Origin of the sequence: Alkalicoccus luteus (genome assembly GCF_012034335.1) — a bacterium.
Lineage (GTDB): Bacteria > Bacillota > Bacilli > Bacillales > Salisediminibacteriaceae > Alkalicoccus > Alkalicoccus luteus_A.
The window spans coordinates 1-56546 of the sequence record NZ_JAATHJ010000013.1; the positions used below are offsets into that span (position 1 = coordinate 1).

General features: G+C 46.2%; 67 protein-coding genes and 1 tRNA gene (1 of these 68 running past the window's edge). 55 read left to right on the plus strand and 13 right to left on the minus strand.

The annotated features are described in order from the left end of the window. Positions 1 to 394: 394 nt before the first annotated feature. Both HCN83_RS18860 and HCN83_RS09840 read right to left on the minus strand, forming a co-directional pair. Positions 395 to 745 (minus strand): helix-turn-helix domain-containing protein, encoded by a 351-nt coding sequence (locus HCN83_RS18860; RefSeq protein ID WP_168006804.1) that lies wholly within the window; start codon positions 743 to 745, stop codon positions 395 to 397. 64 nt (positions 746 to 809) lie between these two features. Beyond that, on the minus strand, positions 810 to 1334 hold the full coding sequence (locus HCN83_RS09840; RefSeq protein WP_168006806.1) for an acyl-CoA thioesterase: 525 nt from the start codon (positions 1332 to 1334) through the stop codon (positions 810 to 812). Positions 1335 to 1400: 66 nt separating this feature from the next. Here HCN83_RS09840 and HCN83_RS09845 point away from each other — a divergent pair, with 66 nt between their 5' ends. Genes HCN83_RS09845 through HCN83_RS09875 form a run of 7 tightly spaced genes read left to right on the plus strand, consistent with a single transcriptional unit; the run spans position 1401 to position 6697 of the window. Next, entirely contained in the window at positions 1401 to 1724 is a 324-nt protein-coding gene (locus HCN83_RS09845; RefSeq protein ID WP_168006808.1) for a CHY zinc finger protein, read from the plus strand. Between the two features lie 14 nt (positions 1725 to 1738). Further along, positions 1739 to 2941, plus strand: a complete 1203-nt coding sequence (locus tag HCN83_RS09850) for an ABC transporter substrate-binding protein (RefSeq protein ID WP_168006810.1) — start codon at positions 1739 to 1741, stop codon at positions 2939 to 2941. After that, positions 2925 to 3776 (plus strand): ABC transporter permease, encoded by an 852-nt coding sequence (locus HCN83_RS09855; protein WP_246238183.1) that lies wholly within the window; start codon positions 2925 to 2927, stop codon positions 3774 to 3776. The genes HCN83_RS09850 and HCN83_RS09855 overlap by 17 nt, the downstream gene beginning before the upstream one ends. Continuing rightward, positions 3773 to 4564, plus strand: a complete 792-nt coding sequence (locus HCN83_RS09860) for an ABC transporter permease (RefSeq protein WP_168006814.1) — start codon at positions 3773 to 3775, stop codon at positions 4562 to 4564. Before HCN83_RS09855 ends, HCN83_RS09860 begins: the two co-directional genes overlap by 4 nt. 11 nt (positions 4565 to 4575) lie before the next feature. Continuing rightward, positions 4576 to 5511, plus strand: a complete 936-nt coding sequence (locus HCN83_RS09865) for an ABC transporter ATP-binding protein (protein ID WP_168006816.1) — start codon at positions 4576 to 4578, stop codon at positions 5509 to 5511. Continuing rightward, positions 5508 to 6104, plus strand: a complete 597-nt coding sequence (locus HCN83_RS09870) for a CDP-alcohol phosphatidyltransferase family protein (RefSeq protein ID WP_168006818.1) — start codon at positions 5508 to 5510, stop codon at positions 6102 to 6104. Before HCN83_RS09865 ends, HCN83_RS09870 begins: the two co-directional genes overlap by 4 nt. Beyond that, on the plus strand, positions 6101 to 6697 hold the full coding sequence (locus HCN83_RS09875) for an FMN-dependent NADH-azoreductase (protein ID WP_168006820.1): 597 nt from the start codon (positions 6101 to 6103) through the stop codon (positions 6695 to 6697). The genes HCN83_RS09870 and HCN83_RS09875 overlap by 4 nt, the downstream gene beginning before the upstream one ends. A gap of 295 nt (positions 6698 to 6992) precedes the next feature. Here HCN83_RS09875 and HCN83_RS09880 read toward each other — a convergent pair whose 3' ends face one another. From HCN83_RS09880 to HCN83_RS09895, 4 genes are read right to left on the minus strand one after another with little or no spacing between them, the layout of a single operon-like run. Continuing rightward, complete coding sequence (locus HCN83_RS09880) at positions 6993 to 8012, minus strand: ABC transporter ATP-binding protein (RefSeq protein ID WP_168006822.1); 1020 nt, start codon at positions 8010 to 8012, stop codon at positions 6993 to 6995. Then, entirely contained in the window at positions 7972 to 9015 is a 1044-nt protein-coding gene (locus tag HCN83_RS09885; RefSeq protein ID WP_168006824.1) for an ABC transporter ATP-binding protein, read from the minus strand. The genes HCN83_RS09880 and HCN83_RS09885 overlap by 41 nt, the downstream gene beginning before the upstream one ends. Positions 9016 to 9048: 33 nt before the next feature. After that, a complete protein-coding gene (nikB, locus tag HCN83_RS09890; protein WP_168006826.1) occupies positions 9049 to 9969 on the minus strand; it encodes a nickel ABC transporter permease in 921 nt (306 codons plus the stop codon). 25 nt (positions 9970 to 9994) lie between these two features. After that, a complete protein-coding gene (locus HCN83_RS09895; RefSeq protein ID WP_168006828.1) occupies positions 9995 to 10891 on the minus strand; it encodes an ABC transporter permease in 897 nt (298 codons plus the stop codon). A gap of 413 nt (positions 10892 to 11304) precedes the next feature. Here HCN83_RS09895 and HCN83_RS09900 point away from each other — a divergent pair, with 413 nt between their 5' ends. After that, the gene (locus tag HCN83_RS09900; protein WP_168006830.1) at positions 11305 to 12999 is read left to right on the plus strand and encodes a glutathione ABC transporter substrate-binding protein; all 1695 of its coding nucleotides are present in this window, start codon (positions 11305 to 11307) and stop codon (positions 12997 to 12999) included. Between the two features lie 162 nt (positions 13000 to 13161). After that, positions 13162 to 14523 carry an aspartate kinase gene (locus HCN83_RS09905; protein WP_168006945.1) on the plus strand — a complete coding sequence of 454 codons (1362 nt, stop codon included), beginning with the start codon at positions 13162 to 13164 and terminating at the stop codon, positions 14521 to 14523. Between the two features lie 62 nt (positions 14524 to 14585). Here HCN83_RS09905 and HCN83_RS09910 read toward each other — a convergent pair whose 3' ends face one another. Together HCN83_RS09910 and metA are read right to left on the minus strand one after the other, a co-directional pair. Continuing rightward, the gene (locus HCN83_RS09910; protein WP_168006947.1) at positions 14586 to 16040 is read right to left on the minus strand and encodes an alpha-amylase; all 1455 of its coding nucleotides are present in this window, start codon (positions 16038 to 16040) and stop codon (positions 14586 to 14588) included. 138 nt (positions 16041 to 16178) lie between these two features. Further along, positions 16179 to 17093: a homoserine O-acetyltransferase MetA gene (metA, locus tag HCN83_RS09915; protein WP_168006832.1), complete on the minus strand. Its 915-nt coding sequence runs from the start codon at positions 17091 to 17093 to the stop codon at positions 16179 to 16181. 203 nt (positions 17094 to 17296) lie between these two features. Between metA and HCN83_RS09920 the strand changes: the two genes are divergently transcribed. Beyond that, complete coding sequence (locus HCN83_RS09920) at positions 17297 to 18076, plus strand: Cof-type HAD-IIB family hydrolase (protein WP_168006834.1); 780 nt, start codon at positions 17297 to 17299, stop codon at positions 18074 to 18076. Positions 18077 to 18154: 78 nt separating this feature from the next. Then, positions 18155 to 18231 (plus strand) — tRNA-Arg (locus tag HCN83_RS09925). Between the two features lie 116 nt (positions 18232 to 18347). Here the strand turns inward: HCN83_RS09925 and HCN83_RS09930 are convergent. From HCN83_RS09930 to HCN83_RS09950, 5 genes are all read right to left on the minus strand, one after another. Then, a complete protein-coding gene (locus HCN83_RS09930) occupies positions 18348 to 19523 on the minus strand; it encodes a tyrosine-type recombinase/integrase (RefSeq protein WP_168006836.1) in 1176 nt (391 codons plus the stop codon). 69 nt (positions 19524 to 19592) lie between these two features. Then, positions 19593 to 19760, minus strand: a complete 168-nt coding sequence (locus HCN83_RS09935) for a hypothetical protein (protein WP_168006838.1) — start codon at positions 19758 to 19760, stop codon at positions 19593 to 19595. A 14-nt stretch (positions 19761 to 19774) separates the two neighbouring features. Further along, positions 19775 to 20539 (minus strand): ImmA/IrrE family metallo-endopeptidase, encoded by a 765-nt coding sequence (locus HCN83_RS09940; RefSeq protein WP_168006840.1) that lies wholly within the window; start codon positions 20537 to 20539, stop codon positions 19775 to 19777. Positions 20540 to 20608: 69 nt separating this feature from the next. Next, positions 20609 to 21346 carry a DUF4352 domain-containing protein gene (locus tag HCN83_RS09945; RefSeq protein ID WP_168006842.1) on the minus strand — a complete coding sequence of 246 codons (738 nt, stop codon included), beginning with the start codon at positions 21344 to 21346 and terminating at the stop codon, positions 20609 to 20611. 81 nt (positions 21347 to 21427) lie between these two features. Further along, the gene (locus HCN83_RS09950) at positions 21428 to 21763 is read right to left on the minus strand and encodes a helix-turn-helix domain-containing protein (protein WP_168006844.1); all 336 of its coding nucleotides are present in this window, start codon (positions 21761 to 21763) and stop codon (positions 21428 to 21430) included. 166 nt (positions 21764 to 21929) lie between these two features. Between HCN83_RS09950 and HCN83_RS09955 the strand changes: the two genes are divergently transcribed. The 44 genes from HCN83_RS09955 to HCN83_RS10170 form a co-directional block, all read left to right on the plus strand. Continuing rightward, the gene (locus HCN83_RS09955) at positions 21930 to 22175 is read left to right on the plus strand and encodes a helix-turn-helix domain-containing protein (protein WP_168006846.1); all 246 of its coding nucleotides are present in this window, start codon (positions 21930 to 21932) and stop codon (positions 22173 to 22175) included. Then, entirely contained in the window at positions 22176 to 22892 is a 717-nt protein-coding gene (locus HCN83_RS09960) for an antA/AntB antirepressor family protein (RefSeq protein ID WP_168006848.1), read from the plus strand. Positions 22893 to 22934: 42 nt separating this feature from the next. Beyond that, positions 22935 to 23147: a helix-turn-helix domain-containing protein gene (locus HCN83_RS09965; RefSeq protein WP_168006850.1), complete on the plus strand. Its 213-nt coding sequence runs from the start codon at positions 22935 to 22937 to the stop codon at positions 23145 to 23147. 70 nt (positions 23148 to 23217) lie between these two features. Beyond that, a complete protein-coding gene (locus tag HCN83_RS09970; RefSeq protein WP_168006852.1) occupies positions 23218 to 23517 on the plus strand; it encodes a helix-turn-helix domain-containing protein in 300 nt (99 codons plus the stop codon). A gap of 232 nt (positions 23518 to 23749) precedes the next feature. After that, positions 23750 to 23917 carry a hypothetical protein gene (locus HCN83_RS09975; protein ID WP_168006854.1) on the plus strand — a complete coding sequence of 56 codons (168 nt, stop codon included), beginning with the start codon at positions 23750 to 23752 and terminating at the stop codon, positions 23915 to 23917. Positions 23918 to 23993: 76 nt separating this feature from the next. After that, a complete protein-coding gene (locus HCN83_RS09980; protein ID WP_168006856.1) occupies positions 23994 to 26006 on the plus strand; it encodes a hypothetical protein in 2013 nt (670 codons plus the stop codon). A 1-nt stretch (position 26007) separates the two neighbouring features. After that, positions 26008 to 26934: a recombinase RecT gene (locus HCN83_RS09985; RefSeq protein WP_168006858.1), complete on the plus strand. Its 927-nt coding sequence runs from the start codon at positions 26008 to 26010 to the stop codon at positions 26932 to 26934. Then, positions 26934 to 27635: an MBL fold metallo-hydrolase gene (locus tag HCN83_RS09990; protein WP_168006860.1), complete on the plus strand. Its 702-nt coding sequence runs from the start codon at positions 26934 to 26936 to the stop codon at positions 27633 to 27635. The genes HCN83_RS09985 and HCN83_RS09990 overlap by 1 nt, the downstream gene beginning before the upstream one ends. A 169-nt stretch (positions 27636 to 27804) precedes the next feature. After that, a complete protein-coding gene (locus HCN83_RS09995; protein ID WP_168006862.1) occupies positions 27805 to 28185 on the plus strand; it encodes a hypothetical protein in 381 nt (126 codons plus the stop codon). 85 nt (positions 28186 to 28270) lie between these two features. Beyond that, complete coding sequence (locus HCN83_RS10000; RefSeq protein ID WP_205774588.1) at positions 28271 to 28831, plus strand: endonuclease domain-containing protein; 561 nt, start codon at positions 28271 to 28273, stop codon at positions 28829 to 28831. Positions 28832 to 28884: 53 nt separating this feature from the next. Further along, entirely contained in the window at positions 28885 to 29829 is a 945-nt protein-coding gene (locus tag HCN83_RS10005; protein ID WP_168006864.1) for a DUF4373 domain-containing protein, read from the plus strand. 12 nt (positions 29830 to 29841) lie between these two features. Continuing rightward, a complete protein-coding gene (locus HCN83_RS10010) occupies positions 29842 to 30432 on the plus strand; it encodes a hypothetical protein (protein ID WP_168006866.1) in 591 nt (196 codons plus the stop codon). Positions 30433 to 30446: 14 nt separating this feature from the next. Next, positions 30447 to 30608 (plus strand): hypothetical protein, encoded by a 162-nt coding sequence (locus HCN83_RS10015; protein ID WP_168006868.1) that lies wholly within the window; start codon positions 30447 to 30449, stop codon positions 30606 to 30608. 131 nt (positions 30609 to 30739) lie between these two features. Continuing rightward, entirely contained in the window at positions 30740 to 31081 is a 342-nt protein-coding gene (locus HCN83_RS10020) for a hypothetical protein (RefSeq protein WP_168006870.1), read from the plus strand. 289 nt (positions 31082 to 31370) lie between these two features. Further along, entirely contained in the window at positions 31371 to 31574 is a 204-nt protein-coding gene (locus tag HCN83_RS10025; RefSeq protein ID WP_168006872.1) for a hypothetical protein, read from the plus strand. A 29-nt stretch (positions 31575 to 31603) separates the two neighbouring features. Beyond that, on the plus strand, positions 31604 to 31954 hold the full coding sequence (locus HCN83_RS10030; RefSeq protein WP_168006874.1) for a nucleoside triphosphate pyrophosphohydrolase family protein: 351 nt from the start codon (positions 31604 to 31606) through the stop codon (positions 31952 to 31954). Between the two features lie 3 nt (positions 31955 to 31957). Further along, positions 31958 to 32194: a hypothetical protein gene (locus HCN83_RS10035; protein WP_168006876.1), complete on the plus strand. Its 237-nt coding sequence runs from the start codon at positions 31958 to 31960 to the stop codon at positions 32192 to 32194. Position 32195: 1 nt separating this feature from the next. Further along, positions 32196 to 32567, plus strand: coding sequence for a hypothetical protein (locus HCN83_RS10040; RefSeq protein ID WP_168006877.1), 372 nt, complete (start codon positions 32196 to 32198; stop codon positions 32565 to 32567). A gap of 165 nt (positions 32568 to 32732) precedes the next feature. Beyond that, a complete protein-coding gene (locus HCN83_RS10045; protein WP_168006879.1) occupies positions 32733 to 33140 on the plus strand; it encodes a hypothetical protein in 408 nt (135 codons plus the stop codon). 71 nt (positions 33141 to 33211) lie between these two features. After that, entirely contained in the window at positions 33212 to 33664 is a 453-nt protein-coding gene (locus HCN83_RS10050; RefSeq protein WP_168006881.1) for a helix-turn-helix transcriptional regulator, read from the plus strand. A 198-nt stretch (positions 33665 to 33862) separates the two neighbouring features. Beyond that, positions 33863 to 34291 (plus strand): hypothetical protein, encoded by a 429-nt coding sequence (locus tag HCN83_RS10055; RefSeq protein WP_168006882.1) that lies wholly within the window; start codon positions 33863 to 33865, stop codon positions 34289 to 34291. 268 nt (positions 34292 to 34559) lie between these two features. Continuing rightward, on the plus strand, positions 34560 to 34844 hold the full coding sequence (locus tag HCN83_RS10060; RefSeq protein WP_205774590.1) for a hypothetical protein: 285 nt from the start codon (positions 34560 to 34562) through the stop codon (positions 34842 to 34844). Between the two features lie 122 nt (positions 34845 to 34966). Beyond that, positions 34967 to 35458 (plus strand): terminase small subunit, encoded by a 492-nt coding sequence (locus HCN83_RS10065; RefSeq protein ID WP_168006884.1) that lies wholly within the window; start codon positions 34967 to 34969, stop codon positions 35456 to 35458. Continuing rightward, positions 35448 to 36734 (plus strand): PBSX family phage terminase large subunit, encoded by a 1287-nt coding sequence (locus tag HCN83_RS10070; RefSeq protein WP_205774592.1) that lies wholly within the window; start codon positions 35448 to 35450, stop codon positions 36732 to 36734. Before HCN83_RS10065 ends, HCN83_RS10070 begins: the two co-directional genes overlap by 11 nt. A 15-nt stretch (positions 36735 to 36749) precedes the next feature. Next, on the plus strand, positions 36750 to 38192 hold the full coding sequence (locus HCN83_RS10075; protein WP_168006888.1) for a phage portal protein: 1443 nt from the start codon (positions 36750 to 36752) through the stop codon (positions 38190 to 38192). Positions 38193 to 38194: 2 nt separating this feature from the next. Continuing rightward, complete coding sequence (locus HCN83_RS10080; protein WP_168006890.1) at positions 38195 to 39109, plus strand: minor capsid protein; 915 nt, start codon at positions 38195 to 38197, stop codon at positions 39107 to 39109. A gap of 228 nt (positions 39110 to 39337) precedes the next feature. Then, positions 39338 to 39979: a capsid assembly scaffolding protein Gp46 family protein gene (locus HCN83_RS10085; protein WP_168006892.1), complete on the plus strand. Its 642-nt coding sequence runs from the start codon at positions 39338 to 39340 to the stop codon at positions 39977 to 39979. A 14-nt stretch (positions 39980 to 39993) separates the two neighbouring features. After that, on the plus strand, positions 39994 to 40959 hold the full coding sequence (locus HCN83_RS10090) for a phage major capsid protein (RefSeq protein WP_168006894.1): 966 nt from the start codon (positions 39994 to 39996) through the stop codon (positions 40957 to 40959). A 13-nt stretch (positions 40960 to 40972) separates the two neighbouring features. Beyond that, the gene (locus tag HCN83_RS10095; RefSeq protein ID WP_168006896.1) at positions 40973 to 41179 is read left to right on the plus strand and encodes a hypothetical protein; all 207 of its coding nucleotides are present in this window, start codon (positions 40973 to 40975) and stop codon (positions 41177 to 41179) included. Further along, positions 41145 to 41471: a phage head-tail connector protein gene (locus tag HCN83_RS10100; protein ID WP_168006898.1), complete on the plus strand. Its 327-nt coding sequence runs from the start codon at positions 41145 to 41147 to the stop codon at positions 41469 to 41471. The genes HCN83_RS10095 and HCN83_RS10100 overlap by 35 nt, the downstream gene beginning before the upstream one ends. 375 nt (positions 41472 to 41846) lie before the next feature. Continuing rightward, on the plus strand, positions 41847 to 42134 hold the full coding sequence (locus HCN83_RS18405; RefSeq protein WP_168006952.1) for an HK97-gp10 family putative phage morphogenesis protein: 288 nt from the start codon (positions 41847 to 41849) through the stop codon (positions 42132 to 42134). A gap of 13 nt (positions 42135 to 42147) precedes the next feature. Continuing rightward, positions 42148 to 42564, plus strand: coding sequence for a hypothetical protein (locus HCN83_RS10110; protein WP_168006900.1), 417 nt, complete (start codon positions 42148 to 42150; stop codon positions 42562 to 42564). Between the two features lie 11 nt (positions 42565 to 42575). Beyond that, positions 42576 to 43082, plus strand: a complete 507-nt coding sequence (locus HCN83_RS10115; RefSeq protein WP_168006902.1) for a phage major tail protein, TP901-1 family — start codon at positions 42576 to 42578, stop codon at positions 43080 to 43082. 78 nt (positions 43083 to 43160) lie between these two features. Further along, complete coding sequence (locus HCN83_RS10120; RefSeq protein ID WP_168006904.1) at positions 43161 to 43556, plus strand: tail assembly chaperone; 396 nt, start codon at positions 43161 to 43163, stop codon at positions 43554 to 43556. A 116-nt stretch (positions 43557 to 43672) separates the two neighbouring features. Further along, positions 43673 to 43894: a hypothetical protein gene (locus HCN83_RS10125; RefSeq protein WP_168006906.1), complete on the plus strand. Its 222-nt coding sequence runs from the start codon at positions 43673 to 43675 to the stop codon at positions 43892 to 43894. 30 nt (positions 43895 to 43924) lie between these two features. Beyond that, a complete protein-coding gene (locus HCN83_RS10130) occupies positions 43925 to 48529 on the plus strand; it encodes a phage tail tape measure protein (RefSeq protein WP_168006908.1) in 4605 nt (1534 codons plus the stop codon). Next, the gene (locus HCN83_RS10135) at positions 48529 to 49377 is read left to right on the plus strand and encodes a phage distal tail protein (protein ID WP_168006910.1); all 849 of its coding nucleotides are present in this window, start codon (positions 48529 to 48531) and stop codon (positions 49375 to 49377) included. The genes HCN83_RS10130 and HCN83_RS10135 overlap by 1 nt, the downstream gene beginning before the upstream one ends. A gap of 48 nt (positions 49378 to 49425) precedes the next feature. After that, the gene (locus HCN83_RS10140) at positions 49426 to 49914 is read left to right on the plus strand and encodes a hypothetical protein (protein WP_168006912.1); all 489 of its coding nucleotides are present in this window, start codon (positions 49426 to 49428) and stop codon (positions 49912 to 49914) included. A gap of 2 nt (positions 49915 to 49916) precedes the next feature. Next, positions 49917 to 50099: a hypothetical protein gene (locus tag HCN83_RS10145; protein ID WP_168006914.1), complete on the plus strand. Its 183-nt coding sequence runs from the start codon at positions 49917 to 49919 to the stop codon at positions 50097 to 50099. A gap of 52 nt (positions 50100 to 50151) precedes the next feature. Further along, positions 50152 to 51303, plus strand: a complete 1152-nt coding sequence (locus tag HCN83_RS10150; protein ID WP_168006916.1) for a hypothetical protein — start codon at positions 50152 to 50154, stop codon at positions 51301 to 51303. Next, positions 51303 to 55748 carry a Gp37-like protein gene (locus HCN83_RS10155; RefSeq protein ID WP_168006918.1) on the plus strand — a complete coding sequence of 1482 codons (4446 nt, stop codon included), beginning with the start codon at positions 51303 to 51305 and terminating at the stop codon, positions 55746 to 55748. The genes HCN83_RS10150 and HCN83_RS10155 overlap by 1 nt, the downstream gene beginning before the upstream one ends. Next, positions 55745 to 56179: a DUF1617 family protein gene (locus HCN83_RS10160; protein WP_246238185.1), complete on the plus strand. Its 435-nt coding sequence runs from the start codon at positions 55745 to 55747 to the stop codon at positions 56177 to 56179. The genes HCN83_RS10155 and HCN83_RS10160 overlap by 4 nt, the downstream gene beginning before the upstream one ends. Beyond that, entirely contained in the window at positions 56172 to 56411 is a 240-nt protein-coding gene (locus tag HCN83_RS10165; protein ID WP_168006920.1) for a hypothetical protein, read from the plus strand. Before HCN83_RS10160 ends, HCN83_RS10165 begins: the two co-directional genes overlap by 8 nt. Before the next feature lie 59 nt (positions 56412 to 56470). After that, a protein-coding gene (locus tag HCN83_RS10170) for an emp24/gp25L/p24 family protein (protein WP_168006922.1) crosses the window boundary here: on the plus strand, positions 56471 to 56546 show its start. 245 nt of this gene lie beyond the right edge of the window; the window shows 76 of its 321 coding nt (coding positions 1-76); its start codon is at positions 56471 to 56473; its stop codon lies beyond the right edge, outside the window.

Sequence of the window (56546 nt, forward strand, 5' to 3'; positions counted from 1 at the left end):
AGTGAAAAACGGGAACGACCGATAAGGTGTGTTCCCGTTTTAGCTGTTTAAATACGGTCACGTTTTCCGTCTCCTGCCGGTCAAGGTGTTCCGTCAACCTCGGGACATTTTAAGGTGTCATTAACAGTATGCATTCATCACGATTATTGTCATCATTATCTTATTCTTTATTGTCAACTTCCTGCTGCCAATGATGGGCGGCGGTGGTGGTGAAGGCGAAGACAACGGTATTAACGTGAACATTGATGTGAATGATGACCTGGATCCGAACGGAGAATAACCAGCTAAAGCAAAAAGGTACCGCAGATCGCAAATCGATCTGCGGTACCTTTTTTCGTCGGGCAGCTGAAGAGTGGAAAGTTAACGCCGGAACGCTCATGCCACAGAAAACTGTTCAAAAGCACGTTAAGAAATGGGAAGCAGCAGCAAGGTAAACAAAGCAGCTGCCCCGCTTGAAAAAAAGCCGCTTCTCATTTTTGACGAAGCCTTCTTTGATGAGGTCGTTCAGAACGGCAGCGGCAGTCTCACGTTTCGAGCCAATCATGGCGGCGAGGTCGCGGTGTATCAGCTCAATCGGGATCACCTGCCAGTCGCCGCGTTTTTTACCATGGCGCATGGCCAGATGGTACAGCTGGCAGAGCAGGCGGTATTTCACGGACCCGAGGGCAGTGCTCTCTCCGAACCGGCAGCTCTTCAAATAAATCAATGCTCGAGAGAAGGCGTAATTTGTCCATACCCCGCTCATTTGTAAGGGGAATTACGTTTGTACAATCCTTATTCATGCTATCATAATACTGTATACAATACGATTATTCGGGCTGGTCATCCCACGGCTTCAGGTCGGTTAAAATGTCAGCGAGCTTGCGGCTTTGTTCCCGGCTTTCTTTACGCACGGAGATGCGCTTTGGAGCTGTTTCAAACAAATACGTCTCCTCCTCTGTTTCCGGAACGACCGGGGGCACGGGAGCCGTTTTCCCTTTATCGTCGAGAGCGACGAATGTCAGGAAACTGGTGGCGGCCAGACGGCGATCCCCTGTAAGCAGATCCTCCGCGATGACTTTCACAAACACCTCCATCGAGCTTCTGCCCGTGGAGGACACGTGCGATTCAAGGCAGACGGAATCGGTCTGGCGGATCGGATGAAGGAAATCGACGGAGTCGGTGGATGCCGTAACGCATTCGGTACGGCAGTGCCGCGCAGCCGAAATCGACGCCACATCATCAATATCGCGCATCAGCTTGCCGCCAAAAAGCGTATCGTGGTTATTTGTATCCTGCGGGAAAACGCGTCCCGTTTTAATGACCTTGGAGGCCCTGCATGTCTTTGCTTTCATGACTAATCACTCCTGCTAATAGGTATGCCTGATTATATCACGTCCGTACATAAGGAGAGAGAAAATATGAACAGACAGACGGTTCGAGGAGCTATTGATGACGAAACACGCTGCGGACATTATCACGGTCCGACCGATATCATCGCGTTAAAGTGCTTTTGCTGCCGCGAGTATTTTCCGTGCCACGCCTGTCACGAGGAGCAGACGGGCACACCCTTCACCCCGTGGCCAAAAGGGTATGAGCAGGAAAAGGCTGTGCTTTGCGGAAGCTGCAAGCAGGAGCTGACAATTAGCGAATATCAGAACAGCGGAAGCCGCTGTCCAGCGTGCGGGGCAGGCTTCAATCCAGGATGCCGCCTGCACGCTCACCTTTATTTTTCAGAAGCATAGGAGGAACGTATTCGATGAAATCATGGACTGGTTTAGCTGCACTGCTGCTTCTCACCGTCTGCAGTGCGGGAGAAGAGGCGGCAGACGCAGATGATCTTGCGGAGCAGGACTGGGAGGAGATCACGGCCGCAGCCGATGGGGCTGAGATCGGCATCTATATGTGGGGTGGAGATGAAGGCCTGAATGCGTACATCGATGAGGTCGTCGCTCCCGCGTTGGAAGAATCATACGATATCACGCTGACACGCTATCCGATGGAGGCACCGGAGTTTTTATCGCGGCTCCGGACCGAGCGGGAAGCCGGCAGCATGGACGGGACGGCAGATATTCTCTGGATCAACGGGGAAAACTTCCGTATCGCGAAAGAGAACGAGCTGCTATACGGATCGTTTGCGGACCTGCTGCCGAACATGGACGCCTACGTAAATGAAGACGCGCCGTACGTGGAAACGGATATGGGGATTCCGGTTGAGGGCATGCAGGTGCCCTGGGGGAATGTCCAGTACGCCTTTCAGTTCCGCGGTGACGCAGAGCCTCCTGAGACGATGGAGGAGCTCTTCAGCTGGGCAGAGGAGAATCCGGGTGCCTTCACCTATCCAAATGTCTCAAATGACACCGGAGCCGGTTTTGTGCGGCACGTGATGCATCATGTTGCTGATGACCCGGAAATTCTGGAAACGTTTGATGAAGAATGGCTGGAGGAAAACGGTGAGGACGTCTGGCGTATCCTGCGTGAGCTGCAGCCGCACTTATGGAGAGAGGGCCGGACGTATCCGGAAACGCTGGAGCAGCAGGATCAGCTGTTCAGCAGCGGAGAAGTGGACGTGACGCTTGGCTTCAATGAGTACCGGGCGGAAAGCTTGGTCGATCAGGGAACGTTTCCGGAAGATACACAAACTGTCGGATTGGAATCCGGATCAATCGCCAGCACCCACTATTTGAGTATGCCGTTTAATACAACAGAGCCGGAAGCGGCCCTGACGGCAATCAATTATTTCCTGTCGCCGGAGGCACAGACAGCGAAGCTCGATCCGGAGCGTTGGGGAGAAGGACATATCCTTGATCTGGACGCCCTGTCTGAGGAAGAAAATGATGCGATAGAATCATTGTCCGGTGAAGAGATCGTGCCGCAGGAAACGATTTTGCCGGAGCTGGATGCACGGTACGTCGACTGGATTCAGGAGAATTGGGAGCAGGAAGTTGTCCAGCAGCGTTAAAAGCTGGCTGCTCGCGCTCCCGGTGCTTCTGTTTATGGCTGTATTTGCGGCACAGGGGCTCTACCGGGCGTGGCTCGAGAGCGTGCAGGTCGATGGAGCAGGTTTGTTCAGCGCCTATACCGAGCTGCTGACGGGCCGGACCTTCTGGGCTTCCTTTGGCATCAGTGTATACGTGTCCTTCATCTCTGCTGTGCTTTCGGTCGTCATCGGGCTTTGGCTCGTACGTTTGCTGCATCGGTATTTTTTACGCGATGACTGGAAGCTTGCAGTCTGGTTTCCAATGCTGATTCCTCATTTTGCCGCCGCTTATTTAACAGTGCTGTTTTTCTCACCAGGCGGCTGGTTTGCTTCTGTCTCCGCCTCGGCAGGCTTGGATGGCTTTCCGATTCTTGTCAACGATCCGCTGTATATCGGGGTGATCTTGACGTATTTGTGGAAAGAAATTCCTTTTGTCGTGCTAATGCTGCTGCCGGTGTATCAGGAGCTCGACTGGCGGATGGAGGAGGCGGCCAGGAGCCTTGGGGCCGGTGCCTGGACACGCTTTAAAACCGTCGAACTACCCTGGAGCGGACCGGTGCTGCTGGAGGTGTGGCTGATTTTATTCGTCTTCATGCTCGGGGCATACGAAATCCCGGTGCTGCTCGGCGTGACGTATCCGTCGATGCTGCCGGTGCTGGCGTTTGAATGGTTTTATCAGGCCGGCTGGAGCCAGCGGCCGCTCGCCCAGGCGATGATGGTCGTCCTGACAGCCATTTCAGCCTTCACTGCCTTCCTGCTGCTATATATTATCCAGCGGTCCAGACGTCGCTGGCTACGGGGAGGGATGCGCGCATGAACAAGTTTTGGAAAGTCCTGCTCGCGTCCCTGCTTATCCTTGTTTTTGTCGCGCCAGTCTTGTTTTTATTCATACGAAGTGTCTCCTTTGGCTGGCGTTTTCCCGATGTGCTGCCGGATGCGTTTTCGCTGAGAGGGTGGCAGGCAGTCTGGTCCGACCCGCAGCTGATTCGTGCGCTTTGGACGACGATTGGCATCGGCACGGCGGTCGTTGTTCTCAATTACCTGCTGGCGCTTCCTGCTGCATATGCGCTCAGCCATCATGAGCCCCGCGGAAAAGCGGTGATCGAGACGGTGATTATGCTGCCGATTTTTGTGCCGGTGCTTGCCGTTGCCATGGGACTCCATCTGTTTATGATCCGGATCGGGGCTGCAGACAGCTGGATTGGCGTCGTCCTGATCCACATGCTGCCGACGCTCCCGTATGCCGTGCGGATTTTAAAATCGGGGTTTGACCGGCTGCAGACAGACTGGATGTGGCAGGGGCGGACTCTTGGTATGGGGCCCGTAAGAACCTTTTTCGGTCTCATGCTGCCGATGATGCTTCCGAGTCTGCGCAGCTGCGGTATACTCGTATTTGTTATTTCCCTGAGCCAGTATGTTTTGACGGCGATCATTGGCGGAGGACGGGTTACGACGCTGCCGATCTTATACTTCCCGTTTTTCAGCAGTGCAGACGAAGCGGTGACCGCATCCTTTACGATGCTGTTCGCGCTCTTGCCGATCGTCTTTCTCGTTTTGCTGGAAACGGCGCTTTACACGTATCATAAATGGAGCAGAACGGTTTAAGGAGGTGCGGCATGCTGGAGATTAAAAAAGCAGAAAAGCAGTTTGGAGAACGAACCGTGTTCAGCGGGGTATCGTTTTCAGCAGAAGCTGGGGAAACAGCCTGTATCGTCGGACCTTCCGGCTGCGGTAAAACAACTTTGCTGCGAGCAGTCGCAGGACTCGTCCCTCTCAGTGACGGCACCGTGCTCCTTGATGGAGAAGATATTACGAGCTGGAAAGCCGAACAGCGTCCTGTCGTCTTATTGTTTCAGGAGGCGCTGCTGTTCCCGCAGTTGACGGTGCTGGAGAACATCGCCTACGGATTGAAGTACGGGAGACGGAAGCTTGGCCGCCGAGCCAGACTTGCCGAGAGTCGCGCCATGCTTCAGAAAATCGAGATGGAGCAGTGGGAGAACGCCTATCCGGTCGAGCTTTCCGGTGGTCAAAAGCAGCGTGTTGCCCTGGCCCGGGCCCTCGTGTTAAAACCAAAGCTGCTGCTGCTGGACGAACCCTTTTCCAGTTTGGACGCCTCGCTCCGCCAGTCGCTCAGAACGTGGGTGCGCAGCTTTCTGCGCGAAGAAGAAGTCACGTCTCTTTTTGTCACCCACGACAAAGAAGAAGCAGTGATGATGAGCGACAGACTGATCGTCATGAAAGATGGGGCCGTCCAGCAGCAGGGAACCCCGGAAACGGTCTATCACCAGCCGGAAAATCGGGCTGCTGCCGACGTCATCGGGGACGGACTTTACGACGAACGTTTTATACCGGCTTCCTCGCTTACAATCGGAGCAGCAGATGGATACAGCGGGATCATTGAGCATCCGCAGTTCATGCACGGCTACCGCTTTTACCGTGTCAACGTGCCATCGCTGAAGCAGACGGTCGTCGTCCTTAGTGATACGCTGTATGAAGAAGGGGAAGCGGTGAAGCTTTCCGTAACGGAAGAGAAGGAGAATGGTGCGCTGTGATTGATACGAAAGCAAGATACATCGTGCAGCCGGTGATTGAAAAAACAGCAGGCGTTGCGCTGCGGACAGGTCTATCGGCCAATCAAATGACGGTGCTCGGCTTTCTCACAGGTGCAGCGGCAGCCGGAGCGGTCTTTGCCGGCTGGTATGTCACCGGTTTTCTGCTGCTCTGGTTTTCAGGTTTTCTGGATGCTGTAGACGGCACCATGGCCCGGAAAACAACGAGCACAAAATTTGGAACGGTGCTCGACGTCAGCTTTGACCGGCTCGTCGAGGCAGGCATTATTCTTGCCCTCGCATTCCGCTATCCGGATCTGATGTGGGCGATGCTGCTGCTGATGGCATCCATCTTATATACGGTCACCATCTTTCTCACCGTTGGCGCCGTTGCTGATAAGAAAACAGAGAAATCCTTTTACTATCAGCCTGCCCTTGCAGAACGGACAGAAGGCTTTATTTTGCTGTCGCTGATGATTTTGTTTACTGAATACCTGCTGTTTTTCACGCTGTTATTTCTCGCTGTCGAGTTGATCACCGCCTTTCAGCGACTGTATATGGCGAAAAAACTGCTGCAAGAGGAGGAAGAAGCATGAGTCTGCTGTACATCACCGCGAATCCTAAAAAAACATCCGAATCATACGGTCTGCGCCTTGGAGAAGCGTTTCTTGCAGCGTATCAGAAAGCGCACCCGGAGGCTTACGTAGAGAGGCTTGATTTATTCGCGGACACGCCGCCTCCGCTGACTGGCGACAAGCTGGATGCTTGGGAACGAAAGACAACCCGCCCGGTGACGAGCCCCTGGGTCGATCAGTTTCTCCGCTTTGATCAAATCGTCTTCGTCACGCCCCTCTGGAATATGGGGCTGCCGTCTCCAGTCAAAGCATACATCGATCAGCTGATATTACCCGACAAAACGTTCCGTTTCGGGGAACGCGGCATGGAAGGCCTGCTCGGTCACGTCAGGGTGCTGCACCTGCAGTCGCGCGGCGGGGTCTATTCGCACGGCAAGCTGCAGGCGTTTGAGCACGGAGACTCCTATTTGCGAACCATTTTCGGACTTACCGGAGTGAAGCAGTACGACCACGTTTTTGTGGAAGGAACGAGTACGTATCCTGACGAAGCAGAGACGCGGCTGAAGGAAGCAGTTAAAGAGGCAGAAGAACTTGCCCGAACCTTTCACGGATAACGCGTGAAATGAATAAACAGGCGAATGTATCATTAGGTTTTCCTGCAAGCTGTATTTTCGGAAAAGCTGTACCAGCCGACACAATTGGAACTCTGCCTCAAGCAGCTGCTATGCCATTTGAAAGCTGCTCAACGGCTTGCAATCATCACCTTACTCAGCTTAGATCGTTAGAACGAAGTGATACAAGGACCATGAAACGCAACTCAAAGCCGGTGTACGTTGACAATTCACTGGTCACAGCATGAAAAAACCCCTCTGGCCAATAATTTGCCAGAGGGGTTTTTCAGTAGTTCTATTAATAATTCGGCTGCATCTCGCCGGATTCGATCTCCTCGATGTAGTGGCAGGCGGCGCGGTGGCCGTCTTTCATCAGATCATCGTTTGTGCGGAGCTCGGGATCATCAGTCTTACACTTGTCTGTCGCAAACGGGCAGCGCGTATGGAAACGGCAGCCTTCAGGCGGATCGATTGGAGAAGGAACGTCCCCCTTCAGAATGATCTGCTCTTTACGCTTCGTCGGATCCGGAACCGGAATCGCGGACAGGAGCGTTCTTGTATACGGGTGCTTCGGGTTGTCGAACAGCGATTTCTTATCTGCAATCTCCACAATTTTCCCGAGGTACATAACGAGTACGCGGTCGGAAATGTGACGGACGACACCGAGGTCGTGCGAAATAAAGAGATACGTCAGGTCGAGGTCACGCTGCAGCTTCTTCAGCAGGTTCAATACCTGTGCCTGAATCGATACGTCGAGTGCCGATACTGACTCATCACAGATGATCATTTTCGGGTCTACGGAAAGCGCACGGGCGATCCCGATACGCTGACGCTGACCGCCGCTGAATTCGTGCGGGAAGCGGTCAATCTGGTGTTCGCCAAGCCCGACCGTCTTCATCAGTTCTTTAATCCGCTCTTCGCGGTCTTTTTTCGGAGCAACGTTTTGAATCTCCATTGCCTCATTCAGAATCTGGCGCACCGTCTGTCGAGGGTTAATGGATGCGTATGGGTCCTGGAAAATAATCTGCAGGTCTTTTCGCATGTCGCGCATTTCCTTCTTGCTGAGAGAGACGAGATCCTTTCCGTTGAATTCAACGGTACCGGACGTCGGGTTATCCAATCGCAGAATCGCGCGTCCTGTCGTTGACTTGCCGCAGCCTGATTCACCTACGATGCTGAGCGTTTCACCGGCGTTCACTTCAAAGCTGATGTCATCGACTGCTTTTACGTCGTTTACTTTGCGGCCAAAGATGCCGCCTTTGATTGGGAAATACTGCTTAAGATTTTGTACTTTCAGGATCTGCTGTGGAGTAGTCATCTCGTACGTTCACCTCCGGTCCGTCCCACTGGTCTGTATGAATCCAGCAGCGTACTTGATTTCCGTCGTCTAACTCTTCCAGATCCGGCAGACGCTCTACGCACATTTCTCGTGCAAACGGGCAGCGGGGCGCAAAACGGCAGCCGTCCGGAAGCTCATCTGGACGCGGGACCATGCCGCGGATCACTTCGAGTTCGTCCTGGTCAATATCGTGACGTGGCAGGGACTTCAGCAGGCCAACCGTATATGGATGCTTCGGCTTGGAGAAAAGAGTTTCCACGTCTGCGTATTCAATGATTTTACCTGCATACATAACGGCAACGTAGTCGCACGTTTCCGCCACGACGCCGAGGTCGTGCGTGATGAGCATCATCGACATGCCGAGGTCTTTCTGCAAGTTGTTGATCAGACGCAAAATCTGAGCCTGAATCGTCACGTCGAGAGCCGTCGTCGGCTCATCGGCAATCAGCAGCTCTGGATCACACGCGAGGGCAATCGCGATCATCGCGCGCTGGCGCATACCGCCGGAGAGCTCGTGCGGGTAAGCTTTCACCCGGGCCTTCGGAGAAGGAATACCAACGAGTTCCAGCATATCAACTGCTTTATTCAGAGCTTCCTTTTTGGACATGCCACGGTGAATCTGATAAGCTTCCGCAATTTGGTCGCCGACGGTGTAGACCGGGTTCAGAGACGTCATTGGCTCCTGAAAGATCATCGAGATTTTATTCCCGCGGATCTGGCGCATTTCTGCTTCACTTTTCTCAAGCAGGTCCTCGCCGTGGAAGTAAATATGGCCGCCCTTGATTTTACCCGGGTCTTCGATCAGACGCATGATAGAAAGGGACGTGATACTTTTTCCTGAACCGGACTCGCCCACGATTCCGAGCGTTTTTCCGGCTGGAACGTCAAAGTGTACACCGTCAACGGCCTTAATTTCCCCTTTATGGGTAAAGAAGGACGTCTGGAGGTCGTCCACTTTAATAATGGATGGTTTTTGTTCCAACGTGTTTCCCACCTTTCAATGTCGGAATATCGGTTAATCCAGCTCGATCCGCTTGTTGAGGAGTCGATAGGAAATATCTACAAGGAAGTTAACGAAAACAAACAACAGAGCAAGAATCAGTACAGCACCCTGAACGATCGGGAAATCACGCTGTGAAATAGCTTCCACGACGAGTCGTCCAAGACCGTTAATCGCAAATACGGTTTCTGTCAGAACAGCTCCGCCGAGAAGCGTACCGAACTGAAGACCAACGACCGTAACAACCGGGATCATCGCATTACGCAGCGCGTGCTTATACACGACATAGCGTTCTTTTACTCCTTTGGCGCGGGCTGTGCGGATGTAATCCTGATGAATAACTTCGAGCATACTGGAACGCATCATTCGGGCAATAATGGCTGCCCCGGCGGTTCCAAGAGTAATAACAGGCAGGATAGCGGCCTGCGGAGAGCCCCATCCGGAAACGGGCATCCAGTCAATGTTCAAGGCTAAGTACTGAATCAGCATAAGGCCGAGCCAGAAGTTCGGCATGGAGAGGCCGAATAAGGCAAAGACCATGATAAACATGTCAGAAAAAGAATTACGTCGCGTCGCCGAAACAACGCCGGCGATGATGCCGATAAACACGCTGACAATCGTACTGTAAAGGGCAAGTTCTACGGTAATCCAGAAACGGACGCCGATTTCGTCGCTAACAGCACGTCCGCTGCGGATCGAGTTGCCGAGATCGCCTTGTACAGCATTGCCGACAAACGTGCCGTACTGCACGTAAAGCGGATCATTCAGGCCGAGACGGTCACGCATTTGTTCAATCTGTGTTTCGCTCGCACGCTCCCCAGCCATAATCTGAGCCGGATCCCCCGGAATGAGGTGCATCATCAGAAAGACGATGATCGTCACCCCGAACATAACCGGAATGGTTTGAAGCAGGCGGCGTATCGTATATTTAATCAAAGTGTTTCACCTCGCTTGCGTTATTTTATGCTTTCAGCTTCGGATCCAGTGCGTCACGGACTCCGTCACCAAACAGGTTGAAGGCAAGAACGACCAGGACGATGGCAATACCAGGGAAGAGGGCGACATGCGGATGTTCCCACATATAGTTTCTTCCTGCAGACAGCATCGCTCCCCATTCCGGTGTAGGAGGCTGAGCTCCAAGACCGAGGAAGGAAAGCCCGCTTGCTGTCAGAACAGCTGTTGCGATAAACAATGTTGCCTGAACGATGATCGGCGACATAATGTTCGGCAGAATGTGCCGGAAAATGATCCGGAAATCTGACGCGCCGAGTGCACGCACCGCATCCACATATTCCAGCTGGCGGACAGCAAGCGTGGAACCTCGTACGATTCGGGCGAAAACAGGTACGGCGAAAATGGAAATCGCAATGATCACGTTGTTGATACTCGGTCCGAGAACAGCAACGATACCAAGTGCAAGCAGGATACCAGGGAACGCAAGGAGAACGTCCATCGTACGCATAATGATCGCGTCAATTGCTTTTCCGTAGTAGCCGGACACGATCCCGAGTGCGACCCCGAACACCATTCCGATTGCTACAGAAAGGAATCCTATGTAAAGTGTAATCGACATTCCATGAATAATACGGGTAAAGATGTCACGTCCGTGATGGTCCGTGCCAAACCAGTGCTCAGAAGAAGGGCCCTGAAGCCGTGCCTGTACGTTCGGCATGTTCGGATCCAGACTCGTCAGCATCGGTCCGACAAAGGCCGTAATAATGAAGAAAACGATCAAAATACCGCCGGCCATCGCCAAATAGTTCTGACGAAGCTTACGCCAGGCCGTTTTGAAGTTTTCCAAATATGGATTGATCCGCTTCGGATCTTTTGGGGCATGTCTGACAGTTGTCTCAGCCATAACGAAACCTCTCTTTCACAAAATATATTTGATTCTGACAAATGTAACCACTTAATTGCCATTTTACTCCTATAATAATAGGAAACTGAATAAACGATACGAAAAAATTATATCATTAACACACTTTTACACAAGGGATATTCTTAAAAAAGGCAGATATTTTTACAATATAGTTTTGTATGTAAATTAAATCTGGCATATGTTGTAAAAAAGCTTGTAAGAAAGGTTAACAAGCAAGTGATTTATTGCACAAAGCTTGTATTCCTTTAACGCGGTGATGAAGTTATATTGCAGTAATAATTGCTCAATATATTATTTTCAGAAAAAAAGAACTTGTTTTTTTATGAACCGTATTGTAAATTAAAGTGGAGCAAGAATGTAAAAATATGAGATACCATTAAGGGGGAACGATCATGCTAAAAAGCAAGACGCTGAAAGCAGCGCTCATCACGACTGCTGCTGCCATGACATTCGCGGCGTGTGCCAGCGAGCCGGACAATAACGGCGGCGGGGACAACAACGCTGCACCGGACAACGGGGCAGAAGAGAACAATGAAGAAGCAGCCGACAACGCCGACAACAATGACGGCGAAGAAGCAGCTGACGGAGAAGGCGAAGCGACGGATGAGGATCTCGATCCGAACAACCTCGTTATCGCACAGATTTCCGACATCGTTGCACTTGATCCTCAAGGATCCAACGACGTACCTTCCAGTAACGTGCAGCACAACCTCTACGAAACACTTGTAGCACAGTCTGAAGAGGGCGAAATCGAGCCGCTTCTTGCTGAAGAGTGGGAAGATGTAGAAGAAGACGTATGGCAGTTCACGCTCCGTGAAGGCGTGACGTTCCACGACGGTTCTGACTTTACAGCGGATGACGTTGTCGCTACTTTCGAGCGGATCCAGGACCCGGATGTTGCATCCGAGCGTGCGTTCCTCTTTGAAATGGTTGAAGAAGTCGTCGCAGTAGATGACTATACAGTAGAATTCCACACAGAGTTTCCTTTCGCTCCGCTGCCGGCACACCTGGCGCACACTGGCGGAAGCATCATCAGTGAGGAAGCAATTGAAGCAGACTACGATCAGGCAGCAGACGGCGGACAGCCTGGCGACTACCTGAACGAAAATCCATCCGGAACTGGTTTCTTCCAGTTTGAAGAGTGGAGCCCGGGCTCTGAAGTCGTACTGAGCCGCAACGACGATTATTGGGGTGATCCTGCAGGCGTTGACCAGGTAACGTTCAAGGTAACTCCTGAGCCGCAGACGCAGATTGGTGAGCTTGAAACTGGTGCAGCAAGCATCATCTATCCTGTACGTCCTGATGACCGTAACCGTGTAGACGGAACAGACGGTATCAGCGTATACGAGCAGGAAAGCTTAAGCCTTGCATACATCGGCTTCAACATGCAGCAGGACCCGCTTGATGACCAGCAGGTGCGTCAGGCACTGACAATGGCGATCAACAAGGACGACATCATTGAAGGTGCAACTGGAGGGACTGCAAACCCTGCCGTTGGTCCGATCAACGATCTCGTATTCGGTTTCTCTGATGAAGTAGAAGAGCTTGGCTACGATCCAGAACGTGCGCAGGAGCTGCTTGAAGAAGCTGGCTACGGCGACGGTATGGACATCACGCTCTGGACGAACGACAGCGAAGAGCGTATCCAGATTGCAGAACTCGTTCAGGCACAGCTCTCCGTGATCGGCGTTAACGCGGAGATCGAAGTACTTGAGTGGGGCGCGTACCTCGACAGCACAGCTGAAGGGGAGCATGACATGTTCATCCTCGGTTGGGTAACAGTAACAGCGGATGCCGACTACGGTATGTACGCACTGTTCCATTCCAGCCAGCAGGGTGCAGCAGGTAACCGTTCCTTCATGGACAACGAAGAGCTTGACCAGCTGCTTGACGATGCACGTACAGAAACAGATGAAGCTACTCGTGAAGACCTTTACGAGCAGGCGATGGAAATTCTCGTAGAAGAAGCTCCAATGCTTTATCTGTATCACTCTGACTACCTCGTCGGTCTTCGTGACGAAGTACAAGGCTTCTGGAAGCATCCAAACGGCCTTTACCAGCTACACGAAGTAACAATCGAAGAATAGAACATTTCTATCCCCGGAGCCAGCCTCCGGGGATTTTCTTATTCGTACTGAAAAGCCTGCTTACCTGTTGAAGCGGGAGTACGGATTTAGTATACTTACGTTATGTCTTTTCAAAGAGGACATTTGTGTATTTAAAAGAAACAAAAAGGGGACAGGCATATGGTGAAGGTAGCAAAATTCGGCGGCAGCTCGCTGGCTGACGCCGGACAGTTTGAAAAAGCAGCGGCCATTATCCGGGCGGACAGCGAACGCAGGCTGATCGTCGTTTCCGCACCCGGAAAACGGCATGCAGAAGACATCAAGACAACCGATCTGCTTGTCACCCTGGCAGCTGACGTACTGGAGAATGGTCCTGTTGAGGAAAGCCTTCAGGCGGTAAAAGAGCGCTATGAATCGATCGTCCGCGGACTGGGCCTGTCGGGAAATCCGGCAGCCGAAACAGAACAGCAGCTGCGGAAGCTGATTGACGAATACAAAACCGATCCGCCACGGCTCATGGATGCGCTCATGGCAAGTGGTGAAAATGAAAACGCAAAGGTCATGGCTGCTTATTTGCAGTCGTTGGGAGAAACGGCCCGGTATTTATCGCCGGAGGAAGCCGGCATGGTTGTGACAGACGAACCGGCAAACGCCCGCATTCTGCCGGAAGCGTACGCTCGTCTGAAGAAACTGCGCGAAGAGGAAGGCATTCTTGTGATTCCTGGATTTTTTGGAGTGTCTAAAGCGGGGCATATCGTTACGTTTCCGCGAGGCGGCTCGGATATCAGCGGCTCTATCGTCGCTGCAGGTGTCGAAGCATCCCTATACGAAAACTTTACAGATGTTGATTCCGTTTACTCGGTCAACCCGTCGCTCGTCGAGAACCCGAAAGAAATGAAGCAGCTGACGTACCGGGAAATGCGGGAGCTTGCGTATGCCGGATTTTCGGTGTTCCACGATGAAGCGCTGCTGCCGGTTGTAGCAAAGAAAGTGCCGATCGCCATCAAAAATACGAATCATCCGGACGCGCCGGGAACACGGATCACTGCTGAGCGGGAACGGGAAGGTCTGCCGGTGATCGGCATTGCAAGCGACAGCGGGTTTGTGACGATCAACCTGACGAAATATTTGATGAACCGGGAAGTCGGCTTTGGCCGGAATTTGCTGAACATTTTAGCTGAAGAAGGCATTTCCTTTGAGCATACGCCTTCCGGAATCGATAATATGTCGATCATCGTGCGTGAGGAGTATTTAAACGAAACAGCTGAAGCGCGCATCCTCGAGCGGATCCGGCAGGAGCTTAACGTGGAAGAAGTACACGTAGAGCGGAACCTGGCCATGGTCATGGTCGTCGGAGAAGGCATGGCAAGCACGGTCGGTGTCGCATCCAAGGCGACGACGGCCCTCTCAGAAGCGGGCGTGAACATTAAGATGATCAACCAAGGATCCTCTGAGGTGAGCATGATGTTCGGCGTAAACGCGCAAGATGCTGATTTGGCCGTCAAAAGCCTCTATAAGGCATGCTTTGAAAAAGAACCGGTATAACGTGAAAAAAAGGCGCCGCTGTCAGAAAGCGGCGCCCTTTCTATGAATGAAGCAGCACGGTGTTAACCTTTTTTTACATATACAGAAACACTCCCGCCGTCTACAGGAAAGTCTGCATTGCCTTCGTCATCAATTTCAATATCGTCTTCTACGCTGCCGGTCAGATCATGCCATATTTCACCGGCGCGGTGTTCGCCGACGTGCATCGTTTTCGACCCCGGCTCTCCGTTCGTCATAATGACCGCACAGCCGGAGTCGGGATGGTCCTCTGATCCGAGCCGGACCCAGCCGATGGTGCTGTGATGATCGAAATAGTCGACCTGCTCGCCGTAGCTGTACTGGTTGCGTGCGTGCAGGAGCGGATCCAGCATCTCCTTTTTACCGTCGATCGGTTCATCGCCGTCAATCCCGTAGTAATCGCCGTAAAAGACGCACGGATAGCCGTCTTCGCGCAGTAAAATAAGAGCATAGGCCATTGGCTTAAACCAGTCATCAACCCAGGATTCGAGCGATTCGCCCGGCTGGGAGTCATGGTTGTCGACGAACGTCACGACGTTCGCTTCATGCTTTTCCACGAGCGATCCTTCAAAAATGGTCCGCAGATCAAAGTCTTCGCCTTTTTCTGAAGCCTCGTGAAACCGGTAGTGCAGACCAACATCAAATAAGTCGATGCTGTAGTCGACGTACTCGAGAAACTCTTCCTTTGCTTCTGCATCCGGATTCCAAAATTCCCCTACAAAGTAAAAGTCGCCGCCCTGTTCCTCGCGCACCTGCCAGATGAAATCAGAGATAAAGTTGTGATTAATATGTTTGATCGCGTCGAGGCGGAATCCGTCGACGCCTGTTTCGGCTGCGAACCACTTTGCCCAGTTCAGCGTTTCTTCGACGACTTCCGGATGATTGTAGTCAATGTTTGCAAACATCAGATAATCATAGTTGCCGAACTCATCATCGACGTGATCGTTCCACTCTTTTCCATCGCCAAGAATCCGGAAGACAGCATCCTTTTCTTCCGCCTGATCGTAGTCGGTTCCATTGAAGTGATAGTAGTGCCATACGAAGTCAGAGTGTTCGCCGTCCCGTCCGGGAAACGTGAACTTGGTCCATCCTTCGATGTCATACGCATCGCTGATGACATCGGTCCGGTTGTCCGGATCAACTTCCACGACCTCAAACGTTTCCGTTTCATCTGCGCCGGCTTTATGATTCATTACCACGTCGGCGTAGACCATCACGTCGTGATCGTGACAGACCTGAATCGCTTCCAGCAGTTCTTCCTTCGTGCCGTATTTGGTTCGCACTGTTCCTTTTTGATCAAATTCACCGAGGTCATATAGGTCGTAAACGCCGTAGCCGTTGTCGTCCTGAGAGATCGCTTTTGTCACAGGCGGAATCCAGACGGCATTAATGCCAACGCACTGAAGCTCTTCCACATGCTCCTGCAGACGCTGCCAGTGTTTCCCGTCGTTCGGTACGTGCCATTCGAAAAATTGCATCATCGTGTAGTTGGATGGTATCTGTCCCATAAAATTCCTCCTGTAAGTGATGTGGATATGCTCTTATACCCGTTACAGGCAGAATGAAACAGGACCTTCGATTACCGAAACAACCCCGTATACAAAAAAACGCCCCGGCATACGGCCAGAGCGAGACGATCAATTCCATTCGAACGGTGTCTGCTGGTAAACGTAATAGTTCAGCCAGTTGGAAAACAATAAGTGTGCGTGCGAGCGCCAGCGGTTCATCGGCGCTTCGGACGGGTCATTGTTTGGGAAATAATGAGCAGGAATCTGCACGCTCAGTCCTCGGTCGAGATCACGCTCATACTCCTCTTTCAGCGTTACCGTGTCGTATTCGAGATGGCCGGTCGCCATCACGTGACGCCCGTCCTTCGACATCAGCAGGAAGGGACCGGCTTCCTTTGACGAGGCAAGCAGAAGCAGATCATCATGCTCGAGCGTCGAATCGACGGCAATGTTCGTGTAGCGTGAGTGCGGGGCGATGAATTCATCATCAAAGCCGCGCAGCAGCTCAATCTGCTTCACGGCCGGATCAATCCGGTGCCGGAAAATGCCGGAACACTTTTGTTCGAGCGGCACCTTCTGAATACCGTACAGATGATAGAGAGCCGCCTGCGCTCCCCAGCAGATATGCAGGCTCGACGTCACGTTGTGCTCCGCCCAGTCCATGATCTCCGTGATTTCTTTCCAGTAAATCACGTCTTCAAAGGAAAGATGCTCAATCGGCGCACCGGTAATGATCATGCCGTCAAATTTATGCTCGCGGATGCTGTCAAAGTCTTTATAAAACTCCTCCAGGTGCGAGTGACTGACGTTTTTCGGCTGATAGGTCACCGTACGCAAAAACGTAATGTTTACCTGAAGCGGCGAGTTTCCGAGCAGCCTGAGCAGGTGGGCTTCTGTTTTTTCTTTTTCCGGCATGAGGTTCAAAATCACGATGTTAAGCGGACGGATGTCCTGCATCGTTGCACGCTCATCCTCCATGACGAAAATATTTTCGCCTTCCAGTACATCTTTGGCCGGAAGGTTCTTCGGGACATTAATCGGCACTGCGGTTCCACCCTCTCCTGCTGACGCAAAAATCTGATAACTTCTATTATAACAACTGGCAGGAAATCTACAATGATTTTATCCGGAAGCCGCGCACATGTAAACGCTTAACTGCACGAAATTGGCTGTAAACCGCTGTACGACGCAGTTTAGTTGGCTTATAATGGACGGAGCATTTATATTCAGAGAGGGGACAGAAGACGATGGCCGATCGAAAACTGCTTTTTTTTGACATAGACGGAACACTTGTAGACGAGGAGAAAAAACTGCCTGATTCAACGGTGAAAGCGATTCAGGAGCTGCAGGACGCCGGACACTATACAGCGATCGCGACGGGGCGGGCACCATTTATGTTCAGCCGGCTGCGCGAGAAGCTTTCTATCAGCTCTTTCGTCAGCTTTAACGGCTCATACGTGGAATTTGAAGGCGAAACGATTCACGAAAATCCGCTGAAATACGAAGAGTTGAAGCGGCTGACTACGATGGCAGGAACGAATGATCATCCGCTCGTATACCTGGACCACCGCGATATGAAAGCGAATGTCCCGCACCATCCGCACATTGAAGAAAGCATCGGATCGCTTAAGTTTGACCATCCCGAATTTGATGATACGTACTTAAACACGCGTCCGATCTATCAGACGCTGCTGTTCTGCACCGATGGAGAAGAGAAGCCGTACGAACAGGAATTCAGCGACTTTGATTTTATCCGCTGGCATGAAGTCTCCACGGACATCATCCCGTCCGGCGGATCCAAAGCGATCGGCATCGAAGCGATGATGAAGCGCCTCGGCGCTACGCGCGACGACGTCTACGTGTTCGGGGACGGGCCAAACGATATTGAAATGCTCTCCTTTACAAAAAACAGCGTAGCCATGGGCAACTCTGTACCGGCAGCTCTGAAGGCAGCCTCTCACGTAACAGGCCACGTAGGTGAAGACGGACTTGCAGACGCCCTGCGCCAATTTGGACTAATCAAGTAGCGCCGGGTGGAAGAAGACGGATGATTACGCTATAATGAACAGTGCCGTCTCCCATTTCGGGCAGACGGCACATTCTGTGACCCTGTAGCTCAGCAGGATAGAGCAGCCGCCTCCTAAGCGGCAGGTCGGAGGTTCGAATCCTCTCAGGGTCGCCATACATAGAAATGCTGAAACCCTTGATGCATAAGGGTTTTATTTATTTTTTACGTTGGAATATATGTTCGTAGAAGGTGATTAATAGCGGTGTTTGGGAGCGGATTGGGAGCGGATTTTACTTATCCACATATTTATCCTCAAAAAAGTGGTTAAACTGATCGGCAGCTGCACGATCGACTTCTACTATTTTGTGACCGTAGATATTCATGGTTGTACCAATGTTGCTGTGACGTGCTCGATCACTAATCGATTTCATTGGCACATTCTTTTCGATTAAATACGTGATTGATATGTGTCGCAGATCGTGAAAGCGAACTTTCTCAATTCCTTTTCGTTTGATGAAACGAGACCACCATTGGCTAATGCTATCTGGCCTGATCGGACGCCCGGTTAAGTCGCTGAAAAGAAAGATCGTTTCTGGATACTCCCAACGATTCCGCATCATCATTTTGTGCTTTCTCTTTTCTCGTAAAAGCCTTTCAATCATGTTCATGAGTTCTAACGGGATTGCAGCAACCCCCTCTAGGTGATTTTTAATGCCCTTAACCTGCACGCCTTTTCCTTTCACTTCTGTTAATGACTGCTCAAATCGAATAGCTCCTTCTTCTTTTAATAAATGTCTTTCTTCAAGTGCTGCAATCTCTCCCTCACGAGCAGATGTCACAAATGCGATCCAGAATAACACCTGTTTCTCTAACGGCTCCGTTTTAATTCCTTCTATTAATTGACGAATCGTTTCAGGTGAATAATTAACATTCGTTCTAGCTCGCTTCGAAGGAGGTGGCTTAACTGCAGATACAGGATTTTCTTTTATCAGGCCCCATTCTTCTGCACATCGCATAATACTAGTGAAAGCCTTATGAACATTCCGAATGCTGCTGATGGATAAAGATCCATCTTTACCGTCCATCCTTACTCCCGGTTTTTTCATTTCTTCCATTAAGTTCACTACATGGATAGGTTTAATATCTGTTAGCTTCATATTTCCGTATTTAGGTAAGATACGTTTATTTAAATGCATTACGGCATCCCGCAGAGAATCAGGAGCATACTTCTCTTTAGCATATTTCTCTAACCATTCAGGATAAAAGCTTTTCAATGTAATATTCTCAGGACGAATATAATTTCCTCCTAAGACCTCTGCTTCAAATACAGAAAGAGCTTTCTTTGCTTCGGTCGCATTTCTCACATTCACAGTTTTACGTTCCATTATTTTTTTGCCATCGTCGGTATAACCAATAATGACATTCATTCGGTATTTGTTTTTACCACGTTTCTCAATATAAGCCATTCAATATCACCTCACTATTAAGTATGCGATATAAGCATATATCTCCTTTCGATGTTCGAATAACGAACGTTATAGTTCTTCGCCTTCCTCCAGATCCACCATGCGATAACCTTCCAGTAATCCAAACAATTCATTGTCTCGAAGTTCTATTCTGTCATAAAAAGGTACCATCATTTTCGTAGCACTAAGGTGCAGACTTTTTGTTGAATTAACGTGTACCCAATGCTTTTCAGTCATAAATAAGTCCCCTCTCAATATTCACCGAATGATGAGTAAATGATTTCATAGTCATCTTTAGTAAATGTATTTAGAAACGATCGAAACTCAATCTCCAGCTCATATGGATTAACGGTAAGATCAGGTTTAATCTCTAGCGATAAAATATATTGATATGCTTGATACTCAGCATGAGTAATATAGAATTCCTGGCCGTACACATCGATTAAGTGATAACCTTCTGGGTTTCGATCAACCTGTATCTGAGTGATTGGTGTAATAACCGGCTCATCGAGTGATTCAACATTAGATTGGGCTTTAAATGTTTCATAGTCTCGTTCCATCAGCTCATGTTCAAAACACCTTTGCTCCCACATATCCCATCGTTTACGTGCAAACGGGACCGTGACACCAAATTCTTTAGCTAATTTGCGTATTGTTGCGTCTTTTGTTTCTGCTAATTCAAAATCTGAGAGTAAATGAGTGGGAATACAAAGGTGATACATAAAATTATTTGCTTGGGCTTCTTGTAACTGTCTGAATTGATCGGCCATAACGCGTTGATTGCTGCCGTGTCGTAACACATGACCTAGTTCGTGAGCAAAGTTCTCCCATTGTTGCGCGTCATTTGATCTTAAATCTAATAACAATGTAGTGTAACCATCATAATGAACGATAGCGGGGTCACCAGCGTGATAAGTAATATTGATATTAAAATGAATACTTAATCCTCTAATAGAGATATCATCAACCTCAGTATATATACGCTTCACAAATGTCTCTAAGTCAGTCAAGTACACATAATCAACTCCAATTAAGAACGTATGTTCGATTTTGATTTGAAAAGAAAAGCCCCGGAGGGCTAGTCTTTATTCATTAATTCTAACAAGTCCAGTTTCAGCAAAAATTAATCCTTGTTGAAGTTGGATGAGTAGCTCTGGATCCTCGGCTATCTCTGGGTTCACATCAAAAACAACATTTGCATCGATAGAGGAACCTGGGTTAATAGACTCTAAAAACAGGCCATTTCCATCTTCATTAGCGTAGATAGATGCAGTAGAATCAGCGTCATATGTGTTCTCACCCAATAATAATTGCAAATCAGAGGAGTTTAAAGTCACTGAATCATTTCCCACATTCTCAGAGGATACGTTAACTACAATAAAGATATCGTTAGTAGACTCAGATAAGAATTCATCTCCAACTTCTTGAGTAGTTTCGACACTATTAATTACATATTCTACATCGCCTACTTGAATAGCTTCGCCAATAGATACAGTATCTTGAGCTTCGCCATCTTCATCTAATGCTTCCTCTTCATTATTACCATTGTTTTCTTCATTATTTGATGAATTATTATTGCTCTCATCTTCTTCGTTGTTTGCAGAGTTCTCTTCTTCATTAGCTTCATCATTATTATCTGCGTCATTATTGTTCGTATTTTCCTCAGCATCAGCTACAGAATTATTATTACCATCATCACCGTCCGCGATTTCTTCATCATCCCCGCCTGTAACGGCTACCATTACTACCAAAACTACGGCTACAATAAACCACCATCGCTTGTAGAACGGCTTTTTCACCTTACCTTCTCCTTCTTTTGCCATACCTGACAACCCCTTTTTAAGAATAAAAATTATCTTACTCCTACAATATGGCAGAATAAGGCGAAAAAAGAAAGGCTTATTTCATTCTTTATTCCTTTTTTTCAATATCTCTTCAATAGCTTTTAGCATTGTCTCAGCATCTATATTACCGTCTCGACCTGCAATAAGAGCATTAGGATCATCTAAAATTTCTTTTGCTTTCTCTCGATAGTCCGGTTTTTCTTCACCTTTTAGTAAATAATCAGTAGAAACATCTAATAGTCTTGAGATTGTTAAAATCTCATCTGCTCTAGCAGGACGCTCTCCTTTTTCAATCCTGTTCAAAACACTAACATTTATATTTGCTCTGCTTGCTAGCTCTCGCTGCGACCACGACTTCCTTTCTCTTAACCGGACGATGCGATCCCCTAAACTCATAATGTTTTGTCTCCTTAATTTCATGTTTAGCAATTTAATTCTACCACCTTTCTATTATGGAAACAAAACAATTTCTAAAAAAGCAATATTAGGGGTTGCAATTTCTATAATAGCAATGTACACTGAGGTTACAAAGTTGCTAAAACAGCAATTGGAGGTGAGGAAGTTGGAACGAGTTAACTTGAAACTTATTAAGCAACGCCGCGAAAAAATGAATATATCAATGCAAGAGATGGCCGAGCGCATCGGTAAGAAGAACGCCTCTACTTGGCTCAAGTATGAGAATGGAGTTTATGCTTTAGATGCTAATCATATTCCGATCATAGCAGATGCTTTGAAAATTTCTAAAGAAGACCTGTATTTTTTTGAAGAAAACATTGCTAAAACAGAAATGAAAGAAGGGGTGATTTAAATGTCAGAGCTTATCAAAACATTTTCTGATGAGGCTAATGAAGAAATTCTTGTTAGCGGCAGAGAGCTACATGAATTTCTAGGTGTTAATAGCCGCTATACAACTTGGTTTCAAAGAATGACTGACTACGGTTTCGATGAAGGGTCGGACTTTATCACAATTCTGGGAGAAAGTATTGGAGGCCGACCTTCTACCGACCATCACTTAAAACTCGACATGGCTAAAGAAATATCCATGCTGCAGAGAAATGAGAGAGGCAAGCAAGCGCGACAACATTTTATTGAGATCGAGAAGCGTTGGAACAATCCTGAAATGGTAATCAAGCGGGCTATGGATTATCAGCAACAGAAGATTGAAGCTCTGGAAGCTGAGAAACAACAAAATCTGCCTTATATCCGCTTTGGTCAGCAAGTATCAAACTCAGATGGAGCAATCAACATCGGCGCTTTTTCCAAGATGATCTATGACAAACATGGCGTGAATATTGGTCGTAACAGAATGTTCGCTTGGTTCCGTGAAAAAGGTTATTTCATGAAGAAAGGGCGCGAACGTAATGTTCCTAAGCAGACTTACGTTGAACAGGGGCTCTTTGTTATCTCGCCAACGGTAGTGAGCAGATCCCAAGGCGATGTGGAAAGCTTCACTACCCTTATCACTGGAAAAGGACAAGTTAAATTCACGAACATTCTGTTAGACGCTTTTGTTGAATCAAAATAATACAGACGCTGCTCAAACAGCGCCTGGAAAGGAGAGGAGCAAATGGAGCGAAAAACGTGGGATGTGGCTGAAACTGCGGCTTACCTGGGTGTTTGTAAGGAAACGCTATACACGATGTGCCGGGAGGGGCAAATACCTCACATGCGATTCAGGCGCCGCATTTTTTTCCACGAAGAGAGAATTATTGAGTGGATGAACAACCAGCCAACGATGTTAATGGGTGATTCGTTGGAAAAGGTTGAGCAACTACCTTAATCATATCGTAAGGCAGTGGTTCATATTGCCACTGTAGAGAACAGTTCTTGAGAAGAACAAATGAAGGGGGGTGAAACGATTGCAGTCGGATGAGTTGAGATTTGGTGATGTGATGAAGATAGCTCGAAAGCGAGCGGGGATGACTCAAGAAAAGATGGCGCAACTCATGCACCGCAGTAGAAGTTCCGTAGTCAAAATGGAAAACAATCAGCAAGTAATTGATGTAAATGATTTTAAGCGCTGGATGAATTTAACGAATGCGAAAGATATGGCTGTAATTGCAATCGCAGGTTTAGATCCGGCAATGGCCGGGGCAGTCATTGAAACAATTAATCGGATGATGGGAGCGATGGTGACATGGATTTTTTAAAAGATATGGGATGTATTGCAGCACTATTTGCGCCATCTGTATTCACCGTCATTTACCTAGTAACAGGAGGTTGAGGTATGACACGAAATGAGCCTGTACAAGAATGTGCGCAATGTCGTAGAGACATTAAGCCAGGTAGTTGGGCGATTGAATTTGAAAGTGATTATTTCTGTAACGAAGGCTGTTTGAGTGAACGAGTGTTAGATCTCACAGAATATGAGGAGGTACAAATATGAGTATTGATCAATTAGCGCAAGAATCACAGGACATCATTGAAGAAATGGTAAAGCTCGAAGATAAGCTTAGTGACTGCATTGAACGGTTTGCCAAAGTAAATGACCAGCTACAAGAGAAAGCAGATGAAGAAACAAAAAAAGAGACCGACCAGCTGGCGGGCTGATCAGTCCAAGGGGTTGTTGTTAGAACTTACTTTCATTATACGACAGCCCATCCTAAATCACAACGGAGGGATAACAATGAAACAAATCAAGCTGATGGAACTGCACTTACGAAATTTTAAAGGCATCAAGGATTTTAAGTTAATCGCTAATGGCGATAATGTCCGCGTATTTGGTGATAATGCGACAGGGAAAACGTCTCTGTTTGATGCAACGATGTGGCTGCTGTTTGATAAGGATTCGAATAACCGAAAGGATTTTCAATTGAAGACCGTGGATGCTGACGGAAATGAGCGTCACAAGCTTGAACATGAAGTGTCAGCCATCTTTCATGTGGATGATGAGGCTCTCTCATTGAAAAAAGTGTTTAAAGAGAAATGGACGAAAAAGCGTGGTTCATTAACGTCCAGTTTCGAAGGGCATACAACTGATTTTGAAATCGATGAAGTCCCGGTCAAGGCGAAGGATTTTAAGCAAAAGATCAGTGAGATTGTCGATGAAGATGTATTCAAGCTTGTCACAAATCAGGCTTATTTTAATGAGGCCCTGAAGCCTACTCAAAAGCGCGACATCTTAATGGAGATCACAGGCGGTGTATCACAGGAAGAGATTCTAGCTTCTGATAAAGAGCTTCAGGTGATTGCGGACGATATTCAAAAGCACGGACCGAGTGATTACATGGCGATTATTAAAAAGAAGCAGAAGCTCATTAACGATCAGATTAAGTCTCTACCAGTGCGCATTGATGAAATCTCTCGTTCGCTTCCAGACCTGGACGGAGTGGATCGAGAAGAGATTGAGCTTGAACTGCAGGCAATCGGTCAGGATATCGAAACGAAGGAAGAAGAGATTTCTCGACTAAAGAGCGGTGGTGAAGCGGCTGAGAAGCAGAAGCAACGTGTGGAGCTTCAGACCGAGCTACTCGAACTGAAATCACAGCATGAACAAACCGTGCAAGAAAGCACAAAATCCCTTCGAGCAGATTACTATCAGGCGCAGAGTAAGCGAGATCAGCTAGAGAATGATTTTCGGATGAAAAAGAACCAGTACGATAGCAAGGTTCAAGAAGCTGAGAGCATTCAAACGAAAATGGAGCGCCTGCGCAAACAGTGGGCAGAAGTGAATAATAGAGAGTTCACAGAAGAATTTACGCCTCATAACAAGGATACGTGTCCAACTTGTAATCAGTCCTTGCCAGCAGAAGAGGTAGCCGCTGCTCACGAAAAGGCACTGCAGGCTTTCGAACAGCGAAAAGCAGAGTTTAACCAGCGTAAATCGGAAGAGCTTGAACAGATTTCAGCGTCTGGTAAAGCAATGAAAGCGGAGCTTGAGGAAGTACAGGAGCAAATTGAGAAGCTGTATGCAGATTTAGGCGATCTCAACGACACCGTAGATAAGCTTGCTCACCAGGTTGATCACCTACAAGCAAAACTGAAAGAGGCAGAAAGTCAATCACCAAAAGTAGAGGATACAGAAGAGTATCAGCAGCTGCAAAGCCAAATCACGGAGCTTGAGAATCAGATCAGCGAGCTTAAAAAATCGGCTGCTGCAGCGATCAACAAAGCGAAGCAAGAACATCAGCAGCTTAAAGCTTCTTATCGTGCAGAAGAGGAAAAGCTATCTGGATTTAAGCAGCAGGAAAAGTCACTGGCGCGCATTAAGGAACTGGAACAGGAAGAAGAAAAGCTTGCGAGAGAGTATGAAGCTTGGGAGCAGAAGCTATTCCTGGTTGAAAAATATATTCGAGCGAAAGTGAACCTGCTTGAAAGTCGGATTAACGAGAAGTTTAAGATGGCTCGATTCAAGCTCTTTGAAACGCAGATCAATGAAGGCGTGAAAGAAATTTGCGAGACGCTTTATGAAGGTGTCCCTTACAGCAAAGGGCTAAACAACGCTGCTCGAATCAACGTAGGGCTAGACATCATCAGCACCCTTTCTGAGCACTATCAGTTTGCAGCACCGATCTTCGTCGATAACGCAGAAGCCGTAACCCGTTTGATTGACATCGACGCTCAAGTGATCAGCCTGATCGTCTCTGAGGGCGATTCAGAATTACGACTCGAAACAGCTAAACAGAAGGAGGCCGTTTAATATGGCGAATGAACTGGCACTGGTAAAGAAAGATACTGTCGATGTAGTAGCAGGGAAGGTCAAGCAATTTCAGGAGAGTGGAGAACTCCACTTTCCTCCTAGTTACAGCCCAGAGAATGCAATGAAATCAGCTTGGCTTTTGCTGCAGGACATTAAAACGAGCAAGAACGATGGTAACCGACCTGCATTGGAAGTTTGCTCAAAAGATTCTATTGCTAATGCGCTTCTCGATATGGTTGTTCAAGGTTTGAACCCGGCTAAGAAACAAGGATATTTCATTGTCTATGGGAAGACACTCGCATTCCAACGTTCTTATTTTGGCACCATGGCTGTTACAAAGCGTGTGACCGGCGCTAAAGAAATCGATGCTGCTGTGATTTACGAAGGCGACGAAGTGGATTATGAGATCATCAACGGTCGTATACAGAACCTCAAGCATAAGCAGAAATTTGGCAACATCAATAAAGACAACATCGTAGGGGCGTATTGCACGATCGTGATGGCAGAAGGAAACGTGTATACGGAACTTATGACGATTGCAGAGATCCGGCAGGCTTGGAGCAAAGCACAGTTTTGGGCGAAAGATGCCAAGGAAGAAAAGAAAGGCTCGACTCACGATGAATTCAAACAGGAAATGGCGAAAAAGACGGTCATTAACCGGGCTTGCAAAAAGTTTATGAATAGCTCAGATGATAGCTCACTGGTTATGAATCACTTCTTCCAGTCGGAAGAAAATGCGGAAGAAGCAAGGGCGCGTCAGGAAATCAATGAAAACGCGAACTCTGAAACGCTCGATATCGCATTGGGTGCTGCCCCTGAACAGTCAGAACCGCTTGATATTACTCCTGAATCTGAAAGTGATCATTCTGCAGCCTATGAAAATTTTGAGAGGCAAGAACAAAAAGCGGGCTCAGGACCAGGATTCTAATGATTGAGATCACCACGCTTGCGACAGGGAGTAAGGGCAACTGTTATCACATCACAGATGGCAGCACGGCCCTGCTCCTGGAAGCAGGCATTCCCTACAAAGAAATTCGCCGCAAACTGAACTTCCAGACAACCAAGATAAAAGGCTGCTTAATCTCTCATGAACATCAGGACCACTGTAAGGCCGTCACGGACGTTGCAAAGGCGGGCATTAACATTTACATGTCGCAGGGTACAGCAGACGCATTAGGTGCAACAGGACACCGTATTAAGCCGGTGAAAGCGAAGCAGCAGTATCAAATCGGCACCTGGACAATCCTGCCGTTTGATGTAGAGCACGATGTATCAGAACCATATGGCTTTCTGTTAGCAAGTAGTAACGGAGCAAAGGTGCTGTTCGCCACAGATACGTACTACATTCGCTATAAGTTTAAAGGGCTTACACACCTCCTGCTGGAGTGTAATTACAGCTTAGAAATCCTGAACGAAAATATTGCGACCGGCAGGGTGCATAGAGGCATGAAAAAACGACTGATCCGATCTCATTTCAGCCTGGAGAACGTAAAAGAGTTTCTGAAAGCAAATGACTTAACCCAGTTGCAGGAAATATGGTTGCTTCATTTATCTGATTCTAACTCGAATGAAGCAGCGTTTAAGAAAGAGATCCAGGAGCTCACAGGAAGGATGGTAATGATGCCATGAAATATCACTTCCCTATCCCGGATCTCTACTCTCAAATGGCGCGGGAGCATCAATGGACCATCGAAAAGTACACCGAATTTGTAGAAGCGCGGTTACGAAAAGCACATCCAAGAATGAAGCTGACTGGTTATAAAAGACAGACAGCAATATGCGAGAGGAGAGAGAAGGCATGAAAAAGATTACGGTGACGCGAGAGCAGCAGGAGACAATTAATACAATGCGAAGGAATAATTTTGATTTTGAAAATATGAAAGCTACCACCTTGAATGGACAGTGGGTTAGAAGTGTTCAAAGTGATGCTTTGAACGGAATGACAGACGAGCAATTCAGTGCGGCTTGGTTTTGTGCAGCAGACATTGAACCGGAGCCAGTGGAACCGTGGGAGGCGTATAGGGCATATTACGAAGGCAAGAAAGTTAGATATGTAGATAAAAATGGAGCAAGAAATTCGATTAGAAATAACACTTACGGTCATGTAGGTCTAGCTTTTTCCGCTATAGACATTAGAGCGAACGAACGAAAATTCTACATCCTGGAGGACGAATCATGAAAGTCAACCACTGCACCACATGCGGAGAGATGACCGTCGCCAGTGAGCAGCTATGCGCCGTGTGCGCGAGGGAGGAGATAGCCAAATGAACCTTTATGAGAAATATTATGGAGTTTCTTTATCACAAGCAAAAGCATCTCTCGAACCAAAAATTAAAGAAGAATTGGCATCGATAGTCGAGGAATATGAGTCCGCGTTGTTACTAGCAATTAGGAAGTGTGAGTCTCCAATCGAAAAATTAATGATGATGAGATTAATTGCTCATGAAGATCATTTCATCAAAGAATATACGAGTTTCGATCCCTCTTTACAGATTAATTTATTTCTTCAAAAACCCATAGAAGTAGGCAATAAAACATATAGAGCAGACTTTTTAATTAAAGTTATAGCTTTGAATAAACCCTATAATTTCATTGTGGAATGTGACGGCCATGAATTTCATGAGAAGACAAAAGAACAAGCACTTCGAGATAAACAGCGCGGACGATCGCTTCAGAAGCAGGGGTATCAAGTGATTAGGTTCACAGGTTCAGAAATATACCGGAATGCAAGCACGGCGGCTGCTGAAGTCTTTGAAATGATAAAAACTATGACGGGTCTAGAAAAAGAAATAGAGCGAATTATAAAAGAGGATTTTGAATATTAATCATCAAAACTGAGGTTGATTATTAGTTTTAAAACGAAAGTAGGTGTCTGTTCTTGGTAAAAGAAGCTTACTACTTTTCGCATGATGCAAACGCTCGAAATGACGAAAAGATACTAATGCTTCGAGCCGAACACGGTTGGGAGGGTTATGGTATCTACTGGGCTTTGATAGAAATGATGTTTGAAGCTTCAGAGAGTGTTCTCCATCACAAGAAAATCAAAGGAATAGCAGTTAGCTATAGCATTGATATAACACTGTTACAAAGTGTTATTAACACATGTATATCAGAAGGGTTATTTGATACAGACGATATTCATTTCTGGAGCAATAGTTTGCTTAGAAGAAAAGAGAAATACAAGGAAATGAAGAACAAACGATCCGAAGCAGGAAAGAAAGGAATGGCGAAACGGTGGGGATCTAAGAAGGATGATGAAATGAAAAATGCAAATAATGATAACACTGTTATAACAAAAAATAACAAAGGAAAGGAAAGTAAAGGAAAGGAAAGTAAAAGAAATAAAGATAAAGAGAGTCCTAAGCAAGCTTACGACGAATCTTCTGTTTATTTTCAATTAGCTAATAAGCTATATGAAAACATTTTAGAAAACGATGAGAACTTCAAAAAACCTAACTTGCAAAATTGGGCTAATGATATGCGATTGATGATGGAGAGAGATAAACGAACGACAGAACAGATTGAATACCTGATTCAGTGGACTCAAAAACATTCTTTCTGGAAATCAAACATTCTTTCTCCTAAGAAATTGCGTGAGAAGTACACAACATTGACGCTGCAGGTAAAAGAAGAGCGTGCTAAGCCTAAACGGTCATACCCGCAGCAAGAACCGACTGTTACCCCTGTTCCGAAGTGGATGAAGGAACCAGAGCAGACCGATCCGCCTGAGCAAGAAGATGAGGCGAAGCTAGAAGAAAAGCGTAAAGAAGCCGCTAAATTGAGAGAAGAGCTCAAACGGCGTAAGCAACAACGACTAGGGTGAGGAGGAATCAAGATGAGACCAGGAACGGAGTTAAAGTCGGTATTGAATAATGCTGCTGAAACAGTGGCAGAACAAGCTCGATCGAACAAACCTACGATCACACCAACAGCAGGCACCTTAAATCCGGAAGCAGAAACACTCCATGCTAATACAGGATGGCTTTCCAGCGTCATGAAAGAGGCAGTCCATAATCAAGATCCGTGGGCATTAGTGAACGCGAATCTGGATTTATATAAAGCTCGTCAGGATCGTAACCGATCAAACGAAGCGTTAGAGCAACTGCAGCATGACTATAAGGATTTAGAAGATCAGTTGGAACAGGCTAATCAGGAATATCAAAAGGCGGAAGAAGCAAGGCAGCGTCTTTTCGATAAATGCGAGGCACTAGAAACCGAAAAAGAGAGCTTGCTGCATTGTAAAGCGAGCTATTATGACCTCGAAAAATCGTTCGAGCGACTAGAACTTGAAAATACAGAGCTCAGAAAGCGCCTGTGCGATTTTAAGAGTCCCGCTCACCAGAAGATTCAAAAGTATGAAAAGTTGCTCCTTCGAGCTCACATGGACGCTGAGAAGGAACTAGATGAGTTATTCGGTGAAGCATGAGAGGAGGAACGAACGTGTATTTAGGACTTATAGCAGAACATCAGCAGCTAGTAGAAGAAATGAATCGGAAACAAATATACGAAGCCAGGGACGGCACCCCGCTTCATAAGCTGCATATTAGCAAGCTACGGCATGAGTATGAACGGATCAAGGATCAGCGGGAGCTACAGGCATGAGCGAAATTCCCAAAGTCATCAAAATGAAAAACGGCACCCCGACTGCTATCGAATGGTTGGGACGCCGGTACATCTTAGATCACCAAGTCAACGGGCATAAGAAGCAGCAGGCGAAGAGGAGGGCGAAGTGAGTGGATCTACTAACAATGGATCGTGTTAATCAATATTTAGAAATCGGTAATGAAATTGTCAGGAAATCAAAGAGTGACTTGATGATCTTAGCAGTTAATAAGGTTTATGGATTAAATTTTATCTGCCTTAATTCTAGCCAAAGAATAGGCGTTTACACTTTTAACGGGGAAAAGATTCAATTTCAATATCCTGTCGATCTTGACTGGGGAACGAATTATATTGTGGTGCATGAAGATTATCAAGACTATCAAAGTTTTCACATTAAAAAAGGAAAAAGTTTGTTGAGTGTTCCCAGGAAAGATTTACAAGAACATTTCGACCTGGGGTACGTATTAGATTAGATGAAGGAGGGCGAGTGAGTGGGAAATTTAAAACCGTGTCCCTTTTGCGGGGTAGTTCCTGTCATTGGTATTAGTGACGATGAAGGTAATTTCAGAGACCATGATCCGGAATACGAACAAGATCCTTGGAGTGGGTTATCTTTTTATATCAAGCACGATCACAGAGACAACGACAAATGTCCAATAGCGAGTCACATGGGCGAAGTGGTTGGAACTATTTTATACGACTCTCGCGAGGAACTAGCGAACAGGTGGAATGATCGACATTTATCTGAGGAGGGCGAAGTGAATGGATGAATGTAATGCGTGTAATGAAAAATTTGAATGGGATGACAGATTGATAATAGTCGAAGATAAATATTATCACAAAGATTGCGTGACTTTATACGCTACAGGCTATGTTGCTTTTTTAGATGATGACCCTTTAGGAGAAACAGAGAATGACGATGGACAAGATGCATATGAAATTATAGATGGTCTATTAGGAGATTAAATTAATAATAATCCAAAGGAGCAAACCAAATGAACCTAAACGAATATCAAGAACTGTCCAGCCGTACTGCTAATACGCACGACAATGAACTGATCAACTACGGATTAGGTCTAACAGGTGAAGCTGGAGAAGTCGCAGACATGATTAAGAAATCACAGTTTCACGGTCATGATATCCCGAAAGAAGAGATAGAGAAAGAGCTTGGCGACGTTCTGTGGTATCTCTCACAAATTGCTAGGGTGTCAGGAATAAACTTAGCGGACGTTGCTGAAGGCAATATTGAGAAGCTAAAAAGACGTTATCCTCAAGGTTTTACAGCGGAAGCGAGTAGAAACCGTTTAGAAGAAACAGAACCCGAAATAAAGACCTATGGAGGGTAAGACATGAGACCACCATCTGAAGTGAATTACAAAAAGCACGTGAAGAAATTTGATGCGGATGTAAAGACATACACACTTAGCCCAGAAGAGATACAACAGCTTTATCCACCTAGAGTGTGGAGCCCGGATCAGGAAGCAGAAATTGCTGAATACAAGCGCCGTCATCGTTCTGCTGTACCGAAACCGAAGCAAAAGCTCAGAGAAGGAAACTGGGAAATTCCGAAAGTGAGGGAGGCATAGCATGAAATTTGAATGCGTCTATGAAGAGGGCATACGATTCAGCAGGTCAGAATCGATGGTTCAGCAGTTTAAGAGGATACTCAACTATGTAGAGCGTACGGGGAATGAAGAGAGCTTAAAGTATGTACGACGGGCAGCATATGCGGAATTTAACGAGGTTAGAAAAACGATTCACAATTTGTTCATGGCCATTAAAGAAAGGTTCATGGAAATCGCAAAGGAAGTGTGGGACTACATCAGAGAAAGAGTGCAGGTGCTATACCCGCAATTTGTGCGGTACAAGCTATTAAGTCGCCGCAGGAAAGCATACTTGCTCCAACATCAGGTGACGGATCGCAGACCGAGGGTAGCGAGAGCGAGGGCAAATTTATGATAATTGCGTTTCAAATCATTTTACTGGTATTCATCTTTGCTGCGGGGATCATGAGTATCGACAGAAAAAGTACTAATGAACACAAGCATAGCAGCTTAGGACTGTTCATCGCATCTGCTACCGCATTTTTAGTAACAGTGGCCTGGTTTTAAGGGAGGGGAAAAAATGGATAAGTTAGAAGATCAGATTTTGGAATTAATAAAAGAAATTGATTCTAAAGAAGCTTTAGAGGCAATATCTAAGGTTGTTCGAGAATTTGGTTTAGATGTAGCGGCAAACCTTATTGAGAATTGTCATGAACCGTCACTGCTCAAGTTTAATGATTATGAAGAAAAATGGTATTCAGAAGGTAATGAAGAACAAGGGCATGTTAGATTAGACGAGATATTAGAAGAATTTGAAATGATATTAAAACTAGATAAATCAGAACCGCTTATATTTTTTGATAAAAATTTGGTTAGGTATATGACTGATGAAGAGATTGATGAACAGGGCAGGGATAAAACAATCGTTTGGTTTTGCAGAGACGAAGAAAAAATAACAGAAGATATATTCATAGGATTCAGCATATAAAAAAACCGCCCCTCTCAGGACGGTCGACCCACCGTCATTATACCATAGCGATACCTTGGGAGGGGCTAACTATGAATAAGAAGGAGATCGAAAGTACATTAAAAGATTATCACTGGATGTTAAACAGCATCAAGCTTCTCAGACAAAGCATGAAGGATGCTGGCGAGAATATGACCGCTCAATATGGCGAAGAAGCCGGAATGCCTAAAGCACAAGGAGGCAAGCAGAGTGATCCAGTACTGCGTGAAGTAAAGCGCAGAGAAAAAAGATGGAATGTCGTCTACACCTACGAAAGCAAAGTGAAGTCGATTCAAGATCGAATGCACCGGGTCCAGGAGCAACGAGAGTGTGAAGTATTGCACTGGCTCTTGGAGGGAAAAAGTCTTGCTTGGATCGGGAGGCATATGGGGCTCTCAGACAAGCACATCTCCCGGTTAAAAGGAAATATCATAACGCAAATGTCAGATATGTCGGAAACGTCGGATATGTCGGATTATCGAGAATGTCAGGAACTTTGTTTGTAAAATTGAAATCGGTAAACTGGAGGGGAGGTTCGGCCAGGTTAAGTTACAAGGTCCTTCCTCTCCCTCCATAGACATGATACTCATTGCAGTGCAGTGGTATCCGCTGGTGCATGATCGAGCGTCTGTTAAATGACAGGCGCTTTTTTGCAGGAATCTTCTTCCATATGTCGAACGGGTATATGGGAGGGAGGTGAGAAGATGACTTATAAAGATATGCTCAAGGAAATGGAGCTTCGTAATTTCGATTCAACAATTGAAAGCTTAACCGATTTAATAGATGCTGATTCTATTAAAGTGACTAAGGTGAATTATTGGACTATGGATAAATCATTTTTGAATACTGACATCTATTTATTTACAGATAAGGTCGTTCATCAGGTAAGTATTAACACCCAGACCGAATATAATAAATTAATGATCAGTACAAGGCGTTTAAAAGATATTACAAAAATCGATCACGAATACGTCCATAATATTGAATCGAAGCTAATGATTTATTTTGATGAGCTTACAGCAGAGAAAGAGCCAAGTATTATTTTCGATTCTAAAAGTGCACATCAAAGAGTTCAAAAATCATATCGCTCTGAAAATATCGAATTGTATCATTTCTTGTTTGAAAAGATTTAGCATCCTACGGGGTGCTTTTTTATTCATCTATTTTTTTGAAAATATAAAAGAGCTAGATTTAACTAGCCCTCTTCAAACTAATGTTTTTTTACTTTGTGCGTAACCAAAGTTTTCCCTGCTTTTGATTTACTGGTTGTGGATTTGCTTGTGGAGAGCGTTTTCCCAGCTTTACTAACTTTTGGACTAGGGTTACATTTTTTAGGTGGAGTCACATCTAATCACCTCGCTTTCTGTATAAATTATACCATTTTGTAAGGGTGGAACTGTTATGAAAATACCAAAAGAAGTTAAAGTAGGCGGCCTTGTCTATAAAGTGGAGACGAAGCCTTTTGTAGAAGTTGAATCAGATCGGAACTATCAAGGTACGTGCGACTATTCAAAAACAGAAATAAGCATTATGGAATATATAAGCAATGAACGAAAGGAAGATGTGTTTTTTCACGAATTAACTCATGCCATTTTTTATGAAGCGGGGTTCGAAGAGCAGGATGAAGATATGATCAATCGAATCGGTAAAGTGATCCATCAAGTAGTTAAGAATAATGATTTTTAAGCGTTTCTCTTAAATGAGAAGCGCTTTTTCTTGGCTATTGGTTACAGGGCGCATGAATAGAGTAAATAGAGCTCAGTCCTGTATCGAGCAGCTAAACAAAGGGGGAATGAGGGTGAAGTGATATGAAAAAGATGAGTGAGAAACAGATTCGCTTTGCTGACTACTATGTTGAACTAGGGAATGCCACAGAAGCAGCAATAAAAGCGGGCTATAGCAGTAAAACAGCGCGTGCTATCGGGGCTGAGAACCTTACAAAACCTAACATTTCTCAGTATATAGAAAAAAGACTAGAAGCATTGGCTAGTGAACGCATTGCCGATCAGCAGGAGATCCTTGAAACACTGACTCGTATCTTACGAAGAGAGAACAAGGAAATGGAAACTGTTATCGTTAAAAAAGCAGAAACGATAGAGCTCCAGCTTGCTTCAGGCAAAACGACAGAGAAGCAGGTATATAACGAATATGTTGAGACCGTCCAACTGGATACGAAAAACAGTGACGTAAATAAAGCAGCTGAACTGCTAGGCAAACGATATGCCATGTGGACGGAAAAGCAACAAATAGAAAATATCACTCCGGTATTTAAAGAGGATGTTCCGGAAGATGACGATTGAAACAAAAGAGTTATCCATAAAAACGCTGATTGGCAGCGGATACAATCGATTCTGGCATAATAAACAGTTTTACCGAATTGTGAAAGGTTCTCGAGGCAGCAAGAAATCAAAGACAACAGCCCACAATTTCATTCAACGTATAATGAAATACCCCTGGGCTAATCTCTTGGTAATTAGACGTTATTCGAATACGAACAAACAATCCACTTATACAGATTTAAAATGGGCGGCATCCAAACAGGGTGTCGCTCATTTATTTAAGTTTAACGAAAGTATGCCGGAAATCACTTACAAGCCGACAGGTCAGAAAATATTGTTCCGCGGATTAGATGACGAATTGAAAATAACGTCGATTACTGTCGATGTTGGTATTCTTAGTTGGTTATGGGTCGAAGAGGCTTATCAGATCGAGACGGCAGAAAAGCTCCAGACGGTTATTGAATCGATTCGTGGAAGCCACGAAAGCCCAGACTTCTTTAAGCAAATTACGATCACTTTTAATCCTTGGAGTGAGAGGCATTGGCTGAAAGCGATGTTTTTTGACGAAGAGACGCGATCTAAAGATACGTTTGCTATCACAACGACATTCCGGGTTAATGAGTGGCTAGATCGGGTCGACAGAGAACGTTATGAAGATCTATACCGCACTAATCCTAGACGAGCGAGAATCGTTTGTGACGGAGAATGGGGCGTCTCAGAAGGATTAGTATTCGATAACTTTGAAGTATGTGATTTCGACATTACAGACACCATAAAACGGGTGAAAGAAACAACACATGGGATGGACTTTGGCTTTACAAATGATCCTACTACATTGCCGAGCGCAGCTGTTGATCTCAAAAGCAAAGAGATATGGATTTACGATGAGCATTACGAAAAAGGCATGCTCACTGATGAGATATACAGCATGATCCAATATAAGGGGTTGTTGAAAGCCAGTATAACTGCTGATAACTCCGATCCAAGGACGATTGAAGAGCTTCGGAGGAAAGGGGTGAGGAGGATTCATAAGGCGGTTAAAAAGCAGGACAGCATTCGTCAGGGGATTCAATTTTTACAAGGATTCAAAATATACATCCATCCCACCTGCGAACATACCATTGAGGAGTTTAACACGTACATTTTTGACCAGGATAAAGAGGGCAATTGGTTAAACAAACCGGTGGATAAAAACAATCATATTATTGATGCTCTTCGCTACAGCATGGAGCGTTACCACTTAAAGAAAACAAAGTCTGACGACACATACAACGCAATGAAATCATTTCAATTCTAATCAGGAGGTGAGAAAGTGGATACAAATGAATTTGAATTGGGACATTCCAGGTACTCAGGCAGCAACAGCCGTTTTCATCCAGAAGCGAATGACGATTATCGTGTTGTATCAGAGAAGGACTTAACTCTAAAAAAGTTAAATCAATTGGTTAAACACCATCGAGATTTTCAGCGGCCGCGGTTGGTTGAACTGGAGGATTACTATAAAGGTGATAACCGTGAAATATTAAAGCGCAGTAGTCGGCGTAAGAATCCTGAAGACGCTGATCACCGAGCAACGCATAACTTTGCTCGATATGTTAGTACGTTTATTCAAGGCTACCTTGCTGGAGTTCCAATTAGAGTCGAACACACTACAAAAGCCACACAAGAATCAATTAGAAAAAACGATCAAGTAAACGACGCTGAAGGCCTAAATAGTGATCTCATACTGGACTGCAGTGTATTTGGAAGAGCTTACGAGTTATTCTATCGGAATTTCGATGATAATAATCGTGTATCACGTTCAGATCCTAAAAACACATTTGTCATTTACGATACTACTGTAGATAAGCGGCCTGTAGCAGCCGTAAGGTATGTTGAATATCGAGATGATAACGGACAAGGACGGCTTTTTGCTACTGTCTATACAGCTACTTCAGAGACAGAGTACAAGTCCGATAATCCAACAGATATCGATTTTAAAGAGGAAGACACGAGAAAGCACTACTGGCAAACCGTGCCGGTAAATGAGTATCGAAACAATCGCTACAGACAAGGAGATTTTGAGCCTGTTCTTAACTTAATTGATTTATATGACAGTGCTCAGTCTGATATCGCTAACTACATGACGGATCTAAATGATGCGCTGCTCAAGATAACCGGAAACATTGAAATGAGTGTTGATGATGCGAAGAAACAGAGAAGTGCTAACCTGATGCTTCTGAAGCCGCCTATAGATGTAGATGGCAAAGAAGGTAGTGCTGATGCTGACTTTATTTATAAGAAATATGACGTAAATGGTGTTGAGAGCTATAAAGAACGCTTGGAAACAGACATTCATAAATTCACAAACACACCTAACTTGAACGATTCACATTTTGCTAATCAGCAAAGTGGAGAGGCGATGAAATATAAGTTATTTGGGCTTGAGCAGGTAAGGGCAGCAAAAGAAAGGCTATTCCGTCAGTCTATGCGTCGACGGTACCGCATTTTTTCCGGGATGGGAGAAACTGCACGTGATAAAACAAGTATTAACATAAATCATGTGGATGATATTGAAATTATATTTACACCTAACTTACCTCGAACGATGAGTGAAGAGATTGAGGCGTTTGAAAAACTGGGAGGCGAACTGTCGCAGCATACGTTGCTGGGTCTTCTTTCGATGATTCAAGATCCAGAAGCTGAACATCAGCGTGTGCAGGAAGAGCGACAGAGCCAATTAAGCGATCCTTATGGTAATGAAGGCGGCACATAATTATGGCTAGTATTTTCGAGCGACCAGGTAGAAGCAGAGACTACTGGGCACAGCGTGAACGTGATCATTCACTTAATATGCGCAGAGATGAAAGCGAAATTGCTACCAGGATGCAAGCCACATTACTCGACGCTGCAGATGAAATCGATCGTGAAATTACGACCATCCAAACTAAATATGCACGAAGTGAAGGCCTTACAATAAATGAAGCTCGACGCCGTATAGATCGTGAAGACATTCGAAGGTATGAACGAAAAGCAGCAAGGTACGTTAGAGATCGAAACTTTTCAGAAAAAGCTAATCGAGAAATGCGCTTATATAACGCCACGATGAGGACCAGCCGCTTAGAGTTACAACTTATGTATATTCATTTAGAACTTTCAAATGCAACAGGAGCGAACGAGCAGGAGGTTATTCAACGGATGTATGAGATTGCTCGCTCAGAAGTGAAAAGACAGTCTGGAATTCTTGGTGCAACAGTTCGAATAAATACTGATGAAATTCGTACGTTAGTGATGACTGAATTCAAGGGTGATTATTTTAGTAATCGTATTTGGACGAACAAAAATGAATTGGTAAGTAGTTTAGAAAGACAATTACGTCGCCATGTCACACAAGGTAAGGGATCGCGAGAGCTTGCTAGACAAATGCGAAGAGAAATAGGAAATAGCATTGCTAATACAGAGCGAATTATGCGCACAGAAAGCGCTAGAGTTCAATTACAGACCACAGAGAAGGCTTATAATAATGCAGGCGTAGAATCGTATGAGATTGTCACTGAAGCAGACGCGTGCGAAGAATGTCAGAGCATGGAAGGACAAACATACGAAATTTCTCGTTTTGCTGTTGGGGTTAATACTCCACCGTTTCATCCTAACTGTAGATGTGCAACGATGCCGATTGTACCTGAAGAGTAAGAAAGGTGCCATTCACAGAAAAAACATAAAGACCATAATGATACAAGAAGGATTATTCGCCCTGAGCATGGCGTTAAACTGTATCAATTTAAAAAGCGTATAGGGAACGAACCAGACAGCGGAGGCATGCTGTCTTATTTGTCGTGCATGGGCATAGCGTGTGTGGGGCAATGTAGAAGGTGCTGAACCTGGAGAGATCGTTGTCTGTGGGCCTAGGAGTGATAAATGATGAGAAAAGTATTTGAGCCATTATTCAAACTAAATATTCAGCATTTTGCTGAGAAGCAAACGGATAGCACACAGCAACAGCAGCAGACCGATACAACTCAGCAAACGACAGAAGAAAAACAGACTCAGGAGCAGACAGATAAAACGTATTCACAATCAGAACTTGATAGTCAAATTAGTAAAGCCGATCAGCGGGCTGCAGAGCGGGAGCGTCTACGCCTGGAGAAAGAATTCGAACAGAAACTAATAAAAGCTAGAGACGAAGCGGCAGAATACGCCAAGCTTTCCGAACAGGAGAAGAAGGACAAAGACTTCGAACGCAGAGAAAAAGAATTGGAAGAGAAAATGAATAAAATCCAACAGAGGGAGCTATCTACGCAGGTTGATACGGACCTTACCAGCAACAATTTGCCTTTGTCTCTAAACGAGGGGCTGCTTGCTTTAGGTGAAAGTGAAAAAATTAAAGAAAGTATCAGTAAGATTAAGAAAGATTTTGATGCGGCAGTGCATGAAGCTGTCAAACAGCAGCTGCGGCAGAAAACACCGGAAGATACGACAGGGGGCACATCTACCAATCAAGGACCTGTAAACTTGCAGCAACAAGTGCAAGAAAACGCGGATAAATTCCGTAAATTTAATTAGGGAGTGACAGACATATGACAAAAAATAAAATGCTCTTACCACTAAACATTCAATACTTTGCAGAGGAAACAACGTTTGATCCTAATAACGTCATGATGCAAGACATGAAAACAGGAGAAATTCCGAAAGAATATGGCACACTAATTCTCCAAGACGTTCAAGCTAACTCTGTGGTGATGCAGGCAGCTGTGAACGAACCTATGACTAAGCAGGTTAAAGAATTTAGCTATCTTGCTAATGGACCAGGCGCGTACTGGGTTGGAGAGGGTGAAAAGATTCAAACCAGCAAAGCGGAATGGTTGACAGCAAAAATGGAAGCAAAGAAACTCGGCGTCATTCTTCTAGCTACACGTGAATTTCTGCAATATACCATGAGCCAATTCTTCACAGAAATGCGTCCACATATCGCAAAAGCATTTTATAAAAAGTTTGATGAGGCAGCGCTACTGAATGTGAGCAACCCATTTGTTCAGTCTCTTGAACAATCGATTGGTGATACAGGTAAAGTAATCACAGGAGATCTTAACGGCGAGAATATACTGGCTGTAATTGATACTGTAGCGGATGATGATTTTGACGTAAACGGATTTATTTCTAAGACGCAGAACCGCGGTCTGCTACGTGGAGCCAACGCAGGTACAGATGCGTCTCCTGAGTGGCTGTATGATCGTTCTACTAACACCATTGATGGTCTGCCAGTTCTTGACCTTAAGTCTGCAGAAATGCCTAAAGGAACCCTTTATACAGGAGATTTTAATCAGATGCGTTATGGCATTCCTTATAACCTCAATTATGAGCTAACGACTACCGGACAGATCAGCACAATCACTGACGGCAATGGAGATCCTATCAACCTGTTTGAACGCGAAATGATTGCTATGCGAGCTACAATGGACGTCGCTTTCATGGTAACTCAAGATGAGGCTTTCGCTAAAGTGGAACCGGGCGAAGAAGATCCTGAAGAAGAGCCTGAAGCATAGGAAGTGATTAATCTTGTGGCGAGTCAAAGAGAACTTCAAAGACTTGGAGCAGAAAATACGGCTTAAAGCGAACGAAGAATATATTCGAACCGGCCGAGGGAAGAAAGCGCGAATTGCAGAGTTAGCGTCTTCCAATAACAAAGCAGGCCGTCCTTTGATTGAATGGGTGGAGGAAGGTGATTCCAATGAAGGAACGAGTGAAGCGACTACTTCAGATTGAAGATGATTTACAGGATGATCTAATAGGGGAAATTCTGCATATTGTAAAAAGTCACTTGCTAACGCTAATGGAGAAAGAATCTCTCCCTAAAAAATACGAATATATTGTTGTAGAGATTGCTGTCAGGAGATTCAATCGGCTTGGTTCTGAGGGAATGAAACAGGACAATGTGGAAGGGCACAGCATTACCTTTTACGATTTGGATAAAGACTTTGATCCATATCTAACTGTCATCGAGAAAGAGATCCCACAGCAAGAAAATACTAAAGCTGGTGGAGTGGTGTGGTTTTGAGGTATAGCGATCGCGTTACATTCATAAAGGCAGGAGAGGAAGGCTATGATCCGACCACTGGCGGTTATACAGAAGGGGATGAGGTTAAAGTCACTCTTCCTTGCAATCTAACAGATGCAGGATTAGAGCGCGTGGCGACGGTTTTTGGCAGCGTCTCAAAACAAATTAAGGTGGCTAGACTCCCCCGGCCTTTTCACGGGCAATTTGATTCTATATTAGCGAATGGTCGACCTATGAAGGTTCAGAAAAGCATTCATCACCGCAGGCAATCTGTATTTTACTTGGAGGGGGTGTGATATGGCCGAAATGCGAGTGAGGGGCTTATCAGAGCTAGCAAGGCATCTTCGTGGCATAAGCGGTGTGAATGGGTCGATTATGAATCGGCAGATATCAAATGTAGTCCGATTACACGGAATTGCGTTGAACAGAAGAATGGTTAAGAACGCAAATTTTGTAAAAGGATACAGTACCGGGGATACTAGGCGCTCTATTCGAATGGAATTGAAAGATGGAGGCATGACAGCAGTAGTGAAGCCTTCAACAGATTATTCACCCTATCTAGAGTATGGAACGAGATTCATGGCAGCACAGCCTTTTGTTCGTCCATCTTTTGATGTGGAGAGTCAACTTTTTATAGAAGACCTACGTAAATTAATCGAGTAAAGGAGGCGAGTAGGTGGGGAACAAGCAGTATCCACAATTACAGTTGTTTAATGCAGTATATCTCGCTTCCTTAAATCTTGGTTATGATACGTATGATTATCTGCCTGCCGATGATGCAGCTTACCCTTTTGTGTATGTAGGAGAAACCTTCTCTTACGATGAACGCACAAAAGGGTTTTTATATGGGCGTGTTGCTCAAACGGTCCATATATACGGTGTACAGCGGACGCCAGACCAGCGAGAGGGTATGACGAAACTGGAGTTTTCCTCGATGATGGGGGACTTGAAAAAAGAAATGCGGCAGATTAAAGAAACTGCCAATTTTAAGTGGCGATTAAATCAAGAAATAAATGATCAAATGCTTCCGGATACAACGACAAATATTAGGCTGTTTCACGGAATTATTGAATCAGAATACACATTTAATTAGGAGGGCTTTACATGCCAGAACAATATGAAATGGTTGACGGTAAGCACAAGATTTTACTTTTTAGAAAGTACGGAAATAATAGTGAAGCTGCTAAACTCGTTTTCCAGACAGAGCACACGTTTGAATATAACCGGGACATTGACCGGATTGAAACGAAAGATGGGACGGTTATTAAAGTGGGAGAGCTTGAAACAAATGTTGACATTAACGCTGTCCAGGCTAAAGATGATCCGGTAGGTGATATGCTGCGTCAATCTGTTATTGAGGGGGAAAAGCTTGAGCTTTGGGAAGTGACAGTGGACCCAAAGAAAGAAGAAGACGGCAAATATCCAGCAATCTACACACAAGGCTACCTAGAATCATGGAGTGATCCGGCTGGCATTGACGAGCCTGAGATCACCGGCACCTTCAATGTAGAGATGCAACCCCAGTTTGGTATGGCGACTCTAACTGAAGCACAACAGGAAGCCGTACAGTATGAGTTCAGAGATACCACAGCAGAAGAAGCAGGAGAATAATCAATTAAAGGAGAGGGGTTCCCTCTCCTTTAACTATTTAGTTCAATAATAAATCACATTGAAAAAGGATGAGTATACATGAAAGAGATCACAATTAACGGGAAAACTTATGAGCTCAATTATGGAATGGAGTTTCTTAAGCGCATGGATCAGCGACATAAAGTAGAAAACAACGGACTGTCATTTGGTGTAGGGACCACCATTGCTGGAGTACAACTGCAGCAAAACAATCCTACTATTCTTCAAGACATTGTAGAATGTGGTCTTCATAACGTAAAAAAGGATAAACCAGCCTCGGATCAGATTGAAGAAACCATTGTGCAGATGTTTGAAGAGGCTGAGGACCCGGAGAAGATTTTCACTGATTTTTTGGAAACCTTCAAGAAGCAGCCGCTGTTGAAGGCTCAAATGAAGCGTCAGGAAGAAAACGCAAAGAAAGCACAGCAGCAACAATTGAAAGAGATGAACGCTTAACTTACGAGCAAATCTACGTTTCTTGCCTTCGCTACTATCCAAACATGACAGATAGCGAATTTGATTGCATGACATTAGGGCGGTACAAGGGACGAATGAAGGCGATGCAATTCCGAATGGCAGACGAAGAACGGTTGTTACATTTGCAATCGTGGACGAATCAAACGGTCCAGGCAACAGTCGGAAAAGGAAAGAAACAGAAGCCTAAGTTTAAGAGCTTTAAAGAATTCTATGATCACGAAAAACGGCTTAGAGAGATCGATGATTCCAAAGACAATACGCAAAAGAAACGAAAGCAACGCTTAGCTGAGATAGCTAGACGTTTGAATAGTGAATAATAAACGTCCTCGGACAGAGAGGAGGAAGAAATGGCACAGTCTTATTCTATTGAAGCTGTCTTGAGTGCTAATAGTTCCGGTATGATCGGTGCTTTCAATGATGCTGCTAATGCTGCGGCCCAACTTCAACAGTCACTAGGAAACTTCAATTCAGAGGGCTTCAATCAAGCTGCTCGAGATATGGAGGCAGCTGGACGGAATCTTCAGCAAATAGGTAGAGAAGGTATGGCGGTCGGCAGAGGCTTTACTAAATACGTGACGCTGCCTTTAGTTGGGTTAGGCGCTGCAGCTATTAAAACGGGTGGAGATTTCGAAGCAGCAATGAGTAGGGTCGGAGCATTGTCGGGTGCTTCAGCAAACGAAATGGAAATGCTTGAAGCGAGAGCACGTGACATGGGCTCCACTACTCAATTTAGTTCATCTGAAGCGGCATCTGGTTTAGAGTTTATGGCTCTAGCTGGTTGGGATGCTAATCAAAGTGCCACGGCGCTAGAAGATGTGCTTAACTTAGCGGCGGCCGGTCAGATTGATTTAGGTACGGCATCTGATATTGCAACGGATACCATGTCAGCATTCTCAATGACAGCAGAAGAAGCGGGACGTACAGCTGATGTCATGGCTTATGCTCAGGGGAATGCAAACCTCTCTGTTGAACAGTTAGGCGAAGCGATGAAAAAAGCAGCACCAGCTGCAGCAGCAGTCGGAATGGACCTCGAGGAAACGACAGCAGTTCTTGGTCTATTTGCCGACCAGGGTGTAAAAGGTTCAATGGCTGGTACAACGCTACAAGCCATGCTACGAGATTTGATCGCAGCTGCTGAAGGTGGCACGATTGCTATTGGGGACACATCCGTTGCCTTGTATGATGCTGAAGGAAATATGCGTAGTTTCGGTGACATCATGACGGATATCGAAGCTGCCACTCAAGGAATGACCACTGAGCAACGAAATAACGCAATGGCCTCTATTTTTCAGGCTCAATCGTTGCGAGGCATGAATATGGTCCTTAATGCAGGTGCTGACGAACTAACTGATTTTGAAGATGAACTACGTAACTCTGCAGGCGCCGCTGAAACAATGGCTGCTGTTATGAATGACAATCTTTGGGGTGCCTTGCGCATATTAGGATCAGCACTCAGTGAACTTGGAATTCAAATATTTCAAATCTTAGAACCGGCATTACGTGCAGGAGTTGCACTGATGACCGGTTTTGTTGTTGTCCTTCAAGACGTTCCGACTCCAATAAAAGTAATAGTATTAGCGCTAGCTTCACTAGCTGCAGCGATCGGTCCAGTTATGGTAGCTATTTTCGGTTTAGTGGCAGCTTATGGTACTTGGCTTGTTTTTTCTGCTCGTATTATTGCACAGGGTGGGTTGATGGCTACAGTTTTAATTAGGTTGAATACTGTCATAGCAACCACTATAGCCATTGTTAAAGGTGCAGGGGCAGCGCTATTAGCCTTTGCTACTGGTCCAGTAGGGATAACCATAGCAGTAATAGCAGCCTTGGCTGGATTATTCTACTTGGTCTATCAACGCAGCGAAATGGTACAAAATGCGGTGGCTACCGTTGGTGCAGCTTTTGCAACTTTTGGTGGCTATGTGCGTTCCTTTGCTCAGATGATTCATCATGCAATTGAGCAGGGAGATAATTGGGTAGATCAGGTGTATCATTTCCCGGAACCATTACAAGGTTTGATGCTGGCAATTTATCAAACGGTTTCAGCGGTACGTAACTTTGTAGTTTGGTTGCTTGACATAGAGGCACGACTGAAAGACGTCAGCAATATGTTAGGGACGACAAAAGAGGCTTTTGATGAGATCGTCACACCAGCAGTGCAGGCATTTTTTGCACGTATGGTGGATTTAGCTACAGATATATGGAGCTGGTTTATTGAGGTAACAGCCACAGCGAGAGAGTTAGCAGGGTCGTTTTTAGCTATGGCGATTCCAACTGTCCTTGATTTTTTTCAACAGCTCGGTGAATTTGCTCTGTATGTGTGGGAAAACTTTGACTTTCTTATGGTAACCGGCGCAGCCCTTGCAGCTATGCTACTCGGTGTACCTGCTCCGATTGTAGGGATTGTGGCAGCTTTAACACACTTGGTTATGCAGACCGATATCGTCAATGACATCATTAAAGTGTTTAAAGGCGAAATGGAGTTTTCGGAAGCCATTGATAATATGGTGGAAATGGCGCTCGCCTGGATCGAAAACTTAACGGAAATGGCGATTGCCGGCATCGAAAAAGGTGCGGAAATGGTTGTTGGTTTGATCGAAGGGGTCGCAGAAAAATTGCCGGAATGGATCGAAACGGCGAGTGACATTGTTATTTCGTTTATCGAGACGATCGCAGAAAATTTACCCGGCATCATCGAATCAGGTACCCAGGCGATGACCTCTCTGATCGACGGGATTGTGGAAGCCTTACCGCAGCTGACGGAAATTGCAGTAACGGTGATCACAACGTACATTGAAATGTTGGCGCAAAATTTACCAGTCGTTTTAGAAGCGGGTATCTCGATTTTAACCACATTGATCGAAGGAATCGCAGAAGCGATGCCGCAAATTATTGAAGCAGCGGTAGGTGTGATCGAATTACTCGTACAGACGATTGCGACGTTAATTCCTCTTATCCTTGAAACAGGGATTACTTTACTTGTAGCTATTGTAGATGGAATCATCCAAAATTTACCAATGATTATTGAGGCGGGAATTGAAGCAGTCGATGCATTGTTAAATGCGATCCTCACGGCTCTCCCCCTCATCATTGACGCTGGGATACAGCTTTTACTAGCTGTTGTGCAAGGATTGACAGAAATGCTGCCTGCTTTGCTAGAAGCTGCGATCATGATCGTTATGGCTCTGGTCGACGCATTGATTGATTCATTGCCCATTATTATTGAATCTGGAATTTCCATTTTACTAGCATTAATTGAAGGGATTATCCAAATTGTTCCAGAACTAATTATGGCAGCCTTATTGATTGTTGAAACGCTCGTTACCGCTTTAATTGAGCTGATTCCAGCGTTGATTGAAGCAGGAATAGAATTACTCATAGCCCTCGGTGATGCTTTGATCGAAAGTGCTCCGATGATGTTAGAGGCAGCTGTATCCATAATGGATGCACTCGCTCAAGGAATCCTCGATTTACTGCCTGTACTTTTAGAAGCAGGTATAGATATTGTTGTTGCAATTTTAGAAGGAATTTACAGCATGATGGTAGCTATAGGTGAAATAGCTATAGAAATTATTTCAGCTTTAGGTCGAGGCATAGCTAGTGTAGCTGATGATCTATTTGGGTGGGGGAAAGATATGGTCACGGAATTTATTTCTGGGATCGGCGAAATGGCTACGGATATTGTCGAAGTCGGAAAAGGGATTGTGTCCGGACTTATCTCTGGAATTGGTGGCGCAGCTAGTGATTTATGGAGTGCTGGCTTAGATTTAGGTAGTGACATTATTTCCAGCGTTGGTTCTGCGATTGGTTACAACTCCCCAGCTCGTGAAATGATGCCGATTGGAGAAGGTACGGTAGAGGGCATGATCGTAGGTATGCAGCATATGCACGGCGCGATCACAAATGCCATGCAGAGTATTGCTGATGTCGTGACAAGCGGAGCTCAGGTAGTTATAACCTCCTTTACTTCCACATTCGAGGGAGCCGTTACTGCGGTCACTTCTTCGATGTCTACCGTGCAAAATGAGATCAGTAATGCCATGTCTGCCATCGGTTCTGTCATTTCTTCTGGCTTTCAATTAGTAACTTCTATCATTTCAAATGCCGGATTAACCATTGTCAATGTGATCCAAACCAGCTTTACGCAAGCCGTTTCGTTTGTTACTTCTTCCACATCGAATATTTTACAGGTCGTCACCTCTACTTTTTCTAATGTGACAAGCACAATTTCCAGCGCTACTACACAGGCAGTTAGCGTTCTTTCGAGTGGGTTGCAGACGGCAGTTTCCACCGTGATGTCTTCCGGCAGTAATATTGTCCAGTCGATTTCCAGCACGTTTACCCAATTTACCTCCACCGTCCAATCAGGGATGCGTAATGCAGTATCCATTGTCCGTAATATGATGGGCAACATGGTCAGTGCCGTCACCAGTTTTACCAGCAATATGGTGAGCGCTGGGGCATCCGTGGTTAATGGATTGGCACGAGGGATTTCTAACCGGGCAAGTTCCGCCGTCAGTGCAGCCCGAAACATGGCAAGCAGTGTAGCGAGTGCCGCACAGAGTGCATTACGGATTAACTCTCCAAGTAAACTCTTCGAGGACTTCGGGGAGTGGGTGTCGGAAGGTATGGGACTCGGAATACTAGATAAGGTTGCTTACGCAGTAAATGCGGCGAAATCCCTGGCTGATGGGGTCACGAATGCATTTGATCCTCAGTTAGCAGTGCCTGATGTGGATGTGGCAGGGCAGATACGTGATATCAATGATATGGCTCAAAAACAAATGCAGCATTCTGTAGGAGTAAAAGACAGCGGTTCTGCTTCCACACAAACGAACCAGACGAATAACACGGAGCAACACTTTCATTTCCACCAGCCGGATATTTCTCCTAGTGAAGCGGCTCGTAGGTTTAAACAAACACAAAGGCAACTTGCCATGGAGGCTGGATTTTAATGCAATATAACCTGGAGTATACAAACGAACTAAATCAATCAATTACGTTCGGAGGGGATAATTTTAAGGTTATCTTTTTCGAGGGTTTCGGCAATTTAGATGCAGATGTACAAACACAGAGATCCCCCTACCAAGATGGGGGATCACGAAAAGGGGTGGTCTTAGAACAAAGACCGTTGTATATTGAATTTTTATTGCAGGGGGAGTCTTGGGAAGACTTATCTTCTCAAAGACAGCTGGTATCCAGAGTATTTAACCCTAAAATACCCGGCAAATACACTCTTTCTTACGGAGAAAAAACGTTTGAAATCGAAGGATCCCCGGAGAGTGTACCGTATTTTGGACAAGAGGCAACAAACCACCTGCAAGAAGTTTCCGTTAGCGTGATCGCCCCCGACCCCTACTGGCGCGACCCGATCGAAGTCAGCCGGGCACTAAGAGCCTTTGAAGGGACGTTTCAGTTTCCGCTGCGCTTTCCGCTTCGTTTCGGACAGAGAGGGGATTCAGAAACGTTTGACAATACGGGCGACGTTGCCGCTCCGGTCAAAATCGATATTCAAGGTCCTGTCGAAGTGCCGCAGCTGTTTAATCAGACCACCGGCGAGTTTATCCGCGTCAATATTAACTTACGTGGCGGGGATATTCTGCACATTGATACGGATGAAAACCATAAGCGTGTCGAGATTTACCGGAGAGGTAATGTGATCCGCGCATTTGGCTTTTTGGATCGACGCTCTGATCTTTGGAAGCTGGCTCCTGGTGAAAATGTGATCCGCTATAGTGCAGACAGAGGACAGCGAGAAAGTATTGTTACGATAAGCTATCAAAATAGATATGTTGGGGTTTAAGGAAGGATTTGGATTGCTTTCTGTCGAAAAGTAGGGCAGGAGGCGGTTATGAATTTAAGTAGGTTGAGCACAAATCATCTAGCGATAAAGATCTCATATAAACGATTAGAGGAAGCAGTAGAGAATAGAGACGAAGAAGCTGTGTTCATCTCCTTATCGGAACTGCTTTTATGGATTATTACTACCGAAGAATGGCATAAGAAATATAACCGATCTGTGTATTTTAAGGAACGGAAAGAAAAAGGGTGCATCTCCCTTATGAAAGGGATAAGGCACGCTTATAATGCAGCAAAACACGATATGGAGCTCTTAAAATTTACGACCACTCAGGGTGGGTTCAGTTTCCCAATGGAATTCCCTATGGAATTTGGAAGAGTTAAAGTGATCTGGGAAAAGTCTGATGTATACAACAAATTTAGCTATGAAGAGCAATTAAAAGGTTATCAAAAATGCTTAGAAGGAAAAGAAATTATGGCTACACTAACGGAAATAATAGAATTTTTGAATAAACAGCGAATCTATCGAGAGGGGCGGTGACGATGGAAAAGCAATTGATAGACCTCCATCGAGAACTCAAAGACATTGAAGATAGATACAATATCGTTTTCGTTTCCGACAACTATCATAAACCGATGGTTATTATAGATAGAACCTCAGGAAAGTCATATTACTATGAGACAGAAGCTTTTGAAATCGACATAGCTTCTAATCAAGAAGAATAGCTTCAAACTAAGCACCCATAGCGGTGCTTTTTCTTATGAAAGGAGTGACACCATGACAGAAAAATACCGCTTTTTTGATCCAACCGAGGATGATCCGAGAGACTACTCGGCAGACGACTTTGCCAGGCGTTATAAGCTCATCCTTTCCAACGGCTTCTTTTATGGTTTAGGCATCTCCACAAACAACAGCATGACCGTCACGGTGGAAGAAGGAGCTGCCTTTTTGGAGGGATACGACTACGAAAATACGAGCGAGCTAGACCTTACGCATGACAGCGCCGACAGCTCCCAGGATCGGATCGATCGGATTGTGATCCGTTTAGATCGGCGCATAGAATACCGAGATATACGGGCATTTGTCAAGAAAGGATCTCCAGCCTCCACACCAAGCCCGCCAAGCCTGACCCGGGATGACTACATTTGGGAAATCTCTGTGGCGCAGGTACGCATCCTTGCCGGGAAATCCTTCATTGAATCGTCCGAAATAACAGATGAACGTGGGAATTATGAAGTCTGTGGACGCGTCGGGTTAGCAAGAGAAGTCAATGATCAGATCACGTCTGTGGATGTGACAGAAGTTGACTCCTACCCGTCTGAATACGGCGAAGGGGTCATGTCTTTCCGCATGTCCGGTAATGAGACGCCGGGACTTTTCCAGGAATGGCTGAACTCTATTGGCATTTCTCCGTCTGACTACGGCAGGAACATGAGCCAACTGCGGGCACACGTCTTTACGCAGTCCAACCGCAATGATACGGGTGTCCAGACGATCACGATTTATGATTGGGCACGCGCACAGGACTATCAGATTTATGGCAAGTTTAGCCGGGCTGCTAACGCTTTGGATAACCCGCTTTGGGGCACCTGGCACGAGGAAGTCTTGGTATATGATCGAGGCTCCGATGAGCAAGGAAGCTGGGTACGTTACACAGACGGCACCATGGAATGTTGGTTTGAAGATTTGGAAGTGACTCAAGTCCGTGTATCAGCCACAGGGGGCACACTGTGGGAGTATAAGACGTTTAACTTTCCACAGCCGTTTGATAGTATCCCCGTGGTGACGCCGCTCACGCGCCGCGAAGCGAGTGTACAATGGGCAGGTTTGCGGGCATCCACCACCAGTTCCTGTGAGATTTATATTTTCTCCACTTCAGAGGACGGGTCAGGGTATCTCGGATACCATGCTAAGGGGAGATGGCGCTAATGATTGCAATACGCGTCTATACGCAAGATGTCGAATGGCTGCATGAGACCAGCCGTTTTTTGTCGTTGCAACTCGCCTTAGAGTTTTTCGAAACAGGAGAATTTGAGCTGCATATCAATCAGTACACGGAAGGCATCGAACATTTTCGAAAAGGGCACCTGCTGGTCTTTGATAAAGAAGGCAGGAAAGCCGGGATCATCCGGCACGTGGAACATGCGCTGGATCAGGACGGCAAAATATCGGAAAACCTCGTGATCAAAGGTGTCACGCTGGACGGCGTGATGGATCAACGGAAGACGGTACCACCGGAACATACGTCCCATGACAGGCGTTCTGGGGATGCGGAGACGGTGATGAAGCATTACGTGGAAAACCACTTCGTGAATCCTGTTGATCCCGCCCGGAAAGTGCCGCATCTGGAAGTCGCACCGAATCGCAACCGTGGCGAACACGTCAGCTGGGAATCCCGGAACCGCAATGTCTCCGACGAGTTAGAGAATATTTCTAAGACGGCTGGCTTAGGCTGGATGGTCACGGTGGATGTGGTGCGTCGCGTCTGGGTGTTTGATGTGTTCGAGCGAAAGGATTTAAGCGAGTTTAACGAGGCTGGTCATCCTCCTGTCTTTTTTAGCCCAGACTTCCACACCGTGCAGTCGCAATCCTTCGTGGAGAGTGATACGGACTATAAAAACGTCGCGTATGTCGGTGGGCAAGGTGAAGGTGTGGACCGTCTTATTATCGAGATTGGCGAAGCTGAGGGCTGGGATCGCTACGAAACGTTTGTCGATGCAAGAGACGTGGGCGGAGAGGACGAAGACGGCGAGGAGCTGACCGAGGAAGAAGAACGAGAGCTGCTTACGACTCGTGGCAAACGCCGGTTAGAGGAGCTGGAAGCACAGCTGTTTTTAGAGGCACAGATCCTCACGCCGGTGACTCGGATCGATCCGACTTCCGGAAAAACCATCGTCGAAACGCCGTTTGAATACGAAGAAGATTTCCGTTTAGGAGATATCGTACAAGTCTATAACAAGTCCTGGGGTGTCACGATGCGGGCACCAATTACTGGCTTTACTGAAATCCACGAAGGAGACGGCTTCACCCTGGAAGCAACCTTTGGCGAGAAACGGCCAACGCTTATTAGTAAGATCCGGCGTAAGTTTCAGGAGCTTGAAGGCGTGGACTACCAGGAGGCACCGGTCCGGTTTGCACGGATTGAAGCAGAGCGAGCGCGCCAGGATGCTTATGCAGGTCTAACGGAAGAAGAGCGCCGCCGCTTGGAACAGGCACAACAAAACCTGGACCGTGCCTTTGAAGAGGCCGAGCGTCGAGGAAATGAAGCGAAAGATTACGCCTTTGAACAGGATGGCTACCGGCAGGAGGAAACGAAAGATTACGCCGATGAGCGGGATGAAGGGGTAGAGAACCGGTCCCGTGACTATGCCGATGAAAAAGCCCGTGATGCCCGAGATGAAGCCCGTCATTATACAGATGAGGAAATTGACAGCACGCGGCAGGATCTCCTGGAGGATATCGCAAGGAAAGCAGAGCTTGAGTATGTGGATGGCCAGCTGCAGCTTAAAGCAGATCAGCAAGCGTATGACGATCTGGCTGCAGAAGTGGCAGAGAAAGCCGGTCTACAATACGTAGATGGCCAACTGCAGTTAAAGGCCAGTCAGTCTGCATTGGATGAGGCTATTAGCGATATCGCAGATAAGGCTGATCTGGAGTATGTAGATGGTCGCCTGGTCGATAAGGCTAACGTTGGGGATGTCTACACCCGTGAATACCTGGACAACGCGTTTGAGAACGTCGTAGGCATCACGGAATATGAAACGGACATGGAAGGTATCGTAACGGATCTTACCAATCAGGAGAGCCGGATCAGTCAAACGGAATCGGATATTCTGCTGCGCGTTACTGCCGAAACATTTGATCAGACAACCGGGCAGCTGGAGGAGGATCTGGGCAGCCTGACTACGCGAGTCAGTTCTGCAGAGACAGAGATCAATCAAAATGCCGAGGCTATTACCCTGCGAGCAACTAAAGAGGATCTGGAAAGCGTAGAAAATGAGCTTGGCACCGTCAGCAACTCTGTCTCTTCCTTGGAATCAGAAATCAGTGTCATGGCCGATGAGATCGCCCTCCGCGTGACAAGAGAAGATTATGAGGCAGACCAGGACGATATTGTGAATCGCCTTAGCTCAGCCGAGTCTGAAATCACTCAAAACGCGGATCAAATTCAATTGAGAGTCGAGCGAACGGAGTTTGAAAATCTGCAAATTGGTGGGCGAAATCTTGCGGTTGATAGTAAAGAAAGAGAAGTTACTGCTAGAAATAACGGTAATGCTTCGGACAACTTTAACTATTTGACTCTAAGGCATATTGAACCAGATGCTGGCCAAGAATATCTTATTCATGGTGAAGTGGAATTTACAGAAGGGGAAGACGACGTAATTACTATACTGGCGAGACTTGAGAATGGAAACGGCTCTCAAACAATAGGAGACATTCCTATAGAGGATGGACGGATTCAGGCGTCCTATACTGCACGAGAAGGTGAAGGGCGGCTCTACCTTTATGCAGGTAGATCGGGAGACACGCGTGGAAAGGGAGTTATTTTCAGAAAGTTAAAACTCGAAAAAGGAAACAAAGCCACTGATTGGACGCCTGCTCCGGAAGACATAGACGAAGAGATTGAGGGAGTTAAATCCCGCCTTTCTACTGCAGAAACAAGCATTACACAAAATGCAGAAGAAATTTCCTTGAAAGCCTCTCAGTCTTCTGTAGATGATCTGGACAGCGAGATCAGCAGCATCAATTCTGAGCTCTCTGTTCAAGCAGATGAAATTGCCGCGCGTGTTACCCGTCAGGATTACGACGCGGATCAGGAAGGTATTGTGCAACGCTTTGAAAGTAATGAATCCTCTATCTCTGCTAATGCTGATGCTATTGAGCTACGGGTAGAAAAGGAAACCTTTGATGCCTTAGAGGGCAGAGTCTCCAGTGCGGAAACGTCTATCTCTCAGAACGCCGAGGCCATTTCCCTGCGAGCAACAAAAACTGAAGTGGATAGCATAGAGGGCCGGATGAGCAGTGCGGAATCTGAGCTGTCGGTCCAGGCTGATCAAATTGATTTGCGCGTAGAGAAAGACGGTGTGATTGGTGCCATTAATCTTAGCTCGGAGTCCGCTATTATTGACGTTGCCAAGCTTAACATTACGGGTGACGTAGAGATTGAAAACGGCGAACTGAAAGTCACCCATTTATCAGCGGCCACGGGCACATTCTCTGGAGAGCTTACCGGTGCTTCCGGAACCTTTTCGGGATCCCTTTCTGCAGCTACTGGTGAATTCCGAGGAGACATGACGGCCGGGACCATTGATATTGATACGGATCTGAAAGTAGGAAACACCATTTATCTTGGTGATCCAAGCTTTGAAGATGACCGGTTTATCATGTTTGAAGATATCTCGTACATTGCTGGTGGTAATGGAAACTTGGAGCTATTTGGCCGAGATCTAAAACTGAACGCAGGACGAGACGTGGTATTTGATGCAGACCGGAGCATTGTGTTCTTCAGTCCGTTGGATGTGCGTGTGCATAGTCGCCTTTATCCGGACGACATTATCACCAACGAAATTCAGGTCTTTGCAGGTTCGGATAACGGCTTGTTCTTGGAGCACGATGGAGGCACACAGTCAGAAGTAGGAACCCTGGGCGGCAGCGGCCGGGAACTGATGTGGATCCGATCTGACAAAGCTTCCTTTTCGGAAGGGGCAGCGATTTATCTCTATACCAATGCTGACAGCAGTAGCTTTGCCGGAGAACTGCAGCTATACGCAAAGGGCAATCGACGCGCACGAATTGGAGAAACATTCTGGCTTCAAGGGGCAGATGGTTTTACTGGCGGTTTAGAAATCGGAGACCGTGGCCATATGCTTAGCATGCGCGGAACTCGTATGACAAACTATGCAGAAGCAACTGGTGCCAATAACTTTGCCTGGGAGGTTCGCTTAGATACTAACGGCAGCTATAGCACCGCTATTAACGTGCATAACAATGGGAACTTCCGTGTCTACAACGATCTGCAGGTAGACGGGAATAAGAACGCCGTTGTCAAAACCGCCGATTATGGCCGCCGGAAGATGTACGCCCTGGAGACGCCGGACAGCCGCTTTATGGATGTCATTGATATCACCCTGGATAACGGTGTGCATACGGTCAATTTATGCAGCATGTTTGCCCAGACAATCAGTGATTATCTGGTATTGCCTATTCCACAAGGGCAGGCAGCTGTGAAGGTGTTGGACGCTGATAGCATATCGTTCCAGGTAGAAGTAGAGACGGCTGAACCGGTCCGGATCGGCTTCATAATCTACGGGAAGCGACTTGGTTATGAACATGAATATATGGATGAAGTAATAGAGGAGGACGACGTAGCATGATGGTAGTCGAAATTAAAAACAGTATGTTAGAGCAGGCCCAGCGCCTGCTTTTTGATTTGAAATTAAAGGGGAAGGATTCCCGGCACCGTACCAAGTTTATCCGTAAGCTGCAGGAGCAGCGGGAGGAGGTGGCTGAGCAGGAACGGGAGCTCCTGAAAGAACACGCTCACTTAGATGAGAACGAACAGCCAAAGACAAAGGAAGCAGAAGGCGGGCAGATCTGGGACCTGAAAGATCCGGCTGCCTTTGTGAAAGACAAGCGGGAACTGTACGGGGAAAAGCTAGTCCTGGACAGCCGAAATGATCAAGACATGCTTCAAACGGTTGGCGAGGTCTTACTCCATTGTGAGAAAGAGTTTAGCGGCCAGGAAGCGATTGTGTATGACTATCTGTGTGACCAATTTGAACAGGAGGGAACCGATCATGAGTAACATTCAGATTAGCAGCATTAACACTCGTTTTAGTGGAGGAGAAATCAGCGGCGTTGACGTGCGGTTTGGTTTTAAAGGACTGGATGGCCGTGTGGATTCCAGTACCCGTATTGAGATGACTCCGGAAGAGTATCAAGGGAATGAGCCGATAGATAAGCTGCAGGCAAAAGTAGCCAGTATGATGGTGGAGGCGCTGCAGGAAAGCCCACAGGATGAAGAAGAAACAGGATAATCGGGAGCGTCCTCCCATAGGGCGCTCTTTCTTATGTCGTCAGCTGAAGGGGGTCAAGCATGGAGCAGAAGCTCAAGACTGTGGAGGATAAGATAAAAAAGATTGAGGGGGAGCTCAACCAGTTAAAAGAGGAGG

Coding starts and splice junctions, on each gene's coding strand:
- HCN83_RS18860 (WP_168006804.1), bottom strand. CDS start 745: ATGAGCGGGGTATGGACAAATTACGCCTTCTCTCGAGCATTGATTTAT.
- HCN83_RS09840 (WP_168006806.1), bottom strand. CDS start 1,334: ATGAAAGCAAAGACATGCAGGGCCTCCAAGGTCATTAAAACGGGACGC.
- HCN83_RS09845 (WP_168006808.1), top strand. CDS start 1,401: ATGAACAGACAGACGGTTCGAGGAGCTATTGATGACGAAACACGCTGC.
- HCN83_RS09850 (WP_168006810.1), top strand. CDS start 1,739: ATGAAATCATGGACTGGTTTAGCTGCACTGCTGCTTCTCACCGTCTGC.
- HCN83_RS09860 (WP_168006814.1), top strand. CDS start 3,773: ATGAACAAGTTTTGGAAAGTCCTGCTCGCGTCCCTGCTTATCCTTGTT.
- HCN83_RS09865 (WP_168006816.1), top strand. CDS start 4,576: ATGCTGGAGATTAAAAAAGCAGAAAAGCAGTTTGGAGAACGAACCGTG.
- HCN83_RS09875 (WP_168006820.1), top strand. CDS start 6,101: ATGAGTCTGCTGTACATCACCGCGAATCCTAAAAAAACATCCGAATCA.
- HCN83_RS09880 (WP_168006822.1), bottom strand. CDS start 8,012: ATGACTACTCCACAGCAGATCCTGAAAGTACAAAATCTTAAGCAGTAT.
- HCN83_RS09895 (WP_168006828.1), bottom strand. CDS start 10,891: ATGGCTGAGACAACTGTCAGACATGCCCCAAAAGATCCGAAGCGGATC.
- HCN83_RS09900 (WP_168006830.1), top strand. CDS start 11,305: ATGCTAAAAAGCAAGACGCTGAAAGCAGCGCTCATCACGACTGCTGCT.
- HCN83_RS09920 (WP_168006834.1), top strand. CDS start 17,297: ATGGCCGATCGAAAACTGCTTTTTTTTGACATAGACGGAACACTTGTA.
- HCN83_RS09930 (WP_168006836.1), bottom strand. CDS start 19,523: ATGGCTTATATTGAGAAACGTGGTAAAAACAAATACCGAATGAATGTC.
- HCN83_RS09935 (WP_168006838.1), bottom strand. CDS start 19,760: ATGACTGAAAAGCATTGGGTACACGTTAATTCAACAAAAAGTCTGCAC.
- HCN83_RS09945 (WP_168006842.1), bottom strand. CDS start 21,346: ATGGCAAAAGAAGGAGAAGGTAAGGTGAAAAAGCCGTTCTACAAGCGA.
- HCN83_RS09950 (WP_168006844.1), bottom strand. CDS start 21,763: ATGAGTTTAGGGGATCGCATCGTCCGGTTAAGAGAAAGGAAGTCGTGG.
- HCN83_RS09960 (WP_168006848.1), top strand. CDS start 22,176: ATGTCAGAGCTTATCAAAACATTTTCTGATGAGGCTAATGAAGAAATT.
- HCN83_RS09965 (WP_168006850.1), top strand. CDS start 22,935: ATGGAGCGAAAAACGTGGGATGTGGCTGAAACTGCGGCTTACCTGGGT.
- HCN83_RS09975 (WP_168006854.1), top strand. CDS start 23,750: ATGAGTATTGATCAATTAGCGCAAGAATCACAGGACATCATTGAAGAA.
- HCN83_RS09980 (WP_168006856.1), top strand. CDS start 23,994: ATGAAACAAATCAAGCTGATGGAACTGCACTTACGAAATTTTAAAGGC.
- HCN83_RS09985 (WP_168006858.1), top strand. CDS start 26,008: ATGGCGAATGAACTGGCACTGGTAAAGAAAGATACTGTCGATGTAGTA.
- HCN83_RS09990 (WP_168006860.1), top strand. CDS start 26,934: ATGATTGAGATCACCACGCTTGCGACAGGGAGTAAGGGCAACTGTTAT.
- HCN83_RS09995 (WP_168006862.1), top strand. CDS start 27,805: ATGAAAAAGATTACGGTGACGCGAGAGCAGCAGGAGACAATTAATACA.
- HCN83_RS10000 (WP_205774588.1), top strand. CDS start 28,271: ATGAACCTTTATGAGAAATATTATGGAGTTTCTTTATCACAAGCAAAA.
- HCN83_RS10010 (WP_168006866.1), top strand. CDS start 29,842: ATGAGACCAGGAACGGAGTTAAAGTCGGTATTGAATAATGCTGCTGAA.
- HCN83_RS10025 (WP_168006872.1), top strand. CDS start 31,371: ATGGATGAATGTAATGCGTGTAATGAAAAATTTGAATGGGATGACAGA.
- HCN83_RS10030 (WP_168006874.1), top strand. CDS start 31,604: ATGAACCTAAACGAATATCAAGAACTGTCCAGCCGTACTGCTAATACG.
- HCN83_RS10035 (WP_168006876.1), top strand. CDS start 31,958: ATGAGACCACCATCTGAAGTGAATTACAAAAAGCACGTGAAGAAATTT.
- HCN83_RS10040 (WP_168006877.1), top strand. CDS start 32,196: ATGAAATTTGAATGCGTCTATGAAGAGGGCATACGATTCAGCAGGTCA.
- HCN83_RS10045 (WP_168006879.1), top strand. CDS start 32,733: ATGGATAAGTTAGAAGATCAGATTTTGGAATTAATAAAAGAAATTGAT.
- HCN83_RS10050 (WP_168006881.1), top strand. CDS start 33,212: ATGAATAAGAAGGAGATCGAAAGTACATTAAAAGATTATCACTGGATG.
- HCN83_RS10055 (WP_168006882.1), top strand. CDS start 33,863: ATGACTTATAAAGATATGCTCAAGGAAATGGAGCTTCGTAATTTCGAT.
- HCN83_RS10060 (WP_205774590.1), top strand. CDS start 34,560: ATGAAAATACCAAAAGAAGTTAAAGTAGGCGGCCTTGTCTATAAAGTG.
- HCN83_RS10065 (WP_168006884.1), top strand. CDS start 34,967: ATGAAAAAGATGAGTGAGAAACAGATTCGCTTTGCTGACTACTATGTT.
- HCN83_RS10070 (WP_205774592.1), top strand. CDS start 35,448: ATGACGATTGAAACAAAAGAGTTATCCATAAAAACGCTGATTGGCAGC.
- HCN83_RS10080 (WP_168006890.1), top strand. CDS start 38,195: ATGGCTAGTATTTTCGAGCGACCAGGTAGAAGCAGAGACTACTGGGCA.
- HCN83_RS10085 (WP_168006892.1), top strand. CDS start 39,338: ATGAGAAAAGTATTTGAGCCATTATTCAAACTAAATATTCAGCATTTT.
- HCN83_RS10090 (WP_168006894.1), top strand. CDS start 39,994: ATGACAAAAAATAAAATGCTCTTACCACTAAACATTCAATACTTTGCA.
- HCN83_RS10100 (WP_168006898.1), top strand. CDS start 41,145: ATGAAGGAACGAGTGAAGCGACTACTTCAGATTGAAGATGATTTACAG.
- HCN83_RS18405 (WP_168006952.1), top strand. CDS start 41,847: ATGAATCGGCAGATATCAAATGTAGTCCGATTACACGGAATTGCGTTG.
- HCN83_RS10115 (WP_168006902.1), top strand. CDS start 42,576: ATGCCAGAACAATATGAAATGGTTGACGGTAAGCACAAGATTTTACTT.
- HCN83_RS10120 (WP_168006904.1), top strand. CDS start 43,161: ATGAAAGAGATCACAATTAACGGGAAAACTTATGAGCTCAATTATGGA.
- HCN83_RS10125 (WP_168006906.1), top strand. CDS start 43,673: ATGGCAGACGAAGAACGGTTGTTACATTTGCAATCGTGGACGAATCAA.
- HCN83_RS10130 (WP_168006908.1), top strand. CDS start 43,925: ATGGCACAGTCTTATTCTATTGAAGCTGTCTTGAGTGCTAATAGTTCC.
- HCN83_RS10135 (WP_168006910.1), top strand. CDS start 48,529: ATGCAATATAACCTGGAGTATACAAACGAACTAAATCAATCAATTACG.
- HCN83_RS10140 (WP_168006912.1), top strand. CDS start 49,426: ATGAATTTAAGTAGGTTGAGCACAAATCATCTAGCGATAAAGATCTCA.
- HCN83_RS10145 (WP_168006914.1), top strand. CDS start 49,917: ATGGAAAAGCAATTGATAGACCTCCATCGAGAACTCAAAGACATTGAA.
- HCN83_RS10150 (WP_168006916.1), top strand. CDS start 50,152: ATGACAGAAAAATACCGCTTTTTTGATCCAACCGAGGATGATCCGAGA.
- HCN83_RS10155 (WP_168006918.1), top strand. CDS start 51,303: ATGATTGCAATACGCGTCTATACGCAAGATGTCGAATGGCTGCATGAG.
- HCN83_RS10160 (WP_246238185.1), top strand. CDS start 55,745: ATGATGGTAGTCGAAATTAAAAACAGTATGTTAGAGCAGGCCCAGCGC.
- HCN83_RS10165 (WP_168006920.1), top strand. CDS start 56,172: ATGAGTAACATTCAGATTAGCAGCATTAACACTCGTTTTAGTGGAGGA.